Origin of the sequence: Acetobacter orientalis, from assembly GCF_000963965.1 — a bacterium.
In the GTDB taxonomy this organism is placed as follows: Bacteria; Pseudomonadota; Alphaproteobacteria; order Acetobacterales; family Acetobacteraceae; genus Acetobacter; species Acetobacter orientalis.
Genome location: NZ_BAMX01000006.1, coordinates 1 through 57,479 on the forward strand (window position 1 = coordinate 1; position 57,479 = coordinate 57,479).

General features: G+C 52.8%; 50 protein-coding genes, 1 tRNA gene and 1 riboswitch (1 of these 52 running past the window's edge). Of the genes, 18 read left to right on the top strand and 33 right to left on the bottom strand.

Going from position 1 to position 57,479, the window contains the following annotated elements:
• Positions 1-44: 44 nt before the first annotated feature.
• The 8 genes from Abor_RS01700 to Abor_RS01735 form a co-directional block, all read right to left on the bottom strand.
• Positions 45-1,172, bottom strand: coding sequence for an MFS transporter (locus Abor_RS01700; RefSeq protein ID WP_048840112.1), 1,128 nt, complete (start codon positions 1,170-1,172; stop codon positions 45-47).
• 316 nt (positions 1,173-1,488) lie between these two features.
• Positions 1,489-2,751: an NAD(P)/FAD-dependent oxidoreductase gene (locus Abor_RS01705; protein ID WP_048840113.1), complete on the bottom strand. Its 1,263-nt coding sequence runs from the start codon at positions 2,749-2,751 to the stop codon at positions 1,489-1,491.
• 102 nt (positions 2,752-2,853) lie between these two features.
• Entirely contained in the window at positions 2,854-3,093 is a 240-nt protein-coding gene (locus tag Abor_RS01710; RefSeq protein ID WP_048840283.1) for a DUF3297 family protein, read from the bottom strand.
• A gap of 145 nt (positions 3,094-3,238) precedes the next feature.
• Complete coding sequence (locus Abor_RS01715) at positions 3,239-6,577, bottom strand: efflux RND transporter permease subunit (RefSeq protein WP_048840114.1); 3,339 nt, start codon at positions 6,575-6,577, stop codon at positions 3,239-3,241.
• 186 nt (positions 6,578-6,763) lie between these two features.
• Complete coding sequence (locus tag Abor_RS01720; RefSeq protein WP_052946337.1) at positions 6,764-7,588, bottom strand: hypothetical protein; 825 nt, start codon at positions 7,586-7,588, stop codon at positions 6,764-6,766.
• Positions 7,589-7,699: 111 nt separating this feature from the next.
• Positions 7,700-8,662: an HlyD family secretion protein gene (locus Abor_RS01725; protein WP_048840115.1), complete on the bottom strand. Its 963-nt coding sequence runs from the start codon at positions 8,660-8,662 to the stop codon at positions 7,700-7,702.
• Positions 8,663-8,677: 15 nt separating this feature from the next.
• On the bottom strand, positions 8,678-8,884 hold the full coding sequence (locus Abor_RS01730; protein ID WP_048840116.1) for a DUF1656 domain-containing protein: 207 nt from the start codon (positions 8,882-8,884) through the stop codon (positions 8,678-8,680).
• A complete protein-coding gene (locus tag Abor_RS01735) occupies positions 8,884-10,968 on the bottom strand; it encodes an FUSC family protein (RefSeq protein ID WP_048840117.1) in 2,085 nt (694 codons plus the stop codon). The genes Abor_RS01730 and Abor_RS01735 overlap by 1 nt, the downstream gene beginning before the upstream one ends.
• A 299-nt stretch (positions 10,969-11,267) precedes the next feature.
• Here Abor_RS01735 and Abor_RS01740 point away from each other — a divergent pair, with 299 nt between their 5' ends.
• Positions 11,268-12,416: a metallophosphoesterase family protein gene (locus tag Abor_RS01740; RefSeq protein ID WP_048840118.1), complete on the top strand. Its 1,149-nt coding sequence runs from the start codon at positions 11,268-11,270 to the stop codon at positions 12,414-12,416.
• Positions 12,413-15,100 (top strand): AAA family ATPase, encoded by a 2,688-nt coding sequence (locus tag Abor_RS01745; RefSeq protein WP_048840119.1) that lies wholly within the window; start codon positions 12,413-12,415, stop codon positions 15,098-15,100. The genes Abor_RS01740 and Abor_RS01745 overlap by 4 nt, the downstream gene beginning before the upstream one ends.
• Here the strand turns inward: Abor_RS01745 and Abor_RS01750 are convergent.
• Positions 15,084-16,544: a carbohydrate porin gene (locus tag Abor_RS01750; protein ID WP_048840285.1), complete on the bottom strand. Its 1,461-nt coding sequence runs from the start codon at positions 16,542-16,544 to the stop codon at positions 15,084-15,086. The genes Abor_RS01745 and Abor_RS01750 overlap by 17 nt on opposite strands.
• A gap of 192 nt (positions 16,545-16,736) precedes the next feature.
• On the opposite strand from Abor_RS01750, the gene moaB reads away from it, so the two are divergent.
• From moaB to Abor_RS01765, 3 genes are all read left to right on the top strand, one after another.
• Positions 16,737-17,291 carry a molybdenum cofactor biosynthesis protein B gene (moaB, locus tag Abor_RS01755; RefSeq protein ID WP_048840120.1) on the top strand — a complete coding sequence of 185 codons (555 nt, stop codon included), beginning with the start codon at positions 16,737-16,739 and terminating at the stop codon, positions 17,289-17,291.
• Positions 17,284-17,868 carry a DJ-1/PfpI family protein gene (locus tag Abor_RS01760; protein ID WP_048840121.1) on the top strand — a complete coding sequence of 195 codons (585 nt, stop codon included), beginning with the start codon at positions 17,284-17,286 and terminating at the stop codon, positions 17,866-17,868. The genes moaB and Abor_RS01760 overlap by 8 nt, the downstream gene beginning before the upstream one ends.
• 68 nt (positions 17,869-17,936) lie before the next feature.
• A complete protein-coding gene (locus Abor_RS01765; RefSeq protein ID WP_158319711.1) occupies positions 17,937-18,599 on the top strand; it encodes a POTRA domain-containing protein in 663 nt (220 codons plus the stop codon).
• A 140-nt stretch (positions 18,600-18,739) separates the two neighbouring features.
• On the opposite strand, the gene folE is transcribed toward Abor_RS01765, so the two are convergent.
• The 3 genes from folE to metZ form a co-directional block, all read right to left on the bottom strand.
• Entirely contained in the window at positions 18,740-19,354 is a 615-nt protein-coding gene (gene folE, locus Abor_RS01770; RefSeq protein ID WP_048840123.1) for a GTP cyclohydrolase I FolE, read from the bottom strand.
• A gap of 37 nt (positions 19,355-19,391) precedes the next feature.
• Positions 19,392-19,865, bottom strand: coding sequence for a Co2+/Mg2+ efflux protein ApaG (apaG, locus tag Abor_RS01775; protein ID WP_048840124.1), 474 nt, complete (start codon positions 19,863-19,865; stop codon positions 19,392-19,394).
• Between the two features lie 181 nt (positions 19,866-20,046).
• Positions 20,047-21,249 (bottom strand): O-succinylhomoserine sulfhydrylase, encoded by a 1,203-nt coding sequence (gene metZ / locus Abor_RS01780; protein ID WP_048840125.1) that lies wholly within the window; start codon positions 21,247-21,249, stop codon positions 20,047-20,049.
• Positions 21,250-21,364: 115 nt separating this feature from the next.
• A riboswitch (SAM riboswitch) is annotated at positions 21,365-21,444 on the bottom strand.
• Positions 21,445-21,718: 274 nt separating this feature from the next.
• Here metZ and Abor_RS01785 point away from each other — a divergent pair.
• Complete coding sequence (locus tag Abor_RS01785) at positions 21,719-22,321, top strand: superoxide dismutase (protein ID WP_048840126.1); 603 nt, start codon at positions 21,719-21,721, stop codon at positions 22,319-22,321.
• Between the two features lie 96 nt (positions 22,322-22,417).
• Here Abor_RS01785 and Abor_RS01790 read toward each other — a convergent pair whose 3' ends face one another.
• The 4 genes from Abor_RS01790 to Abor_RS01805 form a co-directional block, all read right to left on the bottom strand.
• The gene (locus tag Abor_RS01790) at positions 22,418-23,392 is read right to left on the bottom strand and encodes a bifunctional GNAT family N-acetyltransferase/(deoxy)nucleoside triphosphate pyrophosphohydrolase (RefSeq protein ID WP_048840127.1); all 975 of its coding nucleotides are present in this window, start codon (positions 23,390-23,392) and stop codon (positions 22,418-22,420) included.
• Entirely contained in the window at positions 23,385-24,488 is a 1,104-nt protein-coding gene (locus Abor_RS01795; protein ID WP_048840128.1) for an aromatic ring-hydroxylating oxygenase subunit alpha, read from the bottom strand. The genes Abor_RS01790 and Abor_RS01795 overlap by 8 nt, the downstream gene beginning before the upstream one ends.
• Before the next feature lie 115 nt (positions 24,489-24,603).
• Positions 24,604-25,098, bottom strand: coding sequence for a DUF2721 domain-containing protein (locus Abor_RS01800; protein ID WP_048840129.1), 495 nt, complete (start codon positions 25,096-25,098; stop codon positions 24,604-24,606).
• A 42-nt stretch (positions 25,099-25,140) separates the two neighbouring features.
• The gene (locus Abor_RS01805; protein WP_048840130.1) at positions 25,141-26,019 is read right to left on the bottom strand and encodes an ATP-binding protein; all 879 of its coding nucleotides are present in this window, start codon (positions 26,017-26,019) and stop codon (positions 25,141-25,143) included.
• Between the two features lie 169 nt (positions 26,020-26,188).
• On the opposite strand from Abor_RS01805, the gene yajC reads away from it, so the two are divergent.
• Positions 26,189-26,548 carry a preprotein translocase subunit YajC gene (gene yajC / locus Abor_RS01810; protein WP_048840131.1) on the top strand — a complete coding sequence of 120 codons (360 nt, stop codon included), beginning with the start codon at positions 26,189-26,191 and terminating at the stop codon, positions 26,546-26,548.
• A gap of 74 nt (positions 26,549-26,622) precedes the next feature.
• On the opposite strand, the gene Abor_RS01815 is transcribed toward yajC, so the two are convergent.
• Positions 26,623-28,881, bottom strand: a complete 2,259-nt coding sequence (locus tag Abor_RS01815) for a primosomal protein N' (RefSeq protein WP_048840132.1) — start codon at positions 28,879-28,881, stop codon at positions 26,623-26,625.
• Positions 28,882-28,997: 116 nt separating this feature from the next.
• Here Abor_RS01815 and Abor_RS01820 point away from each other — a divergent pair, with 116 nt between their 5' ends.
• The 3 genes from Abor_RS01820 to Abor_RS01830 all read left to right on the top strand — a co-directional run bounded on the left by Abor_RS01820 (position 28,998) and on the right by Abor_RS01830 (position 32,076).
• On the top strand, positions 28,998-29,957 hold the full coding sequence (locus Abor_RS01820; RefSeq protein WP_048840133.1) for a tyrosine recombinase XerC: 960 nt from the start codon (positions 28,998-29,000) through the stop codon (positions 29,955-29,957).
• 210 nt (positions 29,958-30,167) lie between these two features.
• Complete coding sequence (pip, locus tag Abor_RS01825; RefSeq protein WP_048840134.1) at positions 30,168-31,130, top strand: prolyl aminopeptidase; 963 nt, start codon at positions 30,168-30,170, stop codon at positions 31,128-31,130.
• 4 nt (positions 31,131-31,134) lie between these two features.
• Positions 31,135-32,076 carry a retropepsin-like aspartic protease gene (locus Abor_RS01830; RefSeq protein WP_052946338.1) on the top strand — a complete coding sequence of 314 codons (942 nt, stop codon included), beginning with the start codon at positions 31,135-31,137 and terminating at the stop codon, positions 32,074-32,076.
• A gap of 326 nt (positions 32,077-32,402) precedes the next feature.
• Here Abor_RS01830 and Abor_RS01835 read toward each other — a convergent pair whose 3' ends face one another.
• On the bottom strand, positions 32,403-32,918 hold the full coding sequence (locus Abor_RS01835) for a hypothetical protein (protein WP_048840135.1): 516 nt from the start codon (positions 32,916-32,918) through the stop codon (positions 32,403-32,405).
• Between the two features lie 579 nt (positions 32,919-33,497).
• Positions 33,498-34,391, bottom strand: coding sequence for a LysR family transcriptional regulator (locus Abor_RS01840; RefSeq protein ID WP_048840136.1), 894 nt, complete (start codon positions 34,389-34,391; stop codon positions 33,498-33,500).
• Between the two features lie 98 nt (positions 34,392-34,489).
• Between Abor_RS01840 and Abor_RS01845 the strand changes: the two genes are divergently transcribed.
• The gene (locus Abor_RS01845) at positions 34,490-35,620 is read left to right on the top strand and encodes a YeiH family protein (protein ID WP_048840137.1); all 1,131 of its coding nucleotides are present in this window, start codon (positions 34,490-34,492) and stop codon (positions 35,618-35,620) included.
• A 76-nt stretch (positions 35,621-35,696) separates the two neighbouring features.
• Here the strand turns inward: Abor_RS01845 and Abor_RS01850 are convergent, their stop codons facing one another.
• The 5 genes from Abor_RS01850 to Abor_RS01870 form a co-directional block, all read right to left on the bottom strand.
• Complete coding sequence (locus tag Abor_RS01850; protein ID WP_084594318.1) at positions 35,697-37,091, bottom strand: ammonium transporter; 1,395 nt, start codon at positions 37,089-37,091, stop codon at positions 35,697-35,699.
• Between the two features lie 157 nt (positions 37,092-37,248).
• Entirely contained in the window at positions 37,249-38,652 is a 1,404-nt protein-coding gene (locus tag Abor_RS01855) for an O-fucosyltransferase family protein (RefSeq protein ID WP_048840138.1), read from the bottom strand.
• 20 nt (positions 38,653-38,672) lie between these two features.
• Positions 38,673-39,479: a glycosyltransferase family 2 protein gene (locus tag Abor_RS01860; protein WP_084594319.1), complete on the bottom strand. Its 807-nt coding sequence runs from the start codon at positions 39,477-39,479 to the stop codon at positions 38,673-38,675.
• Between the two features lie 120 nt (positions 39,480-39,599).
• Positions 39,600-39,947: a DUF3147 family protein gene (locus tag Abor_RS01865; protein ID WP_048840140.1), complete on the bottom strand. Its 348-nt coding sequence runs from the start codon at positions 39,945-39,947 to the stop codon at positions 39,600-39,602.
• A 142-nt stretch (positions 39,948-40,089) separates the two neighbouring features.
• Positions 40,090-40,428 (bottom strand): P-II family nitrogen regulator, encoded by a 339-nt coding sequence (locus tag Abor_RS01870; RefSeq protein WP_048840141.1) that lies wholly within the window; start codon positions 40,426-40,428, stop codon positions 40,090-40,092.
• A 221-nt stretch (positions 40,429-40,649) separates the two neighbouring features.
• On the opposite strand from Abor_RS01870, the gene Abor_RS01875 reads away from it, so the two are divergent.
• Together Abor_RS01875 and cysE are read left to right on the top strand one after the other, a co-directional pair.
• Positions 40,650-41,900, top strand: coding sequence for a UbiH/UbiF/VisC/COQ6 family ubiquinone biosynthesis hydroxylase (locus Abor_RS01875; protein WP_048840142.1), 1,251 nt, complete (start codon positions 40,650-40,652; stop codon positions 41,898-41,900).
• Positions 41,901-41,939: 39 nt separating this feature from the next.
• Positions 41,940-42,794 (top strand): serine O-acetyltransferase, encoded by an 855-nt coding sequence (cysE, locus tag Abor_RS01880; RefSeq protein WP_084594320.1) that lies wholly within the window; start codon positions 41,940-41,942, stop codon positions 42,792-42,794.
• A gap of 130 nt (positions 42,795-42,924) precedes the next feature.
• Here the strand turns inward: cysE and groL are convergent, their stop codons facing one another.
• The gene (groL, locus tag Abor_RS01885; protein ID WP_048840143.1) at positions 42,925-44,565 is read right to left on the bottom strand and encodes a chaperonin GroEL; all 1,641 of its coding nucleotides are present in this window, start codon (positions 44,563-44,565) and stop codon (positions 42,925-42,927) included.
• Between the two features lie 55 nt (positions 44,566-44,620).
• Complete coding sequence (groES, locus tag Abor_RS01890; RefSeq protein WP_048840144.1) at positions 44,621-44,914, bottom strand: co-chaperone GroES; 294 nt, start codon at positions 44,912-44,914, stop codon at positions 44,621-44,623.
• A 210-nt stretch (positions 44,915-45,124) separates the two neighbouring features.
• Between groES and Abor_RS01895 the strand changes: the two genes are divergently transcribed.
• On the top strand, positions 45,125-45,793 hold the full coding sequence (locus tag Abor_RS01895; protein ID WP_048840145.1) for a dienelactone hydrolase family protein: 669 nt from the start codon (positions 45,125-45,127) through the stop codon (positions 45,791-45,793).
• 128 nt (positions 45,794-45,921) lie between these two features.
• Entirely contained in the window at positions 45,922-46,125 is a 204-nt protein-coding gene (locus tag Abor_RS01900; RefSeq protein WP_006557943.1) for a cold-shock protein, read from the top strand.
• 131 nt (positions 46,126-46,256) lie between these two features.
• Here the strand turns inward: Abor_RS01900 and Abor_RS01905 are convergent, their stop codons facing one another.
• A complete protein-coding gene (locus Abor_RS01905; protein WP_048840146.1) occupies positions 46,257-49,262 on the bottom strand; it encodes an ATP-dependent DNA helicase in 3,006 nt (1,001 codons plus the stop codon).
• Between the two features lie 226 nt (positions 49,263-49,488).
• Between Abor_RS01905 and Abor_RS01910 the strand changes: the two genes are divergently transcribed.
• Positions 49,489-50,553, top strand: a complete 1,065-nt coding sequence (locus Abor_RS01910; RefSeq protein ID WP_048840289.1) for an NAD(P)-dependent alcohol dehydrogenase — start codon at positions 49,489-49,491, stop codon at positions 50,551-50,553.
• Positions 50,554-50,674: 121 nt separating this feature from the next.
• Here Abor_RS01910 and Abor_RS01915 read toward each other — a convergent pair whose 3' ends face one another.
• Positions 50,675-51,484 (bottom strand): inositol monophosphatase family protein, encoded by an 810-nt coding sequence (locus tag Abor_RS01915; RefSeq protein WP_181014196.1) that lies wholly within the window; start codon positions 51,482-51,484, stop codon positions 50,675-50,677.
• Between the two features lie 59 nt (positions 51,485-51,543).
• A complete protein-coding gene (gene efp, locus Abor_RS01920; RefSeq protein ID WP_048840148.1) occupies positions 51,544-52,110 on the bottom strand; it encodes an elongation factor P in 567 nt (188 codons plus the stop codon).
• A 157-nt stretch (positions 52,111-52,267) separates the two neighbouring features.
• Between efp and Abor_RS01925 the strand changes: the two genes are divergently transcribed.
• Positions 52,268-52,357: transfer RNA gene (locus Abor_RS01925), tRNA-Ser, on the top strand.
• 822 nt (positions 52,358-53,179) lie between these two features.
• On the opposite strand, the gene Abor_RS01930 is transcribed toward Abor_RS01925, so the two are convergent.
• From Abor_RS01930 to Abor_RS01940, 3 genes are all read right to left on the bottom strand, one after another.
• Positions 53,180-53,920: a helix-turn-helix transcriptional regulator gene (locus Abor_RS01930; RefSeq protein ID WP_048840149.1), complete on the bottom strand. Its 741-nt coding sequence runs from the start codon at positions 53,918-53,920 to the stop codon at positions 53,180-53,182.
• 162 nt (positions 53,921-54,082) lie between these two features.
• Positions 54,083-54,862: an acyl-homoserine-lactone synthase gene (locus Abor_RS01935; RefSeq protein WP_048840150.1), complete on the bottom strand. Its 780-nt coding sequence runs from the start codon at positions 54,860-54,862 to the stop codon at positions 54,083-54,085.
• Positions 54,863-55,386: 524 nt separating this feature from the next.
• Positions 55,387-55,995 carry a glutathione binding-like protein gene (locus tag Abor_RS01940; protein ID WP_048840152.1) on the bottom strand — a complete coding sequence of 203 codons (609 nt, stop codon included), beginning with the start codon at positions 55,993-55,995 and terminating at the stop codon, positions 55,387-55,389.
• Between the two features lie 258 nt (positions 55,996-56,253).
• Between Abor_RS01940 and Abor_RS01945 the strand changes: the two genes are divergently transcribed.
• A complete protein-coding gene (locus Abor_RS01945) occupies positions 56,254-56,766 on the top strand; it encodes a hypothetical protein (protein ID WP_048840153.1) in 513 nt (170 codons plus the stop codon).
• A gap of 64 nt (positions 56,767-56,830) precedes the next feature.
• Here the strand turns inward: Abor_RS01945 and upp are convergent, their stop codons facing one another.
• Positions 56,831-57,479 carry the 3' portion of a uracil phosphoribosyltransferase gene (upp, locus tag Abor_RS01950; RefSeq protein WP_179193343.1) on the bottom strand. It continues 5 nt past the right edge of the window, so 649 of the gene's 654 nt are visible here — the last part of the coding sequence; the start codon falls outside the window, past its right edge; it ends in the stop codon at positions 56,831-56,833.

The window sequence follows — 57,479 nt, forward strand, 5'->3', positions numbered from 1 at the left end:
AGCCAATCAGCCAATCAGCCAATCAGCCAATCAGCCAATCAGCCCTAATTGGTTAGGTGTGGTTTGCGGGTTAGAATAACCAAGGCAGCGCAGGCCAGTAGGGTGCCTGTGCCAAGTATGGCTAGTGCGCCACCCGCTGGTAGTACTAGCCCGCCAATTAAAGCGCCTGTGCCAATACCCGCATTAAACCCTGTTACACAAAAAGAGGCTGCGGCCTCGTGTTGGTGGGGGGCAAGTTCAAGCGCGTAGCTTTGTAAGGCAAGGTTCATAAGGGCTGCAATAATGCCCCAGAGCGCTAAAACACCCCATATACCGAGTGTAAATTGTGTTGTGCCAAGTAGCAGCGCAAAGCTTACGAGTAGCCCTAAAAGAGATAGCCCTACGCTACGCCCGGCAGAGCCACTAAGGCGTGCGCCTAACCAGTTACCAATAATACCAGCGCAACCAAAAACGAGCAGCATAAGCGGTATTTGTGCGGCTGTAGCGTGGCTTAAGCTCTGTAACAGCGGCACAATATAGGTATAGGCGGTAAAGTGCGCTGTAACAGCACAGGCTGTAAGCAGCGCAATGTAGCGTAGCACTGGTTGGCCCAGCAGGTGGCGTATATCAATATGCCGCTTAATGCCGGGTAAGGGCGGTAGTAAAACCAAAACTCCGGCCAGCACAGCAACGCCCAAAACCCCGGTAAGAGAAAAGGCAGCTCGCCAGCCCAGCCAGTGCCCAATGGCCGAGGCGAGTGGTATGCCGCCAGCAAAAGCGACCGCCACCCCGGTAAAGGCCATGCCAGTTACGCGGGCAATAGGGAGTTCTGGTGCTAAACGTACTGCCAAGCCAGAGAGAATAGACCAAAACACCCCATGCCCCAGGGCCAGCACAATACGCAGCAGTGCCAGCACGGTGTAAGTGGGGGTCATGGCAGAAAGCAGGTTAATAGCCCCCACTAACGCCATAAGCCCTGCCACTAAAATGCGGCGGTTTATACCAGAGCACACAATGGTAAGGGGTATGGCTGTAAGGGCTACCAGCCACGCATACCCTGTAACCAACAACCCAATTTGCGATGCAGAAACATGTAGGTCTTGTGCAATATCGGTCAGCAACCCAATGGGCAGCAGTTCTGTAACCTGCCAAACAAAAGCCCCTAATGAGAGAATGAGAATACGAAAAATCATGCGTGCCTCCGGCCGTGAGATACTGGGCGAGCAAGGGGGCAATGCAGGGCATAGTAGGCGGAGGGGCTTGTGGGTTTGGTCACGAATATTCTCTGTAAAGGGCAAGAGGGTAAAGAAAGGCAGAGCACCTAAGCAAAGATGCTGGCGGCACAGTGTGGGCTTCCCCCAGCACTGGGGCGGGGGCTACGCGTGTAAAGCCGCAGCAGGAGCAACGCCTGTTTTACAGAAAAGCTGCCTTTTGTGAAAAAAACAAAACCCCCTGCCAAGATGGCAGAGGGTTTGTAAGAAAAACCTAAGCGCTTAAAAAAAGCAGAATTTAGGAGGCTTTAGACCATTCTGGGTGGTGCGGCACGGTAATGTCGCGGCCTTTGAGCATCATGTCCCAATAAACGCGGGGGAAGACCGTTGTTTTAAGGAACCATGCAAAACGGCTAGGTTTGCGTTGGTCGTAGGGGAAGCTGGGGGCTGGTTTGCCACCGTACAGGAACTCGGCCAGTACAATTTTGCCGTAACCCACGGTAAGCGGGCAGGCGCCGTAGCCATCATACGCGCCGGTAAGGGGTTTACCATCAAGCGATGCCAGCAGGTTAGCCGTTACAATAGGGGTTTGTGCCCGTGCGGCGGCCATTGTTTTGGCGTTAGAGGTGCCAATAACGTCACCCAAGCCAAACACAAAGGGGTATTTGGTGTGTTGTAGGGTTGCGGGGTCTACATCTACCCAGCCACCGCCATTGGCCAGAGGGCTTTCTTTAATAAAATCTGGTGCGCTTTGCGGTGGGGTTACGTGCAACATGTCAAAGTCTTTGACCACGTGCTCGGTTTTGCCCTCTGCATTGGTTATGGCAAAGGTCGCTTTACGCTCTGGGCCGTTAACCGCAACAAGGTTGTGTTTGTATTGCAGGTTAATGCCGTAATAATCGACCGCTTCTTGCAAAGCGGGGCGGAAGTAGGCCACACCAAACAGGGCATCACCTGCTAGGCAGAACTCTACATTGGTGCGGAACAATGTGCCGTGCTTGCGCCAGTAGTCAGAGGCCAGATAGGCAATTTTCTGGGGTGCGCCAGCACATTTAATAGGCATGGGGGGCTGGGTAAACAGAGCAGTACCGCCAGCCAAAGACTGAATGCAGGCCCATGTATAGTCCACAGTTTCTTTGGAATAGTTGCTGCACACGCCGTTACGGCCAAGGGTTTCTTTTAGGCCCTCAATTTTGTCCCAATCCAGTTGCAGGCCGGGGCATACAACTAGGCGGTTGTAAGCAACAACGCGGCCATCGGCCAAGGTAAGGGTGTTGTTGTCTGGCTGGAAAGTGCTGGCGGCGGCTCTTATCCATGTGCAACCGGAGGGAATAAGCCCACCTTCTTGCTTAAGGGTGCTTTTTAGGCTCATGGCGCCAGCGCCTACCAGTGTCCAACCGGGTTGGTAGGCGTGGGTGCTTGAAGGCTCAATAAGCGCAACGTCGAGAGAAGGGCGCTCGTGCAGCAAACGTGCGGCAACCGCAATACCGGCAGCACCACCCCCTACAATGACCACGGTGTAGCGTAGGTCTGGTTGTTTGGCTGGTTCTGGCTTGGCCATAGTACGGTCTCCCTTAAAACGTTTCATAGTTAATACGTTACGCTAACATAACCCATCATTTAATGTAATTCATTAAATGATGGGGAGCCTTGCATGGCTGGGTTATTCTTTAACCCAAACTTCAACCGGGCCTTGAAGTTTCATGGTTAAAGGGTTGCCGTGGCGGTCAACTGTTTTGCCAACGGCTAAACGCACCCAGCCTTCGCTAATGCAATATTCTTCAACGTTGGTTTTCTCGACACCTTTAAAGCGCACGCCAATACCGCGTTCGAGCAGTTCTTCGTTGTAAAAAGGGCTGGCCGGGTTAACGGAAAGGCGGTCTGGCAGAGTGCTTTCTGACATGGGTTTGTCCTGTGTTGTTATGTGCTGCATACGGGGTATGCAGCACGGTTTTGTAACGGTCTGGCAAAACTGGCCTGCCAGATGCTGCTGTGTGTCTTAGTGGTTTTTGCCCCAAAACACCATGCTGCCCCAGCTTATGCCAAGCTTATGTATGCGGGGCGGCTTTTAGGCCCAGCAGGCGCGCAAACAGGCGTTTAACCCGTAAGGCCATACGGCCTGCCCAAGCACTGAGCCTATGCATAAATAAATACACGACGGGGGTAGAATAGAGGGTGAGCAACTGGCTGGTAGCCAGCCCGCCAATAACCGCAATACCCAAGGGGCGGCGTAATTCAGCGCCATAACCATGGCCTAGCACCAGCGGCACAGCCCCAAAGGCGGCGGCTAGTGTGGTCATAAGAATGGGCCTAAAGCGGGTTAGGCATGCGGTGTAAATGGCCTCTTGCGGGCTTAGGCCTTGGGTGCGCTCAACGTGCAAGGCAAAATCTATCATCAGAATGGCATTTTTCTTCACAATGCCAATCAGCAAAATAACCCCGATCATGGCAATGAGTGAGAAAGGCTGGCCAAAAACCCAAAGAGTTAAAATGGCACCCACCGCAGCAGAGGGTAGGGTGGACAGGATAGTAAGCGGCTGAATATAGCTTTCGTATAATATACCCAACGTCACATACATGGTGACAAGGGCTGCAACAAAAACCAGCAGTTCGTTCATAAGGTTTTTCTGCATATCTCCGGCTTGGCCGGTAAAGCTGCCATGTAGGCCAATAGGGGTGTGCAGGCTGGCCATAGCGGCCTGAATTTCTGCCGTGGCGTCGTTTAGGGTTTTTTGGGGCGCAAGGTCAAACGATACACTCCCTGCAATAAACCCGTTTTCGTGGCTGACCTCGAGCGGAGTAGGGGCGGTAAACAGGTCTGCCACTGTAGGGAGTGGCACCATTGTTTCTGTAGAAGAAGACACAGCAGACCCGTTAGAAGCCCCAGCCCCATTACCCGCTAAACGGTTTGCAATGGCGTTACGGAAAGACTGCTCGCTTAGTGTCGTCGCGCGAGAGGCACTTGCGGCATCAGGCAGTTTAACCCGCACGGTGTTAGAGGCAATGGCCCCAGAGGCTGTACCACCTGCGGTAGAAACCCAAAGTGTTTTGAGCATTTCTGGGTTTTCTCTGAACCATTTTTCAACCTCCATCACCACATAATAGGTTGTAAGGGGGGTAGAAATGGCAGAGGCGGTACGCTGGCCGTAAGCATCGTATAATGCGTTGCCAATAAGCTGGGGCGTTACCAGATACCGTGCTGCGGTATCGCGCTTAATGCGCACATGCAGCGCTGTGCCATTACTGGAGAGATGGCTGCTTACCCCTACTAAAACCGTGCTTTTGCGCAGGGCTTCGGTTAGGCGGGGCACCCATGTGTAAATATCGTCATCATTATCGCTTTGAAACACGTAGGTGTAGGTGCCTTCGTGCTGGCGTTGGCCGCCGCCATTAATATCGCCTGCGTTAGAGATGCTGGCTGTTAAACCGGGTATGTCTTTTACCCGTGCGCGTACACGGGCCGCAATTTCTTCTGGCGTGCTCGAGCGTTTGGCTTTGTCGGTGAGTTGGGCAAAAACTTGTGCTGTATTGGCTGAATCTTCACCGGCAAAACCCAGTACGGTTTCAATATCCGGGTCGGTTATCATGGCGTCTATCACCTTTTGCGCTTTGGCAGAGGTGGCGGTGAAAGAGCTTGTCTGGTCTGTGCTGAGGTAGCTTTCAAGCAGAGAGATGTCTTCTGCTGGCAATATGGTTTTAGACATGATGATAAGAATGCCAACGGTAGCAAAAAAGCTAAGTGGTAGCGTAGAAAACACCCACCATGGGTGCCGCAGCGCCCACCCGAGAGAGCGGCGGTAGCCGCGTATCATCCACGCCATCCATAGGTCGGTTGCATCTGCCAACATATGGGCCGCACGGACAAGAATATTGCCGTTTTTTTGGGGGGCTTGCGTAGCGCCTTCTGGGTGCACCTCCAGCATATAGGCGCACATCATGGGGGTGAGTGAAATAGAGAGAAAAAACGAGACCGTAACCGCCGTGGTAAGGGTCATGGCAAATTCAAAAAATACTTTGCCCGGCACACCGCCTAACAGCAGCAGCGGTAAGAATACGGCAATAAGCGAAATGGTAATGGAGAGAATGGTAAAGGCAATTTCGCTAGAGCCAAGCAAGGTGGCCTGCATACGCTCCATGCCGCCTTCCATGTGGCGGGCAATGTTTTCAACCACCACAATCGCATCATCGACCACAAAGCCGGTGGCAATGGTCAGTGCCATAAGAGAGAGCGTATCAAGCGAAAAGCCCAACATGTGCATAACGGCCAAAGACCCGGCCAAAGAGATAGGCACCGTAATGGCCGGAATAAGCGTTGAACGCCAGCTCCGTAAAAAAGCCAACACCACCAGCACAACCAGTAATACTGAAATGAGCAGTGTATATTGCGTATCTGCCAACGCCCCACGGATAGACACAGAGCGGTCAGAGACCAGTTTAAAGCTGACATCTGGCGGTAAGGCGTTACTTAAAATTTGTGCCCGTGCGCGAATGGCATCGGTTACTTCAATAACGTTAGCACCCGGCTGTGGGCGAATAATGGTAAGAATAGCCGCCTGTTTGTTGTACCACCCGGCTTTGCGCTCATCTTGTGGGCCGTTCGTAATTTTGGCCACATCGGTTAGGTGTACGGGCCTGCCGTTGCGGTAGCCAATAACCAGCTCGCGGTATTGCTCGGCAGTGCGGGCTTGGTCGTTGGTTTCAAGGGTAAAACGTTGCCCGCCAGATTCAATAAACCCCTTTGGCGTGTTGGCATTGGCAGAGGCCAAGGCCGAGCGTACATCTTCAAACCCAATGCCGTATTTATACAGCAGCATGGGGTTCATTTCTACGCGCACAGCTGGTTGAGACGCCCCCACCAGCTCAACCCAGCCAACCCCTTTAACCCCGGCTAATAAGGGTTTAAGGCGTGTTTCAGCTAGGTCGCGCAGGGCGGTGGTGGTGCGCGTGTCAGACGTCATGGTGGCCAGCATAATGGGGCTGTCAGACGGGTTGGCCTTATAATATTGCGGCGGCATAAGCAGTGTGTGCGGCATATCTTGCCGGGCGGCTTGCAAGGCGGCTTCAACGTCTCGGGCGGCACCGTTAATGTCGCGGCTGTCATCAAAAAACAGCAGAATAAACGCGTCTTTGTCTGTTGAGTCTGAGCGCATACTGCTTAGGCCCGCTATTTGGCCAAGGTGGCGCTCTAGCGGGGTGGTAAGCGAGCTTGCCATTTGTTGGGGCGAACTACCGGGCTGAGAGGCAATAACATAAATAACCGGCACGGAAATATTGGGCAGGTCAGCAACGGGCATGGCCCTGTATGCAAAAACACCAGCCAGCACAAAGGCCAAAGCCATAAGAATGGTGCCGACAGGACGCAGAATAAAAAGCCGGCAGAGAGACAAGCGCTATTTCCTTGCAACAAAAGGGTTTGGTGGGCTGCTCAAGCCCAGTTTTACAGACCAAGTGGTGTTTTAAAAGCAGTATGCTAAGCGGCTAACACGGCGCAGTAAGCCCACACACTGCCCCTTTTGACATAACCCCTTGGTAACGTATGCTGGCTTTATACCAGACCGTTTTAAAACCGTACCTTACCGTTTTTCGGGTATGACCGTAACCCGTGTTGCGTGTTCTGGCGGTGGGGGGGCTGCGGCGTCTGGTATGATTTTGCCGCTACCGTCTCTTTCTGTTGCCAGTGTACCAGAGACTTTATCAACTATAATATTACCGCTGGACTGCACATGAAAAACGCCAACATCTGTTGTGGCATGCACAAGGGCATCTTGCGTGCTGGCAGAGGTAATTTCGAGCGCCTGTAAATGCCCAGACTCTGCGGTAAAGCTGGCCTTACCCCCAAGGTAGAGGGCAATAGCGGGGGCGGTAATGGTTTTAATGGTGACAGGGGCTGCGACCTCAGAGCGAATACGCGCAGAGTCTGCCAAGGTGCGTATGGTAATGGGGCCGGTAGAGGCAGACACAAGCCCTAACTCCCCCGATTTTCCTAACTCAACAGGGGCCGAGCCTGCCTGCACAAAGAGTGTGCCCGTGCGGTCATCTACTACCACGCCAGAGCGGCCAGTATTCTCTATGGTGAGGGGGAGCTCTGGGCGGGTGCTTAAGGTGAGTGGCGGTGCAAGGGGGCTGCTTGCCGTACAGTTTTTTTGGGTTAGGGTAATAATATTATCTTTGCCTATGCTGGTGCTTATGCCCGCTGGCAAAGGTTGGTCTATTTGCACACTGCTGGGTTGGGTGGCGTTGGCTGTAATATGCAGGGTGCTCAGGCAGGGGGCGTTTATAACCAGCCCCTCTCCTTTAAGCGTTGTGGCGGCTTGTACGCTGCCACTTGCCGCAACTACCAGCAGAGCACCATAAGCGAGCAGGCGGGCCGGGCGGGGTAGGCAGAACTCAAAGCGCATAAACAAACTCCCAACACCCCCTATTCACTTCAAACCAGAGGGGTGCGGGTAGAAAAGCAGAATAAAGCCAGCCTTGCAAAGCCCTTGGGCAAGGGCTGCTGTGGCATTGGTTTAAGAGTGCGTGCCGTTGCCCCCGGTGCCGCCCATAAAGGCATCGTGCAGGCGGTCAAACACATCGGTTAAGGTGTCGTGGGCGCGTTTACCTTTGCTGCCAACAATGGTCACGGTGGTGGTCATGCCAGCGGCAAGCTGTGTGCCCGGTGGTATGCTGTCTATATGCACCCTTACCGGAATACGCTGTGCAAGGCGCACCCATGTATAAACCGGGTCTACCGAGGGCAGGCCTTGGGTAGAAGGGGTTGCGTTAGGGGTGGCAATACCGCGTGTAATGCTAACCACATGGCCCCACATGGGGGCTGTATAGCCCATAAGGTCCATACGCACGCGGTCACCTATATGAATGGCGCGTATTTTGGTTTCTTCAAAATACCCATCCACCCAGTAAGATGATGCATCAATAATCTGAATATTGGGTTTGCCCGCCGTAGCAAAGTCACCCACGCGCATAATGAGGTTGTTGACGTAGCCGGTAACCGTGCTGCGTATTTGTGTACGGTCTAGGTTAATTTTGGCTTGAGACAAGGCGGCCATTGCATCGGCATATTCTGCTTTGGCCATGTCTGCCGTGGCTTGGTAAACCTGCTTTTCCTCGCGGGAGGCGGCAACTTCGGTCAGCCGGTTCCGCCGGGATTCCTGCGTGTCTTTTAGCACCATGTCGGCTTGGCGCAGGTTTACTTTGGCGGTTGCGCTTGCCACTGCTACTTTAAAGTCAAACGGGTCTATTTCGTACAACACATCGCCTGCATGTACGAACTGGTTGTCTTTGGCGCGTACAGTAATAATTTGGCCAGAAACACGGGGGGCAATGTCGGCCACCTGCACACGCACCTGTCCATTTCGTGTCCAGGGTGCGGCGGTGTAGTAGTCCCATAAAACCAAGGCAACAACTGCGGCAACGGCAAGGATAATCCCGGTCGTGACAAACTGCAGGGCGCGGCGGGCGCGTTCAAACACGGTCGGACAATCCTCTCACAAAATAATGGTATAAAGGCCGATTAGGCAGACAAGCAGCCCAAACTCAGCCAGTGGCACGTTCCAGATCACGCGGCGTGCGCCTACCTTTGCCAGCAAAGGGTTAAGCACGAGCAGCGTTACAATAGCCAACCCCGCATGCACCACGAAGGAGGACACTAACAGCCCCCCAATATCGAGCACGGGCCTGAGGTCTAGGTTCATTAAAAGGCCCTCCAGCGTTGGTCGGGAATGGGCAGCAGGTCGTACAGATTTATGGCCGAGCGGTTGTGCTCCAGCAGCCTGATAGCCCCAACCATGGAAGAGACAGCGGCCAGCGCTGTGGCCATTTGGCCGTGGGGTAGGTCTGCGCTGTGCTCAAGCAGCAAACGGGCTTTGTGGCGCATGCGGTAAAGGGCTGCATCTATGTTGTAGATAATGGTTGAGCGGTAGGCAGCCTCTGCATCGGCGCGAATGCTGGGTATGGTGGCGGCGCGGAGCAAATGGCGGCGGGCGCGGGCCAGTTCAACATTTAACTCATCTAGGCTGGAAAGGCGGGTAAAAACGCGGGTTTTGGCTTTGTTGGCGGGTAGGTAGCTGTTCCATTCCAGAATACGGCACAGGCGGTCATAATGGCGGCTAATAAGGGCCGAGCCTGCTTGCTCGCCGTGGCCTTCAAACTGTTTGCGCAGGTCGTGCCCAATGGTAATAGCCACCCGAAAACGGCGTTTATTGGCAGAGGGCGGCAGGAGCAGCACCAGCGAGATAAAAATAACAATGGCCGCAAACAGGTAGAGAACGTTGCGGTCAATAAACGCTGATGGCTCGTAATTTTGCTGGTTGGCCACACCCAGAATAACAAAAAAGAAAACGCCTGCATTAAACCCAATTGTTGCTGTTTTGGGGTTCATGAGCAAAAGGCAGGCAGCAAAAACTACCGGAATAATGGCCATAGCCAAAAACGGCATATCTGCCCCTTGCGGGAGCACACCAAAATTAAGCACCGCAGCAACCAGCACCGCCAGTGGCGTACCAATTAACGCCCCCATGCCGTAGCCGCGTGCGTTATAGGTTGTGGCGGCCAGTGTAAGAATAATAGCAACTTGAGACAGAGCCGTGTACGTGGCGGGAATGTCTGAAATAATGCACAGCCCCGCAGCAATGCTAAAGCCTACCAACGTGCGTAACCCCGCCAGAAGGGCTGCAATAACATCGTGATGTTGGTCAATTTTTAGATCGGGCGCGGTTGTGCGGGCACGGCTGCCGTTTTCAAACGCATCTATACCATCAACAGCCCATCGGGCATCAGACAGCAACGCCATAGAGCGTTCAATAAGCCATGCTTCATCTAGGGTGGGGCCTTGAGCTTGCTCGGTTGTATGGGCTTGGCGGGCTAGGTCTTCTAGGTCTGCTACGGCTTGGCGGGGGCTGGCTATGGGCGTGCCATCACCAAAGGCGGTACGAATATGCGTTAAAACCGGGCCAGAGACCTCGCCTTGGCGCAGCACATAGGCAATGGCGCGGCTGCAACTGAGCATTTCAAGCAAGGCCACCATGGCCGAGCGTGCACCAGCCAGCCGAATATGAGCATCTGGTAATTCTGTTTTGGCGTAAGAGACTTGCGTGGTGAGGGCAATAATTTCGCCCGCCAAACCAGCGCAGGCGGCTTCGTCGGGTATACCGTGGCCCGCTATGGCCTCACGGGCAATGCGGCGCACCATATTGGCAGTGCGGTGCAAGTTAGCGGCTAGTTTCTCCCACGCGGTGGGCGAGCCAAAAAAGTCGTTTACCGCAGCGGTGGCGGCAATGCCCACTACAATGTCAGACACGCGGTTAATGGTAACGGTAAAAACGCTTGCTGGGTTGTCTATGCAGCTAATGCCCACAATGGCCACGGTGTAGCCAGACAGCATGGCGGCATAGGCTCTAAAGTCTTTTTCTAGGGTGCCAATAATGGTGCAAAAGGTAAGCCACAGCGCTACCCCACCCAAGAATATGCCACGCTCTTGGTTAAAGCAGGCGGTAAGGAGCAAAGCTACAAACGCGCCAACAAATGTACCCACCAAGCGGTACACCGCTTTAGACAACACTTGCCCACGCAAAGGCTGGGCCAAAATCATGACCGTAACAGCCGACGCGCCGGGTGAGGAAAGCTGGAGCCAAAAGGCAGTGGCCAGTGCCAGCACCACAGAAAGCCATGTGCGCAGGCAGAACAAAAACCAGCCGGGTGGAAACACACCCTGCGGCAAGCGCACGCCTACACCTTTCCAGAAGCCGACAGTTGCTGCGGCTGGGTGTTTGATCGTCATCCTTTCTCCGCCCGTGCCGCCTGTGTGTTGTCTTGCGGTTCAGCAAAAATGCCGAATCCATAAGAGAGTAAGAATCTATTAAAATAAAATATAATGTTCAGCGTGTCGTTTCTGGCGCGTATCTGCCTTGCATATTATGCAAGAGCAAAAAGCCTGTGCCCTGTCTTTATGGCACTATAAGGTGCTTGCTTATGGGGTGTGCCTTATAAAAATGGCACATAAATGGCTGTATCTGCATGGTATTTTTCGCACGAATGTGATGTGCAAGAGTAAGGCACACAGCTAACGGGGCGCTGCGCATGAAGTTTGTTCATACCTCAGACTGGCAAATAGGCCGCACATTTGGGTTTGTGAATGACGAAACCCAAGGTGCTCTACAAGCCCAGCGGGTAGAGGTTGTGCGCCGTATTGGCCACTTGGCCCGCCAACAAGGGGCAAAGCACGTACTGGTAGCGGGTGATATTTACGAGCACGAAACCCCAACCGAGCGCACTTTGTACCAACCCATGGAGCGCATGCGCGAATTTGCAGATGTGCACTGGCACCTTATACCCGGCAACCACGATGCAAACACGCCAGAAGGTGTGTGGGCCCGCCTTGTGCGCGAAGGCGGAGTACCCGCCAATGTGCACCTGCATTGCCAACCCGGCCCGGTACAAATTGATGAAGCCGAGAATGTGTGGCTTTTGCCCGCCGTGCTACAACGCCGCCACGTATTGGCAGACCTAACTGCCTATATGGACACAGCCCCAACACCACCGGGGGCCGTGCGCATTGGGCTTGCGCATGGGTCGGTAGTGAATTTTGGTAACAATGAAGAAGCCCAACATAACCCGCTTGCCATAGATCGTGCTCAAAAAGCTGGTTTGTCTTATTTGGGGTTAGGTGACTGGCACGGTTTTTGTCAGATTAACGAACGCACCTGTTATAGCGGTACGCCAGAAATAGATAATTTTGATATAGGGCGCGGCGGCGGCGGAGAAACCCTTGTTGTAGACATTCAAGGTGCCACGGCACCCCCTCTCATAGAGCGCCACAAAACAGGCCATTATATGTGGCAAAAGCTTGGGGATGTTACCTTAACCAGCGCTGAAGATATTTACGCCCTAGACGCCCGAGTACGCGGTATTGCCCCCGATAACGCAGGGGCTGTGCTCGTGTGGTTAACCGTAAGCGGTATGCTGGGCGTAGAAGACATGGCCCTGTATGAAAGCCTGATAACGCGCAGGCTGCGGGCCGCCGTGGCGTGCCTTAGGCTGTCTGGCACACCACAACTTAACGCTGGGCTAGATGACCTGGACTGCTTTGGCCCCGCAGGGGCTGTGCGGAGGGCAGCAGAAACATTGTTGGCACAAGCGCAAAATGGTGGCGCAGAAGGGGCTGTTGCCACAGAGGCCTTACAACGCCTTTTTCTGTTCTGGAACGAAAGCAAAGGGCAGGCCGCATGATTCTGACAGACCTACAGTTAGAAGGCTTTCGCCGTTTTGGTGCGCCTGTACGGCTTGCTGGCCTTGGCGCAGGGTTAAATGTTTTAGCCGCCCCAAACGAGGCAGGAAAATCTACCCTTTTGCATGCTTTGCGTGCGGCATTAACGCTGCGCCATTCTTCTAAAAGCCAAAATGTAAAAGACTTGGCGAGCTATGGGGGCAGTGCGCCCCATGTGGTGCTGCACTTTACATGGAATGGTATTGAGTGTGCGCTGGAAAAACGTTTTCTCTCTAAAACCTGCACGCGCCTAACCCTAGGCCCAGACCGCTTTGAAGGTGACGAGGCAGAAGAAAAATTACGGAGCCTTTTAGGGTTAGCGCAGGCCACAAAGGGGGATGCCGGGTTATGGCCCGCTTTGCTGGTGGGCCAAGGGGAAAGTTTTAGCCTGCCCGTTTTGAATGAGACGGGGCAAGCCAGCTTGCGGAGTTGCTTAGCGCAAGGAGCCGAAAGCGTAACGGGTGGGGCTGCGGCCTCTAGCGTGTTGGCAAAAGTGCGCGAGCGGTTAGGCACGTTACAAACCGCCAGTACCAACCAGCCCACAGGCCGCTACAAAAAAGCACTAGAGCAAGAGGCCCAAGCACAGGCACAACTGGCAACGCTTGAAGCCCGCAAAGCCTTGTTAGAAGAAGACCTAGCAAGTTTGGAGCAGGCACACCGCACGCTGCGTGAGCAAACAAACCCAGAGCGCCGCGTGCAAGATGAGGGCACTTTGGCCGCGTTACGCGCCGAGCGAGATGCCGTGCAGCAGCTTGAGGGGGAAGAAAAAGTAGCCCGTGCTAACGCGGCTTTTGCTGAAACAACCTGCAATACTTTAGAACAAGACAAACAACGCCGCACAGAAAACAAAGCACACCAAAAAGACTTGCTGCAACAGTGTGCAACCATACAGCAGGCATTAGAAAGCCTTACCCCCCGTGTGCAGGCCGCACAAAAACAGCGCGATGCCGCAGCCCAACGCCGCCAAAACTGCGAACAGGCGCATGAGCAGGCCCGCAAGCAGCGTATGTTTGCCGCACAGCAAGCGGCTTTGTTGCAAAAGCAGCATATTTTGGCCCGTGAGCAAGCGTTGCTGACACGCGCCGAGGGCGCACAGGTACGGTTAGAGCAGGCTCAAGCAACTTTGGCGGCGCTGCCTGTTAACGACGCGCTTATGCAAAGCTTACAAACGGCAGAGCGTACGTGTGTGCAGTATCAGGCCCAGTGCGAGGCACAGGCCCCCAAACTCTCTTTTGCGCTTTTGCCAGATGCCGCCGTTAAGGTAAAAGTGGCCGGTGCGGCATGCCCCCAGCAAGACCTAAGCCTATTGCAGGAAACACAGGTTGAAATTGAGGATATTGGCACTTTTACCATTACGCCTGCACAGCATGATAAAGCCGGTTTATTCGAAAAATGGCAGGCTGCCAAAGCAGCATTGAATACTCTGTTGCAACAGGCAGGGTGCCAAAGCATGGCCGATGCAACAACGCGCTATGCATATTATCGGCAGGCGCAAGAAGCCGTGCTTGAGGCCCGAGCAGCCTTTTTGGCAACCTTGCCAGAAGGCACACCCGCTAAAGGGGGGGCTCAGGCGGTAGAGAATATGCGCAAGCAGGTTGCGCAACTCAGTGCAGATTTAGCGCAAGCCAGCACGCTGTTAGCTGGCCCTTTGCAAGACGCACAGCAACCTGCACCACCAACACCAGAAGCGGCAGCAGAGGTAGAAGAAAAAACGGCATTTGCCGCAGAGGAGGCCCGCCAAATAGAGCGCACAGCCCAAGCAAGTTACGAGGCCATACAGGCCCAGCACCAAAGCATGCAGGCCAGCCTGCGTGAGGTTGAGCAAGCTGTAGCGCAAACCCAGCGAGAGGAAGAGGCAAGCCTAGCCCGCCGACCTGAGGAGACATTAACGGCAGACCTCTTGCAAGCTCGCCAAGCGCTTTTGATCGCTAAAGCAGCGGTTGAACAGTGTGCGCTTAAACGGGCACAGGCCCGCCCGTTGGCTATGCTGGAAAGTAGCATAGAGCGGCATGAGCAAAAGCTGGAAAACGCCCGCAGCAACATTACCCAATTAACCGGAGACATACGCGAGCGAGAAGCCCGTGTCCGTATGGCGGAGGGCGATGGGATAGATGAGCAAATAGCCCAAGCCAGCCGTGTTTTTGAGCGCATACGCCTTGAGCGTGAAGGGTATGAGCGTGAGCGCGCCGCACTGGATTTATTGCAAAAAACATTGAGTGCAGCAGAGCAAGAGCAAACAGAGCGTTATCTGGCCCCTTTGCTGCGCACAATGCAGCCTGCTTTTTCAAGCGTGTTTCCCGGTATCGTGGTTTCGCTTGATACGCAGTTTAAGGTGCCAGAAATTACCCGCAAACAAACAGAAGCCTTTACCTGCCTGTCTGATGGCACGCGCGAGCAAATAGCGGTTTTGGTAAGGTTAGGTTTTGCTGAGCTATTGCATGCTCAACATGGCACCAGCCTGCTAGTGCTTGATGACGCCCTTAGTTTTTCAGATTCACAAAGGCTCGAGCGGGTGTTTGATGTGTTGGCAGAGGCGGCAACCCGTTTCCAGATTTTGGTGCTGACCTGCCATGCAGAGAGTTTTACAGCCCTTGGGGGCAGGCGGTTAAGCCTTACCCCCATAGAAAGCCTTACAGAATTACGTTGAACTGAAGGGCCATAACTGCGGCATCATGAAACGTGGTGGTGCCGCCGGGGCGGTTGATATACTGGAAGTCTGGCTGCAACGTTAAGCCATTGGCAATGTGGGCGTTGTAGAAAACTTCGTAAATATTTTCATGGGTTTGAATGCCCCATGCGGCCCCCCATTGGTTGCTTTGGAAGGGCAGCCCCGCAGCCAGAGAGGCTTCTTGCTGCAACGCAACAGTGCGGCTCATTTTAAGCCACTGGTACATAACGCCAATGCTATCAAGCGGGCGGCCCCATACGGCCCCGGTTTCCAGAAAACCACCCCAGATGTGGTGAGACATGGCGGTGGTTTTGCCGTCTGTCCACATATAGCCTGCATGGGCTATCAGGCCATTTGTTGGGCCTTCGCCGTTACGCATAATCATTTGGTCTGCATGTACCCATGCGCTGGCACGGCCTGCGCGGTAGCGGGCAGGGCGGCCAGATGTTACCCACGGGTTGCCGTTTACGTCTTGGTACAGGTCTGTGTATTTCGAGTTATCGTAGCTGTAACCAGCCTTATAATGGCCAACCAGGTGGTTTTTACCAAACGAGGGCAGCCAGCCCACTTCAACCGGGGTAGAAAACTTACCCAAGCCATCTTGCGCCCACGCCCAACCAGAAATGCCACCATTAAACGAATGGGGAGAGACGGCAAAAAGACCGCTCATAATATAGGTCTGATCTGTTGGCATAACCCTGACAACGGCCCCAAGGTTACCAGATGGCCAGTCTCGGTTGCCTTCGGTGTATTTGTTAGGGGCAGGGTTACCGCATACGGCTACGTTCATATACATGCAGTAGATGGGAGAGGCGGCAAAAAAGCTGCCTACTGGTATCCAGCCAGCGCTCACATCAACATGGTTATTCAGGAACGCTTTTTCGCCATACAGGTAAACAAGGTGGGCAACCACGTTACCGCGGGCCCCATAAATTTGCTGCACGCCGCCAATGGAATCGCCAATATAGTCGGTGCTTAGGTTACGGCCGTGGCCGTTTACCACCATCATGTGGGTCCAAAACCCTTTCATGAGGTTGGTTTGGGTGAGCTTGCCCCAGTCTACGTCTAGTTCAACGCCAACCTGGCCTGCGTTGGTAACACCTTGCCTGCGGCCCCCTTTAAAGTTGCCTGCCAGTTCTTCATGCACGTCGGCCAGAACATGAATGCCGTGGTCAAGCAGCCACGGCTGCGCGCCCCACCAGTCTCCAAAAAAATGGTTGTGGCCGTAGGGGGCAGAAAACAGCGGGCCGGGGTCTTCTACCTGGTTGGCTTCGTTATTGGCTTCTAGGCTGGGCCAAAGGCCTGCGGCACTGTTTCCACCTGCCAAGAGCTGTGCATGGGCCTGAGTAGTAAAGCCCGCAGCCAAAAGGAAAGTGAGAGAGGCAAAGCGCAAAAACGAAGAGTGAGGTAAAGAGTTGGGCATGATTTTTTTGTTATATCTCGCGGTATCAGAGTAACGGCGGGTATGCAGTTCAAGCATTACGGAGGTTAAAACATTTTTATATCATTTAGTTCCCTCTGTTCTCTTTTGATGGTGATTTTATGGAACATCACTGTATTTTCATCCGGTAGTGATGCGACAAAGCATCAGCATTTAAGGTAGTGGAAGCACCCCATGAGCAAGATAGACACAACCCGCCCATTTCTGCCTGTGCGTATTGCCGTTATGACGGTCTCTGACACCCGCACGCTAGAGACCGATACCTCGGGCCAGGCGCTCGTGTCCCGTCTGCAAGGGGTGGGGCACGTGTTGGCAGACAGAGCCATTGTGCCCGACGATGTGGCGCAAATTACAACGCGCCTAAAGGCATGGATAAGCGACCCAACAATAGATGTTGTGATAACCAACGGCGGTACGGGTGTTACAGGTCGAGACGTAACGCCAGAAGCCTTTGATGCCGTGCTTGAAAAGCGCATTGAAGGCTTTGGAGAGCTTTTCCGGATGCTCTCTTACAAGAAAATTGGTACCTCTACAATCCAATCCCGTGCTGTGGCTGGGGTTGCGCAGGGCACGTACCTGTTTGCACTGCCCGGCTCAACCGGTGCGGTAAAAGACGGTTGGGACGATATTTTGGTGTTCCAGCTTGATAGCCGCCACAGACCCTGCAACTTTGTAGAGCTCATGCCACGCCTGCGTGAAGGGCAACCAGAAGGAACACACCATGACTAATACAACCGATGTCAAACTGCTGATGCTGGCAGGCGACTATGTTGAAGATTATGAAATTATGGTGCCGTATCAGGCTCTGTTAATGCTGGGCTATAAAATTGATGTTGTAAGCCCCGGTAAAAAAAGTGGTGATACTGTTATAACAGCTATTCATGACTTTGAAGGCGCACAAACCTACAGCGAAAAGCGCGGCCATAACTTTACGCTTAATGCCGATTTTGATGACATTGATACCGATGATTATATTGGTCTGATTGTACCCGGTGGCCGCGCGCCAGAGCATTTGAGCATGAACCCCCGCGTGCTTGAAATAGTACGTGCCTTTGCAGACCGCCCCCTTGCTGCCATTTGCCATGGCGCGCAGCTTTTGGCTGCGGCTAACATTATTAAGGGGCGCAACGTGTCTGCTTACCCGGCATGTAGGGCAGAAGTTGAACTTGCAGGCGCTACATACGTTGACCTTGCTGTTACTGATGCAGTGACAGATGGTGAATTGGTAACTGCCCCAGCATGGCCCGCCCACCCGGCGTGGCTTGCGCAGTTTTTAAGCGTGCTTGGGGCAACAATCTCTATTTAGTGCGTTGGCATGGCCATTCTGTTGTGCATCATAACCATGTTGTTTCAACAGAATGGAGCCTGTTTTTTATGCGTCATGTTCTCTTTAGCACCATTCTTGGGGTTACCCTTGCTGGGGGCGCTGTAGTAGCACAGGCGCAAACACCACCAACCTCTTTGCCGCCGGGTGATGCCCCAACCCAAGCCCCCGGTAATGCACAGGCTAAGGGGTTACCCCCGCTTGATAAACCGTTAAAAATTACGGGTATTACGCTTAGTGGTAACCAGCGCCTTTCAACGGCGCAGCTTATGGCGGCGGTTCCATTTAAGGTGGGAGAGCACGTCTCTCAGGCGCGTATTACCGCCGGCCTGCAAGATGTTATGAAAGTTTACGCACAGCATAACCTGACTGGCACGGTAAAGCAGGCTCTCGATATTAACGGCGAGAGCGTACATGTGCGCTGGAACATAACCGAGGCAGAGCCAGCACCCACAACCGACCAGCCTTTGGTGGTGGAAAGCATTAATTTTGACGGAAACCTACATGTGGCAACACATGCTTTGCGGGGGGCCTCAAAACTGCAACCCGGCCAAAATGTAACGCCTGCGGCCATGTTGGCAGACGAAAAAGCCATGCAAGCACTTTACGTTAAAAAGAGTATTGGTGTTACAATTGTACCCAGCGTGACACACCCGCATAATGATAACCGGGTTAAAATTACATACCATTTAACGGAAAGATCACCCGATTAAGGGTAAAAAAATAAAGCCTGCTAGTTGGGCTTTAAAAACCGTGTTTAGGCTTAAGCAAAAATTTTAGTCTTTTATGGGTGGTCTGTAAAAAGCACCCAAACCCCGCTCCCTTTTAAAAGGGGCGGGGGGGAGGTGTGTGCTTAAACGCCGCAGGCAGAGGGGCGGTTGAGCATAGCCAAGAGTTCTTGGCGGGTATTTGTGTTTTCACGGAAAACACCCAGCATGGTGCTGGTTACCATAGACACACCGGGGCGGTGTACACCGCGTGTGGTCATGCACTCATGGGCTGATTCAATAATAACAGCCACGCCTTGGGGTTCGAGCACATCGTTAATGGTGTTCGCAATTTGCGCTGTTAGGCGTTCCTGAATTTGCAAACGGCGGGCGTAGGCATCAACCACGCGGGCAAGTTTAGAAATGCCAACAACGCGCTTTTTAGGTAGGTAGGCTACATGCGCCCGCCCAATAATGGGGGCAAGGTGGTGCTCGCAATGGCTTTCAAACCTAATATCGCGCAGCAGCACAATTTCATCATACCCTTCAACTTCAGAGAAGGTGCGCTCTAGCAGGGTATGGGGGTTGGTGTTGTAGCCTTCAAAAAATTCTTCATAGGCGCGTACGACCCGAGATGGGGTGTCATGCAGGCCTTCACGAGCGGGGTTGTCACCTGCCCAGCGTAGCAGGGTGCGTACAGCCTGCTCTGCTTCTGTGCGTGACGGGCGCGGTGTGTTTTCGGGCTGAGAGTCGCTGCTCATGCCGTTCTCCTGCATGTGGCTTGTGCTGGTAAAAAAGTTAGTGAATCTGCCTAATCTGGAACGGACTATCCAGACTGAAAGCAGGAATAGCGATATCAAAACGACGGCCAGAATTGATGTCGCGCATCTGGTAAGACCCACGCATAAAGCCACCAGGGGTGGTTAGCGATACGCCAGAGGTATAATCAAACCCGGCTTGAGGGCGGATAACGGGCTGTTCGCCCACAGCGCCTTCACCATGCACGTACTCGGTACGGCCTTGCCCATCTGTAATATGCCACGTGCGCTCAGAGAGTTGCAGCGTGGCGCTGCCGGCATTTTCTATCCGGATACGGTAAACCCAGCAGTAGATATGCTCATCTGGCTCTGACTGGTCAGGCAGCCAAAAAACCTGAACCAGTACGCGCACGCTTTCTGTCTCTGCCTCATAAGTTGGGACAGACGCAAAAAGTTCGTTCAAAGCGTCTTCTGGGTCATGAGACGTGGGCGGAGTGGCCGACCAGTCAGGCATGGGGCGTATGTGCTCCTGAGTGCTGAGAAAGTGCGGGCGGCAAAAGACGAAAGAAAACGCCTTTTACCCCAAGCACAAGGCAATTGGGCCTTAGCCCCTATCATGAAGTGGCGGGGCAGGAAAGCACTCATGCCCTTTCAGCCCACAAAGCGTGGCAGAAAGGGCACTGAATGGGCAGATCTTAGCTGCGGGGCAGGGCGGCAAGGCCGCGTGCTAGGTCGTCAATAAGGTCTGTGCTGTCTTCTAACCCAACAGAGAAACGAATAGCTCCATCAGAAATACCAAGGCGTGCGCGTTCTTCTGCCCCAATTTTCATGTGGGTAGTAGTGGCAGGGTGGGTCACCAAAGAGCGGGCATCGCCCAGATTGTTAGAAATAGCGATCAGTTGCAGTGCGTTCATGAAAGCAAATGCGCCTTCTTGGCCACCAGCTACTTCAAAAGCAATTAAGCTGCCGCCGCCGGTCATTTGCTTTTGAGCCAGCGCGTATTGTGGGTGGTCTTTGCGGCCGGGGTAACGCACGCTTAGCACGCCGGGGGCCTGTGCCAGATAATCGGCCACGGTTGCGGCGTTACGGGTCATGGCATCTACGCGCAGGGTTAGGGTTTCAAGCCCTTTGAGCATAACCCATGCGTTAAAGGGAGAGAGCGCATTGCCGGTATTGCGGGTAAAGGGCTGGAGTGTTTCGGTAATCCAGTCTTTGGTGCCAAGCACAGCACCGCCTAACACGCGGCCTTGACCGTCAATGTGTTTGGTACAGGAATACACAACCACATCTGCCCCAAGCTCTAATGGTTTTTGATAAACCGGAGAGGCAAAAACGTTATCTACCACCACAATGGCGCCAGCTTTGTGCGCCAAGTCTGAAATGGCACGAATATCGAGCACATCCAGCATCGGGTTTGATGGGCTTTCAAGCAGCACGGCAGAGGTCGGCTTGGACAGTGCCTGTGCCCATGCGTCTAGGTCTGAGCCATCAACAAACACTGTTTCTACGCCGTAGCGCGGCAGCAGGTTGGCAACAATCCAGTGGCAAGAGCCAAAAAGCGCGCGAGAGGCAACAACCCGCTCACCTGCTTTAACATGAGAGAGCAGGGCAGAAGAAACAGCCCCCATGCCGGTTGCTGTGGCAACGCAGGCTTCGGCCCCTTCAAGGTCTGCCAAGCGGCGCTCAAGGGCGGCAACGGTTGGGTTGGAAAAGCGGCTATACTGGTAGTGCTCAACCTCACCTGTAAAGGTTTTGGCAGCTTGTTCGGCATTGTCATACACAAAGCCAGAGGTCAGAAAAACGGCTTCGCTGGTTTCGCCAAATTCTGTGCGTTCAAGGCCGGCATGAAGCTGGCGGGTGGCGGAGCGCCATGTAGAGGGTGTTTTGTTTTCGCTCATTACGCGTATTCCGGTTCTTTCCTGCGCAGCATGGCTAAAGAGAAGCACGGAAAAAGTGGGAGTGTTTCCGCTTCAGTCATACTAGCTCGCCTGACCGTGGAAACCATGGGACAGGGTACACCTGCCCAAAGCCTCTTTAGCGCGCTTGTTTAACCTCGCCGCAAGCCGGCCTTACAAATCACGAGGGGGAGGTGCAAAACTTATAAAGCACCAACCAGCACTGTTTATGAGAACTGCATTCGGGTTCGTCAAGAGTGAAATAGGCAAGGGGCTGCCTTGTGCCTCGTGCAGAGACGGGGGCAGGCTGTCGTACAGGCAGGGGGTAGAATAGTACGATGTGCGCTCGTGCGCTTGAGAGGTTGCCCATGCCTGCTGTGCCATGGGTCTAATATAGCATGTTGAATATAAGAAAGCGGCTGGTATAACCGCAGGCAAGCCATTTTCTGGCTTATTTGGATTGGGGAATCATATGTTTAAACTACCAGAGCTGCCTTACGCACCCGATGCGCTGGCACCTTATATGTCTGCTGAAACACTTGAGTTCCATCATGGCAAACATCATAAAGCCTATGTTGATAAACTGAACGAACTGACAGCCAGCGGCCCTTACAGCGGCCTGTCTTTGGAAGATGTTATTCTGAAGTCTGCTAAAGACCCAGAACAGAAAGTGCTGTTTAACCAAGCTGGCCAGCACTGGAACCATTCTTTCTTCTGGCTGAGCATGAAAGCCAAAGGCGGCGGCGCTATTCCTGCCAAGCTGGAACAGCAACTGATTGCCGATTTTGGCTCTCTTGATGCTTTTAAGGCTGAATTTAAAGCAGCATGCGTTTCTCAGTTTGGGAGCGGGTGGGGCTGGCTGGTGTTTGATGGCAAAAAACTTGCCATTACCAAAACCGCCAATGCAGATACCCCCATGGTGCACGGCCACACCGCCCTGCTAACCTGCGACGTGTGGGAACACGCTTACTATATTGACTACCGTAACGTGCGCCCAAAATACGTTGAAACGTTCCTTGAACACCTGGTTGACTGGGACCGTGTAGCGGCCCTGTACGAACAGGCTGCTGGCTAAAAGCCACAAACGGTAAGCAGAGCGCTTTTATAGCTTTTGCGTACCGTGCTTTAAAAGCCGTGGTGGGGTACTTTGCAGTATCTACCACGGCTTTTTTCATAATGTTTCTTGCAAAAGAGCAATAAAGGGCAGGTCTGCTTCTGGCATGGGGTAGTCGCGCAGGTCTTTAACATGCACCCACGCTAAGGCTTGGCCCTCGCGCCCGGTTGGGGTGCCGCTCCAGCGGCGGCATAAAAACAGGGGCATAAGCAGGTCAAACGTTGTGTAGCTGTGCGAGGCAAAGGTAAACGGGGCCAAACAGCCGCGGGATACGTCTATGCCCAGCTCTTCGTGCAGTTCGCGTATTAAGGCGGCCTCGGCAGATTCACCGGGTTCCATTTTACCGCCCGGAAATTCCCACAGCCCTGCAAGGCTTTTGCCTTCTGGGCGGCGCGCAAGTAAAACACGGCCCTCTGTATCGACGAGGGCGGCGGCTGAAACCAGCACCAGTTTACGGGTGGCGGGTAGAGTTTGGGGCATGTTTATATCTGTGCGGGTCATTTCATAAACAGTAACGGGGTGGTCTGTACCGCGGGCTATAAACATTTGCCGGTCTGTGCCTATGGCTTTAAAGCCTGTGCGCTCCAGCACCGTGGCAGACGCCGCATTATCTTGCGCAACCGTTGCGCGCAGGCGCGTTATATCAAGGTTGGCAAGTGCCCAGTGGGCAAGCCGTGTAGCGGCTTTTGTGGCAATGCCCTGTTTCCAATAGGGGCGGCCTACCCAATAACCCAACATACCCACCCGGCCAATTTGGGGCAGGGTTTCAACACGTAAGCCCACACACCCCATAAAGCGGTTTTGGTTATCTAATATGGCAAAATGGTAGCCTTGCTTGGCCCGGTGCATGGCCAGTGTTGCGGCTATCCAGTCATCAGCTAGGTCTCTCGGGTAGGGAAAGGGCAGGCGGCTGAGCATACGCACCACTTCCCAGTCATTTACTAGGTTATGGAGGGCTGTTGCATCTTCAGGTAAAAGGGGGCGCAGCCTGTAGGGGGCTGCGTCCAGAAATAACGTGGCAATATCAGGCATTTTTGGCGGGTGCAGGCGGTATACCACATTCTGCCAACAGGCCACGCAGCGCATTAATAACCGGGAAAACCTCTACGTTGTGGTCTCCGCCCAGTTCACGCCATGCTTTTTGCTCAAGTTCTACAATTTCGCGGTCTTCAGCAAAAATGCGCTCGGTAAAAGCAACAAGGAAAGGCCATGCCAGCTCAAGCACGCCGGGTACCTTGGGGCGTTTGACCGAAAGAAGGCCAAAGGTACGGTTGGTCAGTTCAGCTTCATCTTGGGGTACATAGACAATCCACAAATCCATAACCGGGTCTTCCTCTCCGGTTTGAATGCGCAGGGTCTGGTAGGGGTATTCCGTCCGGATGGTCATGACATCCCGGTGTTGGAATTTTTCTGAAGAATCGCGGCGTTCGCCAAAAATGAGGGCTTCGCCAATTGGCTGTTTACCGCTGGTGCGGGCAAAGCTGTAGCGGGCTTCTATTAAGCCCGGTTCGCGCTTTTGGCCCAAAAAGCGGGGGCGCATCTGGCCCATTTGCTTCATATGCATGAACTGGTGGTTCATATCCATCAGGTTTTCATGCATGAAACTGTAGTGGCAGCCTACTTCTTGGCCAAAAGAGCGGGTTTTGTAAGCGGGGTCTCCTACACGGGCCAAGCGGGGGGGCAGTGGGGTTGTATCTGCTTTTTCGGGGTCACCGGGGAAAATGAAGATAAGCCCGTCTTGCTCGCGGCAGGGGTAGGTTTTTACGCCGTTGGGCAGTTTGCCTTTGCCAAGGTAGGGCACGTCAATGCAGCGGCCAGAGCGGCCATAGGCCCAGCCATGGTAACAGCACTGCACGGCATGCCCTGTAACCTTACCTTTGCTGAGCGGCACCTGACGGTGGGCGCAGCGGTCTTCTAGGGCAAAGACAGAGCCTTCTTCTGGCCTTACCAAGGCAATGGGGTGTGCTGCATAGCGCGTGCCAATGGTTTTGCCGGGCTTGAGGTCTTTAGACCATGCAACAGGGTACCAGAAATCTGGGTTAGACCGGACGCGCCGCAAATCAACCTTTGGAGCGTTTTCCTCGGGCGAGGGGTGCTGGGCTTTGGTGTCAGTGGGTGTCTGGTCCATTTCGCCTCTGTTACTCTGCCGGAGCATGTGTGCTCTTGGCTGCTATATCATAGATGCGGCTATGCAACCCCATATTGAGCAAAGAGGCAAGATAGCGCGCGTGCTATGGGGCTTTTCAGGTTGTTTTTGGGGTAGGGCGGGGCAAGGGGCCTTCGCGTTTCAGGCCATGCCAAGAAATAAGGCTGTCTCCCAAAAACAGGGCCAGTGCGCCTACAGTGCAGGCCAAGGCCAAGCCAAACATAAGCACCAGCCATGCCGCGACCGAAGAGTCGCGCACACTGCCCATAAACAGCACAAATGCCGCCCCGCACGATGACGCCCCGCCAAGGCCACCGGCTAATATAGCCGTGTCTAGTATAAGGGTGCGGCGGTGTAGGCGTACTAAATGGCGCTCAAGCTGCATATTGCGCTGGGCGTCATCGTTGTCATCGGTCAGTAGAGCGTTTGCTTGCTCAATATGGTCAGAGACGCGGGCTAGGCGGGTGTTAAACAGGTTAAGCAGCGTGCCAATGCCCGAGAGCATAAAGACGGGTGTAAGCGCAATTTGAATAATATGTGCAACGCTATCAACGGGTTCGCTGGCTATGGCGGCCGTAAAGGGGAGCGGCATGGAGTATCCTTGAGTGGTGTAGAACGTCAAAACCGTGAGGGGTTAGGTTTTAGGGGCAAGCTGGGCTGTTAGGTCTTCAATAAACTGGAAAGCCACACGGCCAGAGCGCCCGCCGCGTGTAATGGCCCACGCGTTAGCCTGTGCGTCTAGCTCTGGTGTGCTAATGGGCAGTGCACGCTCTTTGGCGTAAGTGTGTACCATATCCAAAAAGACATCTTGCGCGCAGGCATGAAAGCCCAGCCACAAGCCAAAACGGTCTGAGAGCGAGACTTTTTCTTCCGTAGCCTCAGAGGGGTTAATGGCAGAGGCCCGCTCATTTTCTATCATGTCGCGAGGCATAAGGTGGCGGCGGTTGGAGGTAGCATAGAACAGAACATTTTCTGGCCGCCCTGCAATGCCGCCATCGAGCACAGATTTAAGGGCTTTGTAGTCTCGATCTTCTTTTTCAAAAGACAGGTCATCGCAAAATAAAATAAATTTGCGGCTGCTGGTGCGTAAAAGGGCCAGAAGTTCGGGTAGGGTTGCAAGGTCTTCGCGCTGTATTTCAATAAGGGCTACGCGGCCTGTACCGGGTGCGCAGGCTTTGCCGTTAACTTGGTTAACAAGCGCATGTGCCCCTTTAACCAAAGAAGACTTGCCCATACCGCGTGCCCCCCACAGCATGGCATTATTGGCAGGCAGGCCTTGGGCAAAATGTTCGGTATTGTCCAAAAGGGTTTGGCGTTGGTGGTCAACCCCTTGCAATAGCGTTGCTGGCACGTGGGCTACGTTGCTTACGGGTAGCAGGCGGCCCTGCTCTGGTAGCCACACAAATGCATCGGCTTTATCAACCCCAGCAAGGCTTGGCGCAGGGGGGGAGAGGCGCTCAAGTGCTGTGGCAATACGTTCCAGAACAGAAAACTGACTTGGGTCTAGTGTCATGAAACGTGGCTCCTGTGTGCGGTTTTGCTTGCAGCGGGCGCAAAAATTAGACCAGATAGCCCCACGAAGAAAGTGCGTAATGGCATGCAGACGCTTGACGCACGAAAACCTAAATCTATGGTCTGCTCGTTTGCTGGTCTTACCAGCTTTACGTTGAAAGCGCGTTTGAATGTCTAATTTCTTTATTTCTACAGCTTATGCCCAAACAGCGGGCGGTGGTGGGGGCGGTATGTCCAGTATTATGTCTTTTTTGCCGTTTGTTGGCGTTTTTGCCATCATGTATTTCCTGCTTATCCGGCCACAGCAGCAGCGGCAGAAGCAACTGCGTAACGAGCTAAAAGCCCTGCGCCGTGGCGACCGCATTGTAACCGCAGGCGGTATTGTTGGCGTGGTGCAAAAAAGCCGTGAAGACACAAACGAAGTGGAGGTAGAAATTGCCCCCAACGTGCGTGTTATAGTGCTGCGCGACACCATTACCACTGTGCTGACCAGCACAGCTAAACCCGCTAACGATGCGGCTAAAAGCTGAGTTGTAAGGCATTTACAGTAGTGGATTATGAAAAAGCGGGCTGTATGGCCCGCTTTTTTTATGCCTATGCGTTTTTACAAAAAAGAAACCGGGTCAATATCGATATCAATACGGGCCCCTTTGCCCGGTTTAACCATGCTAAGCCAGCGGCGCAAAATGGGTTGTACGGCTATGGTGCGCCATGTGCGCAGTAAAATGCGGCGGCGGTGGCGGTTACGGAGCACCGCAATAGGGGCCGGTGCCGGGCCAAGCACCTGTATGCCTTCACCGTAGGGGGCGGTGCGGCCTAGGTCTGCTGCGGTGGCGTCTGCTTCTTTTGCGTCTTCTGCGCTAATAATAAGGGCTGCCAGGCGGCCATAGGGCGGCCAAAAGCCGGGGCGGCGCTGGGCGGCTTCTTGTGCCATAAAGGCGTCAAAATCTCCCGACACAAGGGCCTGCATAACCGGGTGTTCTGGCGTATAGCTTTGCAGCAGCACCCGCCCCGGTGTGCTGGCACGCCCCGCACGCCCTGCAACTTGGTGCAGCAGTTGAATGGTGCGCTCACCCGCGCGCAGGTCACCCCCGCCAAGGCCTAGGTCTGCATCAACAATGCCAACAAGTGTTAAGTGTGGAAAGTGCCAGCCTTTGGCAACAATTTGCGTGCCAATAACCAGATCAACCTCCCTGCGGGAAATTTTGGCAACAGCTTCGGCTGTGGCGGCGGGGCCACCTAATGTGTCGCTGGCCATAACCAGAATGCGCGCATCGGGGAAAAGGTTTTTGGCTTCTTCTGTAATACGCTCAATACCGGGGCCAATGGCTGTCAGGCTTTCTTCTGCCCCGCAGGTGGGGCAGGTGGGGGGCATAGGCTCTGTATGGTCGCAGTAATGGCACGAGAGCATTTTTTTTGCTCGGTGCTCTACCAACCATGCGGTGCAGTGGGGGCATTCCATACGGTGGCCACAGGCCCGGCACAGAGTAAGGGGGGCATAGCCACGGCGGTTAAGAAACAGCATGGCCTGCTCTTGCCGCTCAAACGTTGCGCTGAGTTGCTCTGTTAAAGCGGGGGAGAGAAAAAGCCCGCGTGGGGGTGGGTGGTCGCGCATGTCTAAAATGCGCGTTTCGGGCAAAGAGGCCCCGCCATGCCGAGAGGGCAAAATAAGGTGGCGGTAACGGCCCGCCTCAACATTTGCTAAAGTTTCAAGGCTTGGTGTGGCCGACACCAACGCTATGGGAAAACCCGAAAGGCGGGCCCGTACCACGGCCATGTCGCGCGCGTTGTAAATAACGCCTTCTTCTTGCTTGAACAGGCTTTCGTGTTCTTCATCAACAATAATAAGGCCCAAATTATTAAAGGGCAAAAACAGGGCTGAACGCGCACCAACCACCACAGTCGCACTGCCATTAGCTGCCGCGTGCCATGTAAGGCGGCGGGCACGTTGCCCAATTTCTGAATGCCAAATGGCGGGCTCTGTGCCAAAGCGGCGGGTAAAGCGCTGCATCCATTGGGCAGAAAGTGCAATTTCGGGTAATAAAACCAGCGCTTGCTTGCCTTGTTCTAGGCAGGCGGCAATGGCTTCAAGGTAAATTTCGGTTTTGCCAGACCCGGTTACCCCTTCTAGCAAGGTTACGGAAAACTGGCCCTCTGCCACGGTGTTGCGCAGGGCGGCGGTGGCGGTGGCTTGCTCACCTTCTAACACCGGTAGGTTATGGTGTGGGTTAGGGGCGGCAAAGGGGCGCTCTGGCCCCAATTTAATGGCTTTAAGGGCTTTGGCATCGGCCAGCCCTTTCACCACGCCCGGCCCTACGTTGGCGGCGTTTGCAATGTCTGTTGTGGTGCGGGCTGTACCGTCTTGCAGCAGGTCGAGCACTTTTTGCCGGGCCGGGGTTAGGCGCACAGTGTCGGGTCTATTTTCAGCCAGTATCCAGCCCATGCTGGGGGTGGGTACGCCGCGCATATGTAAGCGTAGGGTCATGGCAAGTACCATGCCGGGTGGGGTTAAGGTGTAGGCGGCCACCCAGTCTATAAAATGGCGTAACTCGGCAGAAAGTGGGGGTAGGTCTAGCAATTCTGCCACGGGGCGCAGGCGGGCGGCTTCTACCGTGCGTTGGGGTGGGGGGGCAAAATCTGCTGGTAGGTTGGGGTTAGGCTCCCACACCACACCGGTTTCGCGCCTGCGGCCTAGGGGTACTACAACAACATCACCGGGGTTTAGTGGCATGTTTGGGGGGGCTGCGTAGTCAAACGGGCCAGCAAAGGGCATGGGCAGCAGCACGGAAACTCGCCGCCGTGCGGGTGCCGCAGGGGGGGCAGGTGCATCTGGCAACAAAGAAGAAAACAGGGCTGGCTCCATAGCTTTCTTTTTAGGCACTCCAGCACCAGAAGAACAGTGCTTGCGTCATGTAAAAAACTCTGAACAAGTAACGGGTTGTTTCAGGGTAAGGTAAAAGTGGTAGCTGGGAGCCTTTTATGACAGCGCAAGAAGCGGTTCAGGCTTTTTTGACATGGATGGGGGCTGAGCGTCGGGCATCGCCCCTCACGCTTGAAGCTTACCAGCATGACCTGTCTCGTTTTATGGCGTTTATGGGGGAGCACCTTAATGGCCTGCCAGATATGGCGGGGCTTGCGCATATAAGCCTGCGCGACATGCGGGCATGGCTTGCACATGAGCAAGCGCAGGCAACCCTAGCCCCGGTGCGTAAAACCACGCCAGACCGGGCTGCGCGTACACGCTCGCGCCGTGTGTCTGCTGTGCGCTCGTTTTTTCGGTATTTGGCGCGTAGGCATGGGGTAGAAAACGCGGCTGTAGGGCTATTGGCAACACCACGTACAAAAAAGCCACTGCCACGGCCGTTAAGCGTGCCAGATGCCAAAGCCGTACCAGAAGATATAGCCGACCTAGCCAACACAGACATGGCCAGCAGACGTGACGCCGCTTTATTTACCTTACTCTACGGGTGCGGCCTCCGTATTTCAGAAGCTCTTGCGTTGAATATAGCAGACCTAAGCCCCATGCGGGGCAGCGGTGTGCTGCGTATTAAGGGTAAGGGTAATAAAGAGCGTTTGGTGCCTGTATTGGAGCATGTGCAAAAAGTGTTGGAAGGGTGGGTTAGGCTTCACCCAAGCCCTTTGGCTACGTCTCCTCTTTTTCCCGGTGTGCGGGGTAAACGGCTACAGGCAGGCATTGCACAAAAAGCCATGCGAGAGTGGCGGGCTATGGCGGGCTTGCCAGATCATGTAACCCCACATTCTCTACGGCATTCATTTGCCACACATCTTATGGAGGGCGGGGCAGATTTACGTGTTATTCAGGAACTTTTAGGCCATGCCAGCTTGTCGACCACCCAGCGCTATACCTTGGCAGATGAGGCCAGATTGTTAGACGTTTGGGCTAAGGCGCACCCTCGTGCCCATGTGGCCCATAAATAGGGGGCAGCGCCAACTCTCAGCCTTGGTTGTGCTTACACACCCTTTTTACGTTTGAAGGCGTTGGTTTTGTAGAGTGCCAACACAACATGGTGGTTACACAGTGGCGTGTTCAGCCATAAAAAGGCTTAGCCACCCCTCTACTTTGAGCTTGTGAAACAGCCTTTAAGAAATTTCGTGTATTTTACCGCAAACAGTAAGGTTTCAGCAGTCATGTTTTCTCCCTTTCGTACTCCTTGGCCCGCTCTTGAACCTTACGCGCACGGCTACCTAAAGACTGGTGAGGGACACCAAGTCTATTGGGAGGAATGCGGTAACCCGAATGGTGTTCCGGTTGTGTTTTTACATGGTGGGCCGGGTGGTGGGTGTAACCCGGCCCAACGGCGGTTGTTTAACCCAAGCCTGTACCGCATTGTGCTGTTTGACCAACGCGGGTGTGGGCGCTCTAAACCGCATGCCTCGCTTGAAAATAACACCACATGGCATTTGGTGGCCGATATTGAGCGCCTGCGTGTGCAGTGTGGGGTTGAAAAATGGGCGGTTTTTGGCGGCTCTTGGGGGTCTACCCTTGCGCTGGCTTATGCCCAAACCCACCCAGAGCGTGTAAGCGCGTTAATGTTGCGGGGTATTTTTACCCTGCGGCGGGCCGAACTGCTCTGGTATTATCAGGAAGGCGCATCTTGGATTTTCCCTGATAAATGGGAAGATTTTCTTGCCCCCATTCCCGCCGCAGAGCGGGGTGACATGATGGCTGCCTATCGTAAACGCTTAACCTCTGAGAATAAAAAAGAGCAGCATGAGGCCGCCGTGGCATGGAGCCTGTGGGAAGGGCGAACACTCACCCTACTGCCCGCACCAGACATTGAAAACCAGCATGAAGATGCTGAGTACGCGCTGGCGTTTTCCCGCATTGAAAACCACTATTTTGTGCATGGTGGCTGGTTAGAAGAGGGCCAGCTTATTAAAAATGTAGACCGTATAAGGCATATCCCTACCGTTATTGTGCAGGGGCGCTATGATATGGCAACCCCCGTACGCACCGCATGGGACTTGCACAAAGCATGGCCAGAGGCTGAACTGCACCTGATTGATGCCGCAGGCCACGCATTATTTGAGCCGGGTATTTTAACAGCCTTGCTCAATGCGACAGACCGTTTTGCACAAGAACTGGCGTAGTCTGATGCGGGTATTGTCCTTATTTTTTGGGTGTGTCGGTTTATTAGGTGTTACGGCCCTTGCTCACCCAATAAGTGTGCAGGCGGCGGAGGGTAATTGCCAGCCCAAGCTGTTGGCCCATGTGCCCTTGCGTAACGATGCTGGTTTTTTAAGTAGCCCTGTTAGTATAGATGGCCATTCTGCCAGCATGATTATTGATACAGGGTCTGAGGGGAGCCTTATCTCTCCCAGCGGTGCAGAGGCATTTGGCCTGCAACTAGACCCCGCCATTAACACGGTTATGCAGGGTACAGGTGGTGGGCAAAAAGTGGTGCCCAACGTTATTGTGCGGTCTTTACAAATAGGGGCTGCCCGTAGCGGCATGTTTTCTATTGCTGTGGGGTCTTTACCCGGCAAGCCACCCGTGCAGCCCCCCATAGAAGGGCTGATTGGTGGCGATGTACTAACCCATTACGATGTAGAGTTTAACGTAGCAGAAGGCTGGATGAACCTTTGGGCGCCCACTCCAGCCGCCAATGCCGCCTGCGGTGGCCCGCAAGGGTGGAATGCCATTTACCGGGCTCTGCCCATGCAGTTTGATGGGCGGCGTGTTTCTATTGCTGTGGTTTTAAATGGGCATACGCTTAAAGCCTTGGTTGATAGCGGCGCACGCTCGCGCATTGTGGCGCAGAGTGTCGTGGCACGCCTTGGCGTATCTGAGCAAACATTGGCAGCAGACCCTGGCGGCCTAACCAATGGTGTTGACGGGCGGCAACAGGTCTACCATTGGCACCAGTTTAAAACCCTGCAATACGGTTTGGAAGAAGAGAAAAACCCGGTGCTAACCGTAGCCCCGCTGCATGATGTAGCCGATATGCTACTTGGCTCAGACTGGTTTGCGGCCCACAGGGTTTGGATTTCTTACCAGACAGGCAAGCTCTATGTTATGCCCGCACGAAAACGGTAGAACTTAAACTATTTTGTACAGCAGCATGTTTTCAAATTTTTATAAAATGCAAATGCGAGGGTGTTAGAGTATTTTTGTAACTGGATAGCACGGTTTTACAAACACAAAACTGTCGTATCAGGATCAAAAGGGGGGATGCTTACCGGCTTATAACAGTATGCCAGACAGTTATAAGCGAGCCTTGAAATGACTTTTGATGCTATTGATAAAAAATAGTGCTCATAAAATCTATTTTTGCAATACAAGGCTGGAGCCAGTGTTATAAAAGCTGGCTCCAGCCATTGTGTAGGTTTTAGAGTGCTAAAACCTTATAAGCCGTGTTAGGCTTATTCGCCTTTCAGGCGGGTGTTGCACTGGCTGTAATAGCCACCACCTTTTTGGATCCATTTAAGAGCACCATTGCCGCCATTGGCTTTATTGGTGTTGTACTGGTCAAGGCAGGTTTTCATGCGGGCTTTACCAGCAGACAATTTTTCATACTGGCTTGCAACAGCGGTCGGGAACACAACGCCAGCCGTGCTTGCGGCAGGTGCGGTGGCTGCTGCTGCGGGTTTGCTGGCTTCTGGGGCGGTTGTGGTGCTGGCAACGGTTGGCTTGTCTGCCTTGGCGGGTGTTGCAGGCTCAGACGGTGCAGTTGCTTCGGTTTTTGCAGCGGCGGCTGTATCACAGCTTGCAGCTTTAAATTCTTTGTAGCTTTGGCCGTTTAAGGTACCTGCTTTACGGGCAGCGGCAAAGTTCTGGTGGCATTCTTTAGCGCTCAGGGCGTGGGCTGCCGGGGCTGAAAGTGCCGTAGCGCAACTAAGAGCCAGAGTAGCCAGCATAATACGGGCAGAAGATTTCATACTGGTAAAACCTTATTCCGATCAGGGCGACCTAAACGGCCCATGCCGCCGTGCCCTGACTCTGTTCACTTTTGGACAATAAGCATAAGTGAGCCGATATAAAAGAGGAACACGCGGCCTAAACCAGAGAAACGATTTCTTTTAACATAAAACAGCGTTTAATACTGGGCTATAGTATGAGCACGTAAAGGGGTTTTACCTAAGAGGCCGCCCTAAAAGAGGGGTGAACGCTCAATGCTGCATTTTTACGCTTAAAGAGCAGGGCTTTTTTGCAAGAGAAAAGAGTGTGGAGGTTTGTGGGGTATTTACTATGGCGGTAAGCAGCCAGTTTTTACATGCCCCGTAGGCACAACTTCAAAAGCATAAAGTTTACGGGTGTTAGGGGCAGGGCAGGAGAATTTGTAACCAAAAATGGCCCTGTTGCTGCTGGTTTAGTACAAAACAGCAGATTTTAGGCGCACCAGCGTAACTTTGTTCTAGCCACCATACTGTTAAAGCCTGCTGTTGCTGTTGCTGTTGTGCTTTGGGCTGTCTGGCTGGGTGATAAAACCCGGTTTTACGGTGGGGGTGTAGCCCCCTTTATTGTGTAGCCTGTTGGTTACGCAACATGGCCAAAAAAGCATTGGCCGCGTGTGTGGGGCGGCGTTCTTTATGGTGCAAAACTTTAAAATGACGGGCTGGCAGGTCAAACTTTAGGGGTATTACTGTGTGTGCCTCTAAAGCAGATTTCACCACATACTCAGAAAGCCCAGCAATACCAATGCCGTTTTGGGCAGCGTTGAGCACGGCCTCGTTAGAAGGCAGGGTCATGCTTATGTGTAATGCGTGGGCGGGGCAGCCTGCTTTTGCCAGTGTTTTTTCTAGGCTGGAGCGGGTGCCTGAGCCTTGCTCACGGGCAACCCAATGGGCTTGTATAAGGTCTTGGGGGGTAATGTGGTGTTGTTTGCCTAACGGGTGGTTGGGGGCGGCTATGAGGGTTAATTTGTCTTGCCCAATGTTTTCTTGCGTGAGCAGGGGGTAAGAGACAGCGCCTTCTATAAACCCTAGCTCACAAGCGCCTTGCAGGGTTGCCTCCGCAACGTCTTTGGTGTTGCCGCTTTGAATGTCTATGGCAATGTTGGGGTAGAGCGTATGAAAACGCGCCAGATAACGCGGCAGCCAGTAGCTCACAATCGTTTGGCTGGCCTGCACCCGCAAAGTGCCAGCGTTCAAGCCGTTTAGGTCTGCTAATAAGGTTTCTGCTTGCATGGCGCGGGCCATAACGGCCCGGGCTTCCACCAAAAAAAGCTGGCCGTAACTGTTAAGCACAATACCACGCCCCACGCGGTCAAACAGTTTAAGGGCGTGTTGCTCTTCTAAGGCAGCAATGGCGTTGCTTACGGCAGATTGGGTTAGGTTTAAAAAGCGGGCCGCAGCCGTAACATGCTGTCGCTCTGCTACGGCAATAAAAATGCGCAATTGCTCTAGGGTCATTAATCAATCTCTTTTTTAGATTAATATGATAATTATAATCCGTTAGAAGTATTAATAGCAAGTGGTCATGGTGTGCCTGCACAATAAAGAGCAGGCTTATGCAAACCTTTAAAACACAACCAACACAAAGAGTTTTGGCCGCTAATAGGGCGCTGCTGGGCCAGTGGGGTGTGTCTGGTTTGCATACCGTAAAACGGTTGGCGCCGGGCGTTGCGTTGTGTCTTGCCGTAAGTGGTTTGGCTTATGGCGCTGCGCAGTTAGAGCAAATGTTTTTTGGCAATATGTGGCTAGAGCAACTGGTGTTGGCCATTATTATAGGGGCCATTGTGCGCAACGCGGTGCCGCTTGGGGCTGCAACACAGTGCGGTATTAATTTTTGTGCCAAACAGGTGCTCGATGTTGCGGTTATGCTGTTGGGCTGCGCTGTAAGCACGCAGGTTCTGCTAAGCGCTGGCGCAGGTTTGCCTTTGGGTATTGCCGGTTTTGTGGTGCTGGCAATTTTTGCGTCTTATGGTCTTGGGCGGTTGTTTGGCTTGCCACAGCAGTTGGCTCTACTTATTGCGTGCGGCAATGCCATTTGCGGTAATTCTGCCATTGCAGCGGTGGCCCCGGTTATTCGCGCCAGGGGGGAGGACGTCGCCGCAGCAATTTCTTTCACTGCCCTGCTTGGTGTGCTGTTGGTACTCGTATTACCAGTATGTGCCCCGCTCTTTCATATGCATGGCGTGCACTATGGGGCGTTAGCTGGGTTAACTGTGTATGCGGTGCCCCAAGTTTTGGCGGCAACAGCGGGGGTAGGGGCGGTTGCAGTGCAGTTTGGCACACTGGTTAAACTAACCCGTGTGCTCATGTTGGGGCCTGTGGTTTTGGTGTTGGCTTTAATCACCCATAAAGCACAGCAGGCTGCTGCCCATACCCCGAGTGTCGCTGGTCAAATGCTACAGCCCAATACCAAACCCTTTGTAGTCGGGCAGTTTGTCCCTTGGTTTATTGTGGGCTTTTTGGTGCTGGCAGCGCTGCGGTCTTTTAACCTGTTGCCTTTGGTGTGTGTGCCCATTGCAGCACATGTGAGCACCGTTTTGACCGTATTGGCCATGGCAGCTTTGGGGTTAAGCACAAACCTGCGTGCGGTTGCAAAGTGTGGCGTGCGGGTAAGTGTGGTGGTTCTGCTTTCTCTTATTTTACTGGTTTTGGCTGGGTTCGGGTTTATTGCGCTGTTTGGGTTGTAAGGGGCGTTTACACTAAAAAACCCACCCCACAGTAAAGTGGGGTGGGCCAGAAACAGCCAAAAGGGTAAAGGCTATTTTAGTTAATACGCTCACCATGCAAGGACATATCAAGCCCTTCCAGTTCCTGATCTGTGCTGACACGCAGGCCAATGGTCATATCAATAACTTTGAGCAGCACAAAAGAGATAGCGCCACACCAGATAATGGTCACAATAACAGCCTCGGCCTGCACCATGAGCTGGTGCAAAGAGCCCACAATGCCGGTTGGGTTGGCATCTGTTGCGGAAAGGGGGCCGTAGGCAAAAATGCCGGTAAGGAGTGCCCCTACAATACCGCCTACGCCGTGCACGCCAAAGGCGTCCAAGCTGTCATCGTAACCGAGCAGGTGTTTGAGAGAGGTCGCGCTCCAAAAACACACAGCGCCAGTAATAAGCCCAATAAGCAATGCACTGCCGGGCAGCACAAACCCTGCGGCAGGGGTAATGGCCACAAGGCCACCAACAGCGCCAGAAATAACACCTAGCACAGTGGGCTTGCCAGAGCGCAGCCATTCAACCAGCATCCAAGAGACACCAGCACCAGCTGCGGCAATTTGAGTGGTAACAACGGCCATACCTGCACGGCCGTTAGCCCCAATGGCAGAGCCACCGTTAAAGCCAAACCAGCCGACCCACAGCAGAGAAGCCCCAATAATGGCGTAGGTCAGATTAAAGGGGGAGAGGTCGTCTTGGCCAAAGCCTTTACGCTTGCCCAACACCAAGGCGCAAACAAGGCCAGCAATACCGGCGTTAATATGCACAACCGTACCGCCAGCAAAGTCTGCTGTGCCAAGGCCAGCCAACCAGCCGATAGGGCTCCAGACCCAGTGGGCTATAGGGGCATAGACCACCAAAGACCAAATGATGGAGAAAATGCACATAGCGCTAAACTTCATGCGCTCTGCATACGCGCCGGAGATTAGGGCCGGGGTAATAATGGCAAAGGTCATCTGGAACATCATGAAGATGCTCTCAGGAATGGTCATGGTTGTGGCATTGGGGGAGTCGGCCCCCAACGTAAAGGCCACATCTGCACCGTTGTGAATATGTGCCCCAAGCCCATTAAGAAAAATACGAGACAACCCGCCCAGCCACGGGGTGCCCGTGGTAAAGGCCAGAGAATAACCCGCTACCATCCAGACAATGGACATAATGCAGCACAGCGCAAACGACTGCATGAGGGTAGCCAGCACGTTTTTTTTACGCACCATACCCGCATAAAACAGGGCCAAACCGGGAATGGTCATCATGAGCACAAAGGCAGTGCTGACCAGCATCCATGCTGTGTCGCCACTGTCTATGGCGGGGGCGGTGTCGGCCGCGTGCGCCAGTGCGGGTGAAAAAAGAAGTGCTGCACCACCAAGCGCTGCGGCACCAGTTTTAGCGTTAAAACCGCCTAAGCCAGACGGAACCAGACAAGACCGCGAGGTCATGGATTCGTATTCTCCCCTTTTGCGCTGCCCTGAATGGCAGAAATGCCCGAATGGGGCCAACTTATCATGTTTCTTACGTGTATCGTAGCCTTTACGGAACGAATATCTTGCACGCAATAGTATAGCTGGCATGGGGTGTGCAGCGGTATGCGGGCTACTACGTAGGTTTAAACACAAGATGCAGCCCGAGCAGGTTTTGTGGCGGAGTAGTGCGGCACCATTGCCCGTTTTGGGCTGTAACAGGGGCCGGTGCGCCCATAAACCTGCCTGCATAAAGGCAGGTTGTGGTAAGTGCCGCTGGCCCTTTAAGGCGTATGGCAAAGCCTGTTAAGGGCAGGCCTTGGCCCCGGCTCCCGCAAAATGTGCCAAGGGACGCCCACTCTGTTTGGTGCCCCGTGTGGTTTTGTACGCGGTATTCTAGTTCTGGCAAAAATGTGTTGCCATCAAATTGCAGCCCTTCAAACGCACGCAGCGTGTTGGCCGATGTATCTAGGCACAAAGTGCCGTGCTGTAAGGGTACGGCTGGGTCTGGGGTTAGGGTTATGTCTCCAAGGGTTGCAACATGGGCTGTTAAGCTAAACGGCCAGCGTATGTCGTGTGGCTGTGTTGGCATAAAAGGGGTGTGGGCATTTAAGCTGTCTGTGGCCTCGTGCGGGGCCATAAGGGGGCCGGTATCTTGCCGGTGGCCTAAGCGTGGCCCGGCGAGATTATAAATAAACTGGTTTTGGGGCCGAGCACCGGTGCGGCAAAATATTTCAAAAGCCACAAAGCCGCAAAAAGTAGAGCGGCTATTTCCGGCAAAGGCGGGCATTTTAAGGGCTACCTCAAAATCCAGCATGGAAGATACGAGGTTAGAGCCAAGGGTGCTGGCTGGTAGAAAATCTGATTTCCAGAATAGGTCTATGCCAAGTTCAGCTTTGGTGTGGGCTCTAATGGTTTCTTTGCTGGTGGGTAGGCATTCTTCATCGCAGAGCACGTAAGCGGTTTTAAAGTCTGGCGCCCATGTGGCTTTGGCTTTTTGCACAATCTCCATAAACGGCAGGTTGTAGTCTTCTGTTTGAGGGGCAAAGTTTGGGAGCACTTCGGCTGAATAGCCTTGCCAGTCTTGCTCAATACGCAGTTGCAGGGCGTGGTGTACGCCGCAGGCCAGTAGTTTGGCATAGAGCCTTTCTGCTAATTCACCCACAAGCGGGGTGGGGCGCAAAAAACGTATAATCTGGGCGCATAAACCCGGCCATGCGGCTTGGCCTGCGCGCCCGGCTTCGCCCCATCTGTCTGCGCCTTCCCAAAAACATTGCCAGCCATCAACCATTTCTAGCTCTGGCGCGGCGGTGGGTGGGACATAGGGTATGCCAAAGGCATTCAAGACGGTTTCTAGTTCTGCCGTTTGGTAAATCTGGTTAAATGCGCAGGTTGTATGTTGGCCGTGGTGGGGGTGGTAGGCCATAAACTGTGGTAAAATAAGAGGCTTGTTGTCGCGCAGGGCTTTAGAAATAAGGCCAATAAGCGCAATTTTTTGGTTGCTTAAACCTGCCGCAAGAGCTGGGTAGGAAATAGCCACATAAACCTCCGGTAAGCACGTTATAAGCGTGGTAAAAACGGGGCGGGAATATGCCGTAATTTACTGTAACCGCCGTTAGCCAGCAGCTCTGTGAGTGGCAGCTGCTCTAGCCCTTCGGCTTGTTGTTCAGCAATGAGGGTGTGCACGAGTGCCAGCAGGTCTTCATCTCTGTGGCGTTGGTGCTGGCCAAAGGCCATGCCCTGTTGGCTCCATTTCATGGAGCGGGTTAGGTTTAGTCGTGCAAGGGCGTGGCGCAGGTCGCAAAATTTAAGGTGAAACAGCCATAACGCTTCATCTAAAACCGAAGGCTGGTTGCAGTCATGAAAGCCGGGGGCCCATGTTACTGGGGTGCGGGTAATGAGGGGTTTTGACTCCCACGGGGTTACAAACCCATACGGGCGTTGGGGTAAAATAGGCTGTGTAAAGTCTACAGGTGCCAGCGATAGGTCGTGCTGCACCACATCTACCCCTACAGCGCGCGCAACAGAGCTATGGGGGTGTTGCTTTAAATAGGTGCCAAGGCAGGTATAATGGTTAGGGTGGGGTATAAGAAATTCGTCACAATCTGTATAAATAACGCAGTCGAAATAAGAAAAAAGTGCTTTTTGTAGAGAGTTTATAAAAGTAACACGCTGCACATCATCAAAGTCTGTGCGTGGTATTTTAATAATATTACCCGGAATGCGGGTGGTTGAGCCATCGTCTGAGCCATGGTCTATAATATAGAGATTATTATAGCCTAGGTTTTTGCCGTAATAATCAAGCCAGAGTGGTAAAAAAACGGCCTCATTATAAACCATTGTTATGGCCGCACTCTGCACGCTCATTGTGGCTCCGTAAAACAGCAAGAGCTTTACGCTAGCGCGTGCACGTTAATTTTGTTTGAAGCGGTGTTTTCTTTATAAAAATGTTTGAAAGGAATTAAAGCTTTTACCAAACTTTACAGGTTACAGAAAAATACCCATTTGCCGCAGCAGCCATAGCATAAGCCCATAAAGTACTATGGTAACACAACATCCAGCAAGCAGGGCTGTGTAAAACGGCACACTTTGCTGCATAAGCCACGGAATAAGTAAAAACATAGGCAGTGATGGCAGTACATACCAAAACGTGGCAAACACGTGCTGCTCCATTTTGGAGGCATCGTGCGTTTCGGCCCAAAGCCAGAGCATACCTAAAATAGAAATAAGCGGCAGCGAGGCAATAAGCGCACCAAAAGCAGGTAAACGCCGCGCTAAGCTAGACGCCGCAGCAATAAGCAGCCCGGAGAGAATAACTTTGACTGCAAAAAACATAACAGCCCCCTGCGGCCTTGCCTGCGTGTTTGGTAAAGGTCGTTGTAACGTTGCACCGTTATATGGTGCCGTACTCTCTACCAAAGCCGCAGAAAAGACAAAGCAGGGCTAGGCCGTTGCAAAAGCTCTTTACAGGGAGCCCTTAAAGAGCATCATCTCCCATTTCGCGCGTACGGATACGGATAACGCGGGTGAGTTCGCTTACAAAAATTTTGCCGTCCCCAATTTTACCGGTGTGGGCGGCAGTCAGCATGGCTTCAATCACTTGGTCGGCCAAGGCATCAGAGACAGCAACTTCAACCTTAATTTTGGGCAGAAAGCTAATGCGGTACTCTGCACCACGGTAAATTTCTGTCTGCCCTTTCTGGCGTCCAAACCCTTTGACTTCAGAGACAGTCAGCCCTTGCACGCCTAATGGGGCCAAGGCTTCGCGCACATCGTCAAGCTTGAAGGGTTTTATAATTGCGGTCACCAGCTTCATCTGGGCTGTGTTCCTTCTAACTTGCTTCATGCCAGCACTGCCACAGAGCGGCTTACTGCATGCTATGTCATTCGTTTCGATATCAATATGCCAGATTTTTCAGGCGTTGACGAGCCTCCTTCTTTGGCCTTTCTGATGATGTGAGATAAAAGGATACCTCTTTAAGGCCCTGTGCAGCCAATTAGGCCTGCCCGGACCATGTGTTTAAAGGATTGAAAATCATGGTTGCTGCCACTACCCCCGGTGTTACAAACGCCCGTACAGCCCTGCCGCCTGTGGCAGATGTTGATGTGTGCATTGTGGGGGCGGGGCCTGTTGGGGCAACGCTTGCGTGCCGTTTGGCCAAAGAAGGCATTAAGGTTGCCATTATAGACCGCGCCGACCTGCAACCCATGGAACACCCAGATTTTGATGGCCGTGCCTATGCTATTGCCGCTGGCCCCAAAAAATTGCTTGAAGAGGCAGACGTGTGGGACTTGCTGCCGCTGGAGTCCTGCCCGATTGAAGAAATTTTGGTAACCGATGGCCGCCCCGGTGAGCCTGCATCGTCTTTATTTTTGGAATTTACGCGTGAAGACTCAACCCAGCCTTTTGGCTGGATGGCTGAAGCCCGCGCACTCCGTGTGGCCTTAAATGAAGCTTTGCACGCTAACCCAAACCTAACTGTGCTGGCCCCAGCAGAAGCCACGGTAGAGCGTAAGCCTGAAGGCGCAACCATTCGGTTGCATGATGGGCGCGTTTTTCAGGCAGCTTTGGTCGTTGCAGCCGATGGGCGTAAAAGCCGCCTGCGGTCTCAGGCGGGTATTCCGCTTACCAAGCTGTCTTATGGTCAAACTGCCATTGTGTGTGCCATCGCGCATGAGTTCCCGCATAACAACAGTGCGCTTGAGCATTTTCTGCCCGCTGGGCCTTTTGCTCAACTGCCCATGGCTGGCACAGAAAGCCACCCTTATCTCTCTGCTATTGTCTGGAGCGATAAAGACGGTGTGGCAGAGCGTTTTGCCGCCCTGCCAGATGATGTGTTTGCCCGTGAAATTGAGCGCCGTATGGGCAATACCCGCTTGGGTAAAGTAACCCCAGTGGGCCGCCGCTGGACATACCCGCTCTCTGCCCAATATGCACAGCGCTACACAGACACCCGGCTGCTGTTAGTGGGTGATGCTGCCCATGGTATTCACCCCATTGCAGGGCAGGGGCTCAATTTGGGCTTTAGAGATATTATTGCCTTGAGCGATATTTTGATAACAGCCCACCAAAACGGCGAAGATTTTGGTGCGCCAGCACTTTTGGCCCGCTATCAGGCACGGTGCCGCCCGGCTAATATGTTGATGCTTGCAGCAACAGACACACTTGATAGACTGTTTAGCAACAACAACCCGGTTATTCGTCTAGCCCGAGATTTGGGTATTGCCGGGGTGCACCGGCTGCCGGGGTTACGCAAAGCATTTGTGCGCCATGCCATGGGGCTGTAACGCCCCTATTTCTTACATTTCTGCTAAAGAGTGCAGCTTATGAACACAGCGCAGACCCTGCCCGTGCAGTCTAGCCATTTTGATGTTGAAAGCACTGTTTGTGGCTCCCAACTGACCGTTTTATGGCAACACATGGTGCAACAGGCCTGCGTCTGCCACGACCCATTGGTAAAAGGGCTACTGGCCACAGGCATACGCAGCCACTCAGATTTTGCATCGGCGCTCGCGGCACTTATTGGGCGTAAACTGGGTGACCGCTCCGTAGCGGCAGATGCACTGACAGAACTTGTGTCTGAAGGTTTTGAGGCAGAGCCAGAAATTGTTTGTGCTGCGGCGGCAGACATGGTGGCCATTCGCGAGCGTGACCCCGCCTGCCCAGACTACGTTACGCCTTTCTTGTTTTTTAAAGGCTTTCATGCGGTGCAGAGTTACCGTGTTGCGCATTGGCTTTGGCTGGCTGGGCGGCGGCATTTGGCGCTGCACTTGCAAAGCCGTGCCTCAGAGCTGTTTGGGGTTGATATTCACCCGGCATCTCGCTTGGGGCGGCGTATTCTGTTTGACCACGGCACAGGTATTGTTGTGGGTGAGACCTGCATTATTGAAGATGATGTGTCTATTTTGCAGGGTGTTACACTAGGTGGCACCGGCAAACATACAGGAGACCGCCACCCCAAAGTGCGCCGAGGCGTTTTAATTGGGGCTGGCGCTAAGGTACTCGGCAATTTGGAAGTAGGCGAGGGCGCCAAAATTGGCGCAGGCTCCATTGTGCTAGAAAACGTACCGCCCTTTACAACCGTGGTAGGTAACCCAGCCCGCAAAGTGGGCACACGCCACACTGGCATGCCCGCCCTTACCATGGACCAAATGTTACCACCGATTGATTATATTATTTAAAGCCCTACCGTAAGGCGCATTAAAAAAGGCGAGGCCCCTTTGGGTGCCTCGCCTTTTTTTGGCTTTCCTTCCCCCGGTAGGGAGGGGTGCCGGAGCAACCCTCCCGTACATTGTGGAGAGGAAAAGGACTTTAGAAGTCCATACCGCCCATGCCACCCATGTCTGGGCCGCCAGTAGGAGCAGCTTTCTTTTCTGGGCGTTCAGCAACCATAGCTTCGGTTGTGATCAGCAGACCAGCAACAGAGGCTGCGTCTTGCAGAGCTGTACGCACAACTTTTGTGGGGTCGATAATACCGGCATCAACCAGGTTTTTGTATTCACCAGCCTGCGCATCGAAACCGAATGCGTATTCTGTTGATTCCAGAACCTTGTTGGCAATAACCGCACCATCTTCACCCGCGTTGTGAGCGATCTGGCGCAGAGGAGCCTGAAGCGCTTTACGGATGATGTCTGCACCAACGCGCTGGTCGTCGTTGTGGAAGTGCAGGTGGCCCAGCGTTGCAGAAGCACGAGCAAGAGCCGTACCACCACCGGGAACAATGCCTTCTTCAACTGCAGCGCGGGTAGCGTGCAGGGCATCGTCAACGCGGTCTTTGCGTTCTTTTACTTCAATTTCCGTAGAACCACCAACGCGGATCACGGCAACACCGCCAGCCAGTTTGGCCAGACGTTCTTGCAGTTTTTCGCGGTCGTAGTCGGAAGTGGTTTCTTCGATCTGTGCACGGATCTGCTTGCAACGGCCTTTAATGTCGTCGCCTGCGCCAGCACCGTCAACAATGGTGGTGTTTTCTTTGTCGATGCGTACTTTTTTGGCAGTGCCAAGCATCGGCAGGGTAACGGTTTCAAGCTTAATGCCCAGATCTTCGCTGATAACCTGACCACCGGTCAGAATAGCGATATCTTCGAGCATGGCTTTACGACGGTCACCAAAGCCAGGAGCTTTAACAGCAGCAATTTTCAGGCCACCGCGCAGCTTGTTAACGACCAGAGTTGCCAGTGCTTCACCATCAACGTCTTCTGCAATGATCAGCAGCGGACGGCCGGACTGAACAACAGATTCCAGCAAAGGCAGCATGGGCTGAAGAGAAGACAGCTTCTTTTCATGGATCAGGATGTAGGGGTTTTCCAGATCAGCTGTCATCTTTTCCGTGTTGGTCACGAAGTACGGAGAGATGTAGCCACGGTCAAACTGCATGCCTTCAACCACGTCCAGCTCGGTCTGGAAGTGTTTGGCTTCTTCAACAGTGATAACGCCTTCGGAGCCAACTTTCTGCATGGCTTCGGAGATCATTTCACCGATTTCAGCTTCACCGTTTGCAGAGATCGTACCAACCTGAGCTGTTTCAGCTGGGGTGGTGATCTTTTTGGTGTTCTTTTTCAGTTCTTCAACAACAGCAGCAACAGCTTTGTCGATACCGCGTTTCAGATCCATTGGGTTCATGCCAGCGGCAACAGCCTTGTGGCCTTCACGCACAATAGCCTGAGCCAGCACGGTAGCGGTTGTTGTACCGTCACCAGCAATGTCGTTGGTTTTGGATGCTACTTCGCGCAGCATCTGGGCACCCATGTTTTCGAACTTGTCAGCCAGTTCGATTTCTTTCGCAACGGATACACCGTCTTTGGTGATGCGGGGTGCACCAAAGCTCTTATCGAGCACAACGTTACGACCTTTTGGGCCGAGCGTTACTTTTACAGCGTCAGCCAGAATGTCGACACCGCGCAGCATACGCTGGCGTGCGTCACCACCAAACTTTACGTCCTTGGCAGCCATAGAATTTCTCCTGATGAAGATCGGTTAAATATGGAAAAGCAGATCAGCGCTAATTTTAGGCAGCAATAATGCCCAGAATGTCGCTTTCTTTCATGATCAGCAGGTCTTCCCCGTCGATCTTCACTTCAGTGCCAGACCATTTGCCGAACAGAATGGTGTCGCCAGCCTTGACATCAAGCGCCACGATCTGACCCTGTTCGTTGCGTGCGCCTGGGCCAACTGCAACCACTTTGCCTTCCATCGGCTTTTCTTTTGCCGTGTCAGGAATAATGATGCCGCCAACCGTCTTTTCTTCGCTTTCGAGACGGCGAACGACTACCCGGTCGTGTAAAGGACGAAACTTCGTCATTATGGATCGCTCCACATTTCATATGCTGCGGTGGCGCCCTTGTATTGGAAGCGACACCACCTGCTTTTGTCGCGCGTAATAAACGCCGCGTTGCGTTAGCACTCCCACCTCAGGAGTGCCAAGACAAGAGATAGGTTTGTCCTCCCACAGAGTCAAGAAATGTGGAAAAACTTTCTTTAAGCTGTCATTTTTCTCAAAGGAGTCGGGTTTATGGGCCAAAATATTACTCTTGTTGCACAAGACGGGCACGCGTTTGCAGCCTATGAGGCAGGGCAGCCAGAGCAGCCTTACGCGCTGGTGGTGGTGCAGGAAATTTTTGGGGTAAACGAGCATATACGCCATGTGTGCGAGGGGTTTGCCGCCAAGGGTTTTCACGTTATTGCCCCCGCCTTATTTGACCGCGCACAACCCGGTACAGAGCTGGGCTACGATAAGGCAGGCATTGAAATAGGCTTAAACCTACGTAGCCAAATACCGCTTGAAAAAACGCTGTTAGACCTACAAGCCTGTGCAGCAGCCCTAAAAAGCAAAAAAGTGGGCATTATTGGCTATTGCTGGGGTGGCACACTGGCATGGCAGGCGGCCTGTAACACAAACGCTTTTGCCGCAGCGGTTGGGTGGTATGGGGCTGGCATTGCAGCAAGCCGCAACCAGACTCCGCATTGCCCCGTTGAATTACATTTTGGCGGGCAAGATCACAGCATCTCTCACATGGACGTGACAGCTATTCGTGAGGCACAGCCAAATATTGAAATTTTTGTCTATGATGATGCAGAGCATGGTTTTGGTTGTGCTGAACGTTCTTCTTTCAATAGTGATGCTTATGAGCTTGCACAAAAGAGAAGTGTGCACTTTCTTGAGGCCCACTTACGCCGTTAATATTTTCTAAATAACGCTTTGTAATGGCATTTTGATTGACAATCATGCGCCATCGTGACCCGATAGAAACAGTCCTGTAGCCGGTCTATGGTTGTCCGGCAGGAGATTATTACGGAAGTTACCCGCCTATGCCGACCGGTACAGTCAAATGGTTTAATGCCACAAAAGGTTTTGGTTTCATTGCTCCGGATGATGGGGGCAAGGACGTTTTCGTGCACATCACCGCAGTGCAGGCTGCTGGTTTGCGTGGGTTGAACGAAAACGAGAAAATCTCTTACGAACTCGTGACAGAACGCGGTAAAGTTGCAGCAACAGAACTCAAGCCGCTCTAAGCTGCTTGGTATATGGGGTGCTGGTTTTTAGCCAGCCTGCCCTTAGTTGTCGGGAAAAAGCGCCTAGCCTCTTTATGGGGCAGGCGCTTTTTTCTGTTTTAGGCTTTGGGTGGCGTGTGGGGCTTTGTGCTTCAACCCCCATTAGGGGCCAGAAAGCTCTCAATTTGCCGGGCTGTTTCAGCTAGGCCAAGGCGTTGTACCTCTACCCCGGTCGGGAATGCTGAAAGCAGGCGGGTTGGGGTTCTGCGGTCAAGCAGCACAAATACCCCACGGTCTGACTGGCTGCGGATAAGCCGCCCAAATGCCTGCCGTAATTTTAGGCGGGCAATGCGGTCATCGTACCCGGTTGTGTCGCCACCAGAAAGGTGAATGCGCCGCTCGCGGTGCAAAATATCGGGCCGGGGCCACGGTACGCGCTCAAATACAACCAGCCGTAAGGCATTGCCCGGTACATCGACACCATCGCGCATGGCATCGGTGCCAAGAAGGCAGGCGTGTTCTTCCGTACGGAAAATATCGACCAGCGTTGTGTTGTCCATGGCATCAACATGCTGGGCGTAAAGGGGTAGGCCGCTTTCTTCTAACGCAGGGGCAATGCGGTTATGGACGCCGCGCAGCCGAGAAATGGCCGTAAACAGGCCCAAGCCCCCCCCGCCCGATGCCTGAAACAGAGTGCGGTACGCGGCGGCAAGGTCGGTTATGCTGTTATGGTCTAGGTCGTTTACAATAAAGGTGCGGGTTTGGCGGGCGTAGTCAAAAGGGCTGGTCAGGCTTGCTCTAATAGCAGGGGCCGGAAAATGACTTACGCCAGTACGGGCCTCAGCGGCTTCCCACGCGCGTTCGGCCTCTTCGGCCATTTGTTCCTGCTGCGCCGTATCTGGCGCGTGCTGGGGTATGTGTGGTGTGTCTGAGCGGTCGCGCAGTGTGGCAGAGGTTATAAGCATGCCTTGGGCTGGCATAGCCATAACGCTGGCAAACGGAATGGTGGGGTCTAACCAATGGCGGTGCAGGCCTACATCTTGCTCGCCCATGCGTTGGCGCTCGCGCCGGTCTAGGCGCAAAAAATGAATATGCGTGGGCGTGGTGTTGGGCTCTGGCGGGTGGTCTAGGGCGTCTAGCATAGCGATCCATGCGTCTAGCCGGGTAATGGCGCGGCGGCGCAGGGCACGTACCATGGCCTCAATGCGGCCACGGGTTACGCTATCGAGCGTTTCGGCTTCTTCTTGCAGGCGGGCATGTAGGCGTTCTGCCAAGGTGCGCAAAGGGTCTGCCAAGCGGCGCAGGGCACGGGCTAAAGCCTGCCCGGCCTCGGCTAGGTCTGGTAAAAGCGGGTGCAGGTCACATTCCAGCGCACCATAAACATGCTCAGCCCGGTTGCGCTCTTGGCTGCGGGCTAAAACCTGTTGGCGTAGCAGTTTTAAAAATACCTCGGTCGGGTTTTCCAACACGGGTTCTGGGGCGTTTTGCACCAGCGGAAACAGGCTTGTGTCTGTAGGGGGGGGCTCTTCTGGCGGTGGCGGGGCATCTTGTTCCGGGTTATCAGTGGCGGCAAGCCTGCCCGACCAACCGGGGGCGGGCAGGGCGCGTGCGGCCATAAGTGCTGCATCAAGCGGGCTTTCTAGTTTGGGCAGGCCCACCACAAGGTCATCTAGGCGGCGTTTAAGGCCACGTGCGCGGGAGCGGCGGCCTTCTGCCCCTAAGAGCCACCGGCGCAGTTCGGCGGCTTCAAGCCCTGAAAGCTCGGCTGAAAAAGCACCATCGGCGGCATCTGCCAAATGGTGGCCTTCGTCAAACACGTAACGCGAGGGGGTGTTGTCTTCTTCTGCGTCTTCTTGCCCGTCTTCGCTTTGTGTATTTTGGGCATAGGCCGCTTGCGCCATAACAAGGGCATGGTTGGCAATAACCAGATCAGCCTCACGCGCGCGGCGTATTGTGTGTTCAACAAAGCATTTTTGGTAATGTGCGCAGGCACCGTGAATACACTCACCGCGCCTGTCTGCCACGCCAGCTATGTTGCCTTGGCCAAACAGGTCTCCAAACCAGCCGGGCAGGTCTCCGCCGGTTAGGTCTCCATCTGCTGTGGCGCGTCCCCAGCGGGCCAGCATGGCAAGGGCAATAGTTACACCTGCGGGGCGGGAGGCCGCACTATTCACGGCCTCTTCCATATTGAGCAGGCACATATAATTTTCGCGCCCTTTGCGCAGCACAACATGCTGGCGGCGCACGGCCTCATCTGGAAAAAGGCGGTGTGTTTCCTGCTCTATCTGGCGTTGTAAGTGGCGTGTGTAGGTGCTTATCCAAACACTGCCCCCATTACGCTGTGCCCACACACTGGCGGGTGCAATATAGCCAAGGGTTTTACCCGTGCCGGTGCCGGCTTCGGCCAATACAATGGCGGGGTTGCCACGTAGGGTACGGGGTTCGAATGCTGCGGTAGAAACGCTGGCAAAGTCTGCTTGGCCAGCGCGGCTTTCTGCCCCTTCACCCAAGAGTTGGGTGAGCCGCGCGCGGGCTTCTGCCGCGGTAATGGGGTGAGAGGCCGGGGGCGGCCGGGGGGCTACATCTTCCCACTTTGGCAAAGTGCGCCAAATGCGCAGGGCATCACCCGGTTGCATGGCCTCTTCAGGCAATTGGCCGCGTGGGCCAAGTTTTGCAGGTAAAGAAAGTGTTTCGGCCACGGTGCCAGCCCATGGCCACCCTGCTTGGCCAAGGCGCACGGTTAAGGCTGCTAGAAATTCAGCGTTGGGGCCGTTTTTCTGGCGGGCAAGCTCTGCCAGCATGAGTGAGACAAGCAGGGGGAGCAGGTCTGCCTCGGCCTGCCCAATACGCTCGGGTTCTACGCCAAGGGCCAAGGCCAGCCCGCGCGGGGTAGGGGCTACGGGGGTGGCAGGGTAAACAAAGGCATAGAGTTCTAGCAGGTCTAGCCACGGGCTAGGTTGCCCCGGTGGTTGCATGCCCAGTTTACGCGCAATGCTAGGCGCATGCACAATAAGGGGGCAGGGCATGGTGTGCAGGCGCTCGCGTACCTCTTGCGCGGGTAGGGTCAGAAACTCCCCGTCTTCCGTCAGGAGAGAAAAACCACGGTGATGCGCGGTAAGGGCGGGCGCATCGTGCGCAGAGGGGAAGGAGGACTGCATGCCAGCGCCACTTTACGCAACTTGCCATGCCGGAGCCAGAGGCTTTGCGTACTCCATTTCAAGAGAAAGAGAGGTGGGCTGCATGGCTCATGCTTGCTCTTTTGCAAAAGGCATGTGGTGGGTTACAAAAAGGGCAAAGCCATGCAAGCCAGATAGCACGTTTTACCATGTTGCACGGCAGCCAGAGCAGCACGGCGTGGCTATGGCTTATATAAAGGAGAGGTTTATGTTTTCTTGCGTTGGTTATGCGGCATCAAGCGCTACAGCCCCCCTACAGCCTTTTTCTTTTGAGCGGCGAGACTGCGGCCCACATGATGTGCAAATAGACATTACACATTGTGGTGTGTGCCATTCAGACATTCATACCGTGCGCAGTGAATGGGGTGAGAGCGCCTACCCGTGCGTGCCGGGCCACGAAATTATAGGCCGGGTGGTAAAAACAGGGGCAGAGGTTTCTCGCTTTAAAACCGGAGATCTGGTGGGCGTGGGCTGCATGGTTAATTCTTGCCGCCATTGCCCATCGTGCGATGCAGGGCTGGAGCAATATTGCGATTCCTCACCCACATGGACGTATAATAGCCCCGATACGGCTTTTCCCACTGCGGGGGCGCATACATATGGCGGCTATTCAGGCAGTGTGGTGGTAGATAGCCATTTTGTGCTGAAAGTGCCCGAAAACCTAGACCCCGCAGCCGCAGCCCCTTTGCTGTGCGCTGGTATTACCACGTGGTCTCCCCTCGCGCACTGGAAGGTGGGTAAGGGCCATAAAGTGGGCGTGGTTGGCCTTGGTGGGCTTGGCCACATGGCTGTTAAATTTGCTGTTGCCCTTGGGGCAGAGGTCACGCTGTTTACGACATCACCCAGCAAAGTAGAAGACGGCAAACGGCTTGGGGCCCACCGCGTTGTTATCTCCAAAGATGCAAAAGCGATGGAAGCCGAAGCAAACCGCTTTGACTTTATTCTGGATGCGGTTTCGGCTGAACACGATATTAACGCCTACTTGGCGCTGTTGCGGCAAGATGGGCATATGGTTTTGGTTGGCCTGCCAGAAAAACCCATGTCTGTGGGCGCGTTTGCGTTGGTGGGCAAACGGCGCAGCCTTGCAGGCTCAGCCATTGGGGGTATTCAGGAAACGCAGGAAATGCTCGATTTCTGCGGTAAACATAACATTACCGCCGATATTGAGAGGATTCGTATAGACGAAGTGAACGAAGCTTATGAGCGCGTTTTGCGTTCAGACGTAAAATACCGCTTTGTTATTGATATGGCGACTTTGCCTAAAGCAGCATAAGCACAAGGCAAAAAGGTGGGGGTAAACCCTGCCTTTTGTGGCTGCATGCACAGAAAAAAGGCCGCTCCTTTTTTACAAGGGAGCGGCCTTTTAAAATAATGCAGTACCGTATAAAGAGCGCTTAGGCGTCTTTTAGGCTGTCTGCCACAACTTCTTGCAGTTTGCCGTACAGGTTGCCGTTGCCAGCAACAATCATGACATCATCTGGTATATCGTCCAGATCTTGCCCGGCAGGGTCTGTTACGCGGCCACCGGCTTCACGCACAATCAGAATACCTGCGGCGCAGTCCCAGGGTTTAATGCCAAATTCCCAGTAGCCTTCGTACCGGCCTGCGGCCACCCATGCCAAGTCGAGTGCGGCAGCGCCAAAACGGCGGATACCAGCCACGCGCGGCATAAGGTTGCCCATAACCTTAGCAAATTGCAGACGGTGAGACGCAGAAACTTTTGCAAACGGAATACCCGTTGCAAAAACAGATTCTGGCATATCACGGCGGGCAGAAACACGAATGCGGCGTTCGTTTAAAAACGCGCCTGTGCCTTTTTCTGCCCAGAACATTTCACCTGCTGCTGGGTTGTAAATAAGGCCCGCAGCCAGCTCTATGGTACCGTCTGGCAGTTTGCGCTGTAGGCCAATAGAAATGGCCCAGTGCGGTATGCCGTGCAAAAAGTTGGTTGTGCCGTCCAGCGGGTCAACAATCCAGCGCCATGTCCAGTTATCGCTCCCAGACGCGCCAGATTCTTCCATCAGAAAAGCATAGCCGGGGCGCGCGCGCTCCAGTTCTTCACGCAGGGTTTTTTCTGCGCGAAGGTCTGCCTGAGAGACAAAGTCACCTGGCCCTTTGATGCTTACCTGAAGCTGCTCGACTTCGTTAAAATCGCGCAGGAGACGCTTTGCCGCTTTCTGGGCGGCGTTTTGCATCACCATCATGACGGGGGAAAGTCGAGTGGCCACTGTGTTTTGTCCTGTCTGAAAGTGCTGGCGGGGTGTTAGTCTTTGGCGCGTTCTACGTAAGAGCCGTCTTCTGTTTTGACGACAATGCGTTCGCCCGATTCAACAAACGGGGGCACCATGGTTTTAACACCATTGGAGAGTTTGGCTGGCTTGTAGGAAGAGCTGGCGGTCTGGCCTTTTACCACCGGGTCAGCTTCTACAACTTCAAGGGTAACATGTGCGGGCAGGTCAACGCCCACGGGGTCACCTTCAACCAGATGGAGGTTGATGGTCATGTTGTCTTGCAAGAACGGTGCTTGGTCGCCCAGCAGGTCAACCGGAATGGTGCGCTGCTCAAATGTTTCTGGGTCCATCAGCACGAGCGATTCCCCATCGGCATAGGAATACAGATATTCCTTGTCTTCGGTCATCAGCCGTTCAACGCTGTCTGCTGTACGCCAGCGTTCGTTGGTCTTGTTGCCGGTTTTGAGGTCACGCATTTCAACTTGAATAAATGCGCCGCCCTTGCCGGGGGTGATGATCTGCTGTTTCAGCACCGTCCAGCGACGGCCATCATGCTCGATAACCTGCCCGGCCCGGATCAGGTTTGCCTGCTGTTTCATAACGCGTCCCTGAATGGATGGATGTTAGAGACCGGGGTTCTACAACTCCAACCCCATAAGAGCAAGCGTAACGCGGCGGAAACATGGAAAACACTTTTCTTTCATACCCCGCTAGACAGATGATAAAAGACGTGATTATAAGGCACTACCTGATGCAGGAAGGGTGGCCGAGCGGTTGAAGGCTCCAGTCTTGAAAACTGGCGTGCGGGGAACCGTACCGTGGGTTCGAATCCCACCCCTTCCGCCATCAGGTGATTTCCCCAAATAAAAACAACAACTTAAACACCATGTGTGCCAAACTCGGTTTTGCGTGTGCCATCACGCGATCTTGGTTATGGTCTCCTGAGCTAATCGTTTTTGTTCTACGGCTCGCGTGTAGCGCTCGACTTCAGCTAGAGTTTTGTGACTAGTATAAAACTCACCCGACATGATGCGATGCTGTGTTGTGGGTATAGTTGAGAGAGGCAGGGCCTTACATGCTAACCGAACCTGTAAATTCGAAAATTAGCGCCGTCTCATAAGCCGAATAAAGCATCAGATATTGGTGACTGATACCATTCGGCCTCTGGCTCTAGGCTTTGGCGTATGCAGCGCCGCTTTGGGTGATAAGGGCAGGCTTTTGAATGGTCTTGTGTGCTGGACACGGTATTTGACGTGAAATCTGCTTTGAGAAAGCCCGCACTTAGGCACAAGCAATGGTGGGTGAAGGCTGCAATACAGTAATAGGATTACAATGTGCTGGTGGGGCTTTGTTTTTCTAGTCAGAAGTCTTCTTGAGTAGCATAATCCAATATATGACTGAGATATTTATGCTTCCATATCTATGACCAGCATTGCGGTAAGCTCCCCGTTATTCTCTTAAAGTATTAATTCTGAGTCTAGAATTTCGTCTGTATTTTAAGCATTGTTTATAAAAAGAAAGGGGTTTTTGAATTTTCTAAATTCTATATAACTGGAGAATGTTTTAAAATTTGTGTTTTGTTGTGATGGAATAATGTCATATTAAATGAAGAATTAACTGGTAATGTTTTTATTTTTATTTAAATCGATATAAAATTTTCAAATAAGATTATATAAAACCTAGGCGAATAGCTGTGGCTACAGCGCCGCATGTTGTTTGGGAGAGTAGTTTGTGGCGAGCTGATGTAAGATATAAACGCACGGCTGCTTCTGAAATTTTGAGTTTTTCGGCAACTTTTTGCCCCATATACCCCTCTGCGTATAAAGCTAAGCACTGGGTTTCTCTTAGAGACAGTTTGGGTATTTCAGTAACGGTTCTTAGGCCTGCTTGTTGTGCGAACCATTCATGCAAGCAGGTTCCTACTTGAGAAAAAAGCCGAGCATACTGGCTGCGATTATCAACTAGGTTCTTACTCGGGCCAGTGATGGTTAATATTCCAAACTCCCCTCGTAAGCCTCGTAAAGGTAATATTAAGCCAGCTTCTCCAAGTTCGTATTCACGAAATGCACTCATAATGCGCTTTTCTCGTGACGTTTCGCATTTTATTTCGTTCCAACCTGTTGGTAGTGCACGGTGAAATGCAGCTTTTACGGTTGGATCATCTTTAATAAAATTATTTTTATGGTATAAATTCTGCCATTCTTCACTATATGTGGTAAATATATTAGGAATTTTTGATTCTAAAACGCTTCCTGACAGCATTGCGTATGTAATATTTTCAACATTTGTATCTTTTTTTATTTTATCAGCTGAAAGTTTTATATCTTCAATATTTTTTGAATTAACGATATCTTTGATAAAATCATCATTTATTTTTAAAGTATCAGAGGGTATTTTTTCAAAATACAAAAAAGAAACTCCGGATTGATGCGTAATGCAGGCGCAGGCGTTCCAATATTGGAATTTCGAGTATCTTATACCAAATTGTACATTGAATATATTTACTTAATTGTAATTTACTCGTTTTGAGAGGCAGAAAACCTCTTCAAAGCGAGTAAATCTATATTTTTATCAACAGGCTATCTGGTATTTATAGGCGACCTCTTGTTTCCGAGCTTCTGATATTTCAAAAGTGCCTAAAATAATAGATTTGCCTGCATGCTCAGAAATAGAAACAGGGACAGGATCCCACCCGGAACGTGTTAAAATTCTAAACATAGGCTTAAAAAATACGCCAGTTACTATATCAATGCCCGCGTCTAAGCATAAGTCGGCCAGTTTTATAAATAACTCTCCTGTATGCTCCATGCTATCTCCTTTGTTGAGGGTCGCGCAGTAGCGGGTTACTTCCCATATATTTGCCCCGTAGATGTCTGGGCAGTCTGGGAAAAATCTGTAGAAAATATTCCTAAGCATTGTGGGGCCCGTGGTGGGGAGTAGGCGGATCGAGGCAGCATGAGATCCATCTGATCGCTCTGAGATGATATAAAGAGGGTTATACAACCGGTCGTATTCGTCTTCTTCGCGGCCGTTTATAACCTCAACCTCCCAATTAAGGCGTTCATGGAAAACATGTGCTCTGGCTTTAACCATATTTTCATAACTGTTATAATTTTTCATTCTTTCTGAATAAGTAAAAACTTTTATCATTTTCATCTCGCTGGATTGTGTGAGACGAAAATCAAACATTCTCTTATTTTGGTAAATATAGTGATAATGATATATTTGTGTGACCCGTAATATATAACAATATATTTCAAATAATAATTTTAGATATATAAGAATATATTTTTGTTTTGCGGTTAATGTTTTGTTTCTATATAATATTTTTAATGTGAATATGATTTTCATATAAGCGATATGCAGTGTGGAATCTTTATTTTGTGTTCTGGTGCAATTGTCATCTAAGTATTACGGTAGAATCTGATGTGTTTAGAGCTGATTTTTGTTTGTGGATGAGCTCTCTAAAGTATCAAAAAACATCCAGTATATTAATTTTGAGGTGAGACGGTTAAAATAGATTTTTGTGATTTTGTTATTGTTCAAACTACACAATAAGACTGCCTGTGGTTGTAAAATTGTTCGTTGAAACGGATTAGTTATATCTCTGCTCTCCCCACTTTTTCTTATGAGCTTATATGGGTTGAGATATGGGAGGGCAAAAAAATTAATAAGGTCGTTAAGTGGTGCGCCCACAATATAGAGTACATTATGAAATTGATTTTTTTGATTATATTTTTATTTCGATATTCTAAAATGCTTTCGGTAACTCTCTTGGGCTGCATTTATATTTTTGCTCTTTTTGAAGGGGGATTTTTTGCAGCTTCTGTTCGGTGCGCTTTGATGAGAGCGCACCGAAATGTTGTGAGAGGGGGTTAAATTAGCCCTTCTTCCTTCAAAGCTTTTTGTGCGGCGGGGCGTGCGAGCACTGTGTCTCGTAAAGTGCTGGCTTTGGGGTAGGCTGAAATGTCTATTTTGAGCGGTGTTGTCCAGTTTAGAATAACAGCCATAAGGGCATCGGCTTGTGTAAAACCTACGGGCAACAGGTAGCCAGTTGTGCTTTTGGCCAGTATGGCTTCAACTTGTGTAAGGCGGCGTTGAATAACGCTTTGTAGGCGCTCGCGTGTTGCTTCTGGTAGGTCTGGTGCAAAGAGTGGGCCAATGGCGCCGTGTACATCTTCACAAAAGCCTAAAATTTCAAGAAGGCGGAAAAACTCAAGGCTGTTGGGTGCGGGGTGAAATGCTGTGCTGCTTGCCTGTTGGCCAATAAACGTGAGAACCGCCACATTTTGAGTGAGCACAACCCCCGGTGCAATTTCTAAAGCAGGTACGGCACCGCGTGGGTTTATGGTTGTGTAGTCTATATTAGACGTGGTTCTTTTTTCTTTCAGGTTTACTTGTTCAAGAGTGTGGGTAAGGCCTGTTTCATTGAGCATGATGTGGGCCGCCAAAGAGCAGGCCCCCGGTGAGTAATAAAGTTTCATGGTTACACCCTTCATTTTACATGGTGCGTAAGGCAGCAAAAAGCACAGGGCCTTGTGCTGTTGAGCAAGACTGGCACGGCACTGTTGTATTGAAAAGCGCTTGGGCCGTGCTGGGCACGCGGGCCTGATGACAATTTGAATTTTACCAGTATGAACCCGCCATAGCTGTGTTGCTTAGAGTGCCCTTTTGATGCGTGCAGACCTTAGGTAAGAGGCAACCCTGCCAAGGTTTACGTAAAGCAGAAGGGGTGCCGATACATGGCCGTTGTGTGGGGTGATTTTCAGGCTGTGGTGCAGCTTTCTGCTGGCTTGAACGTTGCTATTTTAAGTTTTGTCGATATTAGCTTGCCAGCCATTAAAGAGCGCAGGCGTGTGTTTGCCAAAGCCCGGCAAGAGCTAGATATACACCGCAAAAACCCCCATAAACGCACAGACCAAGAAAAGTCTGAACATGCAGAAGCTGTGGGGTTGGTAGACCGCCAGTTGTTTGATTTGTGGCGTGAGACATCAGCATTTGAAAATATTGAAGATTCGTTGATGAAATCGACCGGCGTGTTTGGTTTTTTTGGGGCTGTGTTAAGTATTGGCCTGCTTTGGTATTCTGCGCTGCATTATAACGAGCCTATTCCGGTTACCGCAGAGGTGCTGACAGTTATTTCATTTTGCTCTCTTATTGCTGCGTTTTTAATTAACTTCTTTACGGCTTCCAAGGCGTCTCAATATGCAAAGCGTTGCAACCAGTTGCGCGAGCATATGCGGGTTAAATTATAGCGTGGTTTTTGTGGCCATATTATAAAGCCGCCCCAGAGCATAATAAGGGGCGGCTTATTGTGTTTTATTTGGTGCTGAAAAGTCTGTCGCCTGCATCGCCCAAGCCGGGGCGAATATAGCCGTGCTCGTCTAATGTGGGGTCAATGGCGCAGGTAATAACTGGCACATCGGGGTGTTGTTCTTTTAGGCAAGCAATGCCCTGCGGTGTAGAAAGCAGGCACACGAATAGGAGACGTTTTGCCCCTTCTTGCTTTAAGCGGGTAAGGGCGGCTGCGGCGCTATGGCCTGTGGCCAGCATGGGGTCAACCACCACGCAGCGGCGCGAGGCAATTTGGGTGGGTAGTTTGAGGTAGTATTCAACGGCCTCAAGAGTGTTGGGGTCTCGGTACAGGCCAATATGCCCAACTGGAGCAAACGGCACCAAGTCCAGCATGCCGTCAAGCAGGCCGTTACCGGCACGCAGAATAGAAATAAAGCACACATCTGGCCCGGCAAGCTGCATGCCTGTTGTGGGTTCGAGCGGGGTGGTTATTTCAACTTTTTCTAGCGGTAGGTCGCGTGTGGCTTCGTAGCACATCAGCAAGCTGAGTTCGCGCACAAGGCGGCGGAAACCAGCTGTGGACGTTTCTGCTTTACGCAGGTGGGTGAGCTTGTGCTGAATAAGGGGGTGGTCAAGCACAATAGGAGAGGCGGCAAAAGCGGGGAGTTGTGTC

Coding starts and splice junctions, on each gene's coding strand:
- apaG (WP_048840124.1), bottom strand. CDS start 19,865: ATGCCTGACTGGTCGGCCACTCCGCCCACGTCTCATGACCCAGAAGAC.
- Abor_RS01800 (WP_048840129.1), bottom strand. CDS start 25,098: ATGCCGCTCCCCTTTACGGCCGCCATAGCCAGCGAACCCGTTGATAGC.
- groL (WP_048840143.1), bottom strand. CDS start 44,565: ATGGCTGCCAAGGACGTAAAGTTTGGTGGTGACGCACGCCAGCGTATG.
- Abor_RS01735 (WP_048840117.1), bottom strand. CDS start 10,968: ATGACGATCAAACACCCAGCCGCAGCAACTGTCGGCTTCTGGAAAGGT.
- folE (WP_048840123.1), bottom strand. CDS start 19,354: ATGAGCAGCGACTCTCAGCCCGAAAACACACCGCGCCCGTCACGCACA.
- Abor_RS01765 (WP_158319711.1), top strand. CDS start 17,937: ATGCGTCATGTTCTCTTTAGCACCATTCTTGGGGTTACCCTTGCTGGG.
- Abor_RS01900 (WP_006557943.1), top strand. CDS start 45,922: ATGCCGACCGGTACAGTCAAATGGTTTAATGCCACAAAAGGTTTTGGT.
- Abor_RS01875 (WP_048840142.1), top strand. CDS start 40,650: ATGGTTGCTGCCACTACCCCCGGTGTTACAAACGCCCGTACAGCCCTG.
- Abor_RS01795 (WP_048840128.1), bottom strand. CDS start 24,488: ATGGACCAGACACCCACTGACACCAAAGCCCAGCACCCCTCGCCCGAG.
- Abor_RS01700 (WP_048840112.1), bottom strand. CDS start 1,172: ATGATTTTTCGTATTCTCATTCTCTCATTAGGGGCTTTTGTTTGGCAG.
- Abor_RS01745 (WP_048840119.1), top strand. CDS start 12,413: ATGATTCTGACAGACCTACAGTTAGAAGGCTTTCGCCGTTTTGGTGCG.
- Abor_RS01835 (WP_048840135.1), bottom strand. CDS start 32,918: ATGAAATCTTCTGCCCGTATTATGCTGGCTACTCTGGCTCTTAGTTGC.
- pip (WP_048840134.1), top strand. CDS start 30,168: ATGTTTTCTCCCTTTCGTACTCCTTGGCCCGCTCTTGAACCTTACGCG.
- Abor_RS01730 (WP_048840116.1), bottom strand. CDS start 8,884: ATGAACCTAGACCTCAGGCCCGTGCTCGATATTGGGGGGCTGTTAGTG.
- Abor_RS01815 (WP_048840132.1), bottom strand. CDS start 28,881: ATGGAGCCAGCCCTGTTTTCTTCTTTGTTGCCAGATGCACCTGCCCCC.
- Abor_RS01760 (WP_048840121.1), top strand. CDS start 17,284: ATGACTAATACAACCGATGTCAAACTGCTGATGCTGGCAGGCGACTAT.
- Abor_RS01710 (WP_048840283.1), bottom strand. CDS start 3,093: ATGTCAGAAAGCACTCTGCCAGACCGCCTTTCCGTTAACCCGGCCAGC.
- Abor_RS01805 (WP_048840130.1), bottom strand. CDS start 26,019: ATGACACTAGACCCAAGTCAGTTTTCTGTTCTGGAACGTATTGCCACA.
- Abor_RS01915 (WP_181014196.1), bottom strand. CDS start 51,484: ATGATGGTGATGCAAAACGCCGCCCAGAAAGCGGCAAAGCGTCTCCTG.
- Abor_RS01820 (WP_048840133.1), top strand. CDS start 28,998: ATGACAGCGCAAGAAGCGGTTCAGGCTTTTTTGACATGGATGGGGGCT.
- Abor_RS01740 (WP_048840118.1), top strand. CDS start 11,268: ATGAAGTTTGTTCATACCTCAGACTGGCAAATAGGCCGCACATTTGGG.
- Abor_RS01705 (WP_048840113.1), bottom strand. CDS start 2,751: ATGGCCAAGCCAGAACCAGCCAAACAACCAGACCTACGCTACACCGTG.
- Abor_RS01905 (WP_048840146.1), bottom strand. CDS start 49,262: ATGCAGTCCTCCTTCCCCTCTGCGCACGATGCGCCCGCCCTTACCGCG.
- cysE (WP_084594320.1), top strand. CDS start 41,940: ATGAACACAGCGCAGACCCTGCCCGTGCAGTCTAGCCATTTTGATGTT.
- efp (WP_048840148.1), bottom strand. CDS start 52,110: ATGAAACAGCAGGCAAACCTGATCCGGGCCGGGCAGGTTATCGAGCAT.
- Abor_RS01865 (WP_048840140.1), bottom strand. CDS start 39,947: ATGTTTTTTGCAGTCAAAGTTATTCTCTCCGGGCTGCTTATTGCTGCG.
- groES (WP_048840144.1), bottom strand. CDS start 44,914: ATGACGAAGTTTCGTCCTTTACACGACCGGGTAGTCGTTCGCCGTCTC.
- metZ (WP_048840125.1), bottom strand. CDS start 21,249: ATGAGCGAAAACAAAACACCCTCTACATGGCGCTCCGCCACCCGCCAG.
- Abor_RS01910 (WP_048840289.1), top strand. CDS start 49,489: ATGTTTTCTTGCGTTGGTTATGCGGCATCAAGCGCTACAGCCCCCCTA.
- Abor_RS01860 (WP_084594319.1), bottom strand. CDS start 39,479: ATGAGCGTGCAGAGTGCGGCCATAACAATGGTTTATAATGAGGCCGTT.
- Abor_RS01840 (WP_048840136.1), bottom strand. CDS start 34,391: ATGACCCTAGAGCAATTGCGCATTTTTATTGCCGTAGCAGAGCGACAG.
- Abor_RS01785 (WP_048840126.1), top strand. CDS start 21,719: ATGTTTAAACTACCAGAGCTGCCTTACGCACCCGATGCGCTGGCACCT.
- Abor_RS01935 (WP_048840150.1), bottom strand. CDS start 54,862: ATGAAAATCATATTCACATTAAAAATATTATATAGAAACAAAACATTA.
- moaB (WP_048840120.1), top strand. CDS start 16,737: ATGAGCAAGATAGACACAACCCGCCCATTTCTGCCTGTGCGTATTGCC.
- Abor_RS01830 (WP_052946338.1), top strand. CDS start 31,135: ATGCGGGTATTGTCCTTATTTTTTGGGTGTGTCGGTTTATTAGGTGTT.
- yajC (WP_048840131.1), top strand. CDS start 26,189: ATGTCTAATTTCTTTATTTCTACAGCTTATGCCCAAACAGCGGGCGGT.
- Abor_RS01895 (WP_048840145.1), top strand. CDS start 45,125: ATGGGCCAAAATATTACTCTTGTTGCACAAGACGGGCACGCGTTTGCA.
- Abor_RS01940 (WP_048840152.1), bottom strand. CDS start 55,995: ATGAAACTTTATTACTCACCGGGGGCCTGCTCTTTGGCGGCCCACATC.
- Abor_RS01870 (WP_048840141.1), bottom strand. CDS start 40,428: ATGAAGCTGGTGACCGCAATTATAAAACCCTTCAAGCTTGACGATGTG.
- Abor_RS01850 (WP_084594318.1), bottom strand. CDS start 37,091: ATGACCTCGCGGTCTTGTCTGGTTCCGTCTGGCTTAGGCGGTTTTAAC.
- Abor_RS01720 (WP_052946337.1), bottom strand. CDS start 7,588: ATGCGCTTTGAGTTCTGCCTACCCCGCCCGGCCCGCCTGCTCGCTTAT.
- Abor_RS01945 (WP_048840153.1), top strand. CDS start 56,254: ATGGCCGTTGTGTGGGGTGATTTTCAGGCTGTGGTGCAGCTTTCTGCT.
- Abor_RS01750 (WP_048840285.1), bottom strand. CDS start 16,544: ATGCCCAACTCTTTACCTCACTCTTCGTTTTTGCGCTTTGCCTCTCTC.
- Abor_RS01790 (WP_048840127.1), bottom strand. CDS start 23,392: ATGCCTGATATTGCCACGTTATTTCTGGACGCAGCCCCCTACAGGCTG.
- Abor_RS01845 (WP_048840137.1), top strand. CDS start 34,490: ATGCAAACCTTTAAAACACAACCAACACAAAGAGTTTTGGCCGCTAAT.